The organism is Actinomadura rugatobispora (assembly GCF_042656285.1).
Lineage (GTDB): Bacteria > Actinomycetota > Actinomycetes > Streptosporangiales > Streptosporangiaceae > Spirillospora > Spirillospora rugatobispora.
In genome coordinates this window covers 112318-167447 of record NZ_JBHSON010000007.1, presented here as the reverse complement: position 1 = coordinate 167447, position 55130 = coordinate 112318, and the positions used below count along the sequence as shown (strand labels likewise).

At 69.0% G+C, this 55130-nt stretch carries 57 protein-coding genes and 3 pseudogenes (1 of these 60 running past the window's edge); 27 read left to right on the top strand and 33 right to left on the bottom strand.

Features of this window, described 5'->3' with window-relative positions:
* On the bottom strand, positions 1-704 hold the 5' portion of the coding sequence (locus tag ACFPZN_RS07245) for a beta-ketoacyl-ACP synthase III (protein WP_378281026.1). It extends 310 nt beyond the left edge of the window; 704 of the gene's 1014 nt are visible here — the first part of the coding sequence; its start codon is at positions 702-704; the stop codon falls past the left edge of the window.
* Between the two features lie 471 nt (positions 705-1175).
* Here ACFPZN_RS07245 and ACFPZN_RS07240 point away from each other — a divergent pair, with 471 nt between their 5' ends.
* Entirely contained in the window at positions 1176-1640 is a 465-nt protein-coding gene (locus ACFPZN_RS07240) for a helix-turn-helix domain-containing protein (protein WP_378281013.1), read from the top strand.
* 66 nt (positions 1641-1706) lie between these two features.
* Here ACFPZN_RS07240 and ACFPZN_RS07235 read toward each other — a convergent pair whose 3' ends face one another.
* On the bottom strand, positions 1707-2582 hold the full coding sequence (locus ACFPZN_RS07235) for a hypothetical protein (protein WP_378281012.1): 876 nt from the start codon (positions 2580-2582) through the stop codon (positions 1707-1709).
* 437 nt (positions 2583-3019) lie between these two features.
* Between ACFPZN_RS07235 and ACFPZN_RS07230 the strand changes: the two genes are divergently transcribed.
* From ACFPZN_RS07230 to ACFPZN_RS07215, 4 genes are all read left to right on the top strand, one after another.
* Complete coding sequence (locus ACFPZN_RS07230; protein ID WP_378281011.1) at positions 3020-3607, top strand: hypothetical protein; 588 nt, start codon at positions 3020-3022, stop codon at positions 3605-3607.
* A gap of 89 nt (positions 3608-3696) precedes the next feature.
* Positions 3697-4776, top strand: a complete 1080-nt coding sequence (locus ACFPZN_RS07225) for an ABC transporter substrate-binding protein (protein ID WP_378281010.1) — start codon at positions 3697-3699, stop codon at positions 4774-4776.
* A 46-nt stretch (positions 4777-4822) separates the two neighbouring features.
* Complete coding sequence (locus tag ACFPZN_RS07220) at positions 4823-5830, top strand: FecCD family ABC transporter permease (protein ID WP_378281009.1); 1008 nt, start codon at positions 4823-4825, stop codon at positions 5828-5830.
* On the top strand, positions 5830-6597 hold the full coding sequence (locus tag ACFPZN_RS07215) for an ABC transporter ATP-binding protein (protein WP_378281008.1): 768 nt from the start codon (positions 5830-5832) through the stop codon (positions 6595-6597). Before ACFPZN_RS07220 ends, ACFPZN_RS07215 begins: the two co-directional genes overlap by 1 nt.
* A 68-nt stretch (positions 6598-6665) precedes the next feature.
* Here the strand turns inward: ACFPZN_RS07215 and ACFPZN_RS07210 are convergent, their stop codons facing one another.
* Both ACFPZN_RS07210 and ACFPZN_RS07205 read right to left on the bottom strand, forming a co-directional pair.
* Complete coding sequence (locus tag ACFPZN_RS07210) at positions 6666-7226, bottom strand: sigma-70 family RNA polymerase sigma factor (protein ID WP_378281007.1); 561 nt, start codon at positions 7224-7226, stop codon at positions 6666-6668.
* Between the two features lie 173 nt (positions 7227-7399).
* Positions 7400-7987, bottom strand: a complete 588-nt coding sequence (locus tag ACFPZN_RS07205) for a hypothetical protein (protein WP_378281006.1) — start codon at positions 7985-7987, stop codon at positions 7400-7402.
* Between the two features lie 269 nt (positions 7988-8256).
* On the opposite strand from ACFPZN_RS07205, the gene ACFPZN_RS07200 reads away from it, so the two are divergent.
* Complete coding sequence (locus ACFPZN_RS07200; RefSeq protein ID WP_378281005.1) at positions 8257-9288, top strand: dipeptidase; 1032 nt, start codon at positions 8257-8259, stop codon at positions 9286-9288.
* 506 nt (positions 9289-9794) lie between these two features.
* Here ACFPZN_RS07200 and ACFPZN_RS07195 read toward each other — a convergent pair.
* Complete coding sequence (locus ACFPZN_RS07195; RefSeq protein WP_378281004.1) at positions 9795-10946, bottom strand: CobW family GTP-binding protein; 1152 nt, start codon at positions 10944-10946, stop codon at positions 9795-9797.
* A 74-nt stretch (positions 10947-11020) separates the two neighbouring features.
* Here ACFPZN_RS07195 and rpmB point away from each other — a divergent pair, with 74 nt between their 5' ends.
* The 3 genes from rpmB to rpmF are packed head-to-tail and all read left to right on the top strand — an operon-like array spanning position 11021 to position 11735.
* Positions 11021-11257, top strand: a complete 237-nt coding sequence (rpmB, locus tag ACFPZN_RS07190; RefSeq protein WP_378281003.1) for a 50S ribosomal protein L28 — start codon at positions 11021-11023, stop codon at positions 11255-11257.
* The gene (gene rpsN / locus ACFPZN_RS07185; RefSeq protein ID WP_378281002.1) at positions 11257-11562 is read left to right on the top strand and encodes a 30S ribosomal protein S14; all 306 of its coding nucleotides are present in this window, start codon (positions 11257-11259) and stop codon (positions 11560-11562) included. Before rpmB ends, rpsN begins: the two co-directional genes overlap by 1 nt.
* A gap of 8 nt (positions 11563-11570) precedes the next feature.
* Positions 11571-11735: a 50S ribosomal protein L32 gene (rpmF, locus tag ACFPZN_RS07180; protein WP_378281001.1), complete on the top strand. Its 165-nt coding sequence runs from the start codon at positions 11571-11573 to the stop codon at positions 11733-11735.
* Between the two features lie 282 nt (positions 11736-12017).
* On the opposite strand, the gene ACFPZN_RS07175 is transcribed toward rpmF, so the two are convergent.
* Together ACFPZN_RS07175 and ACFPZN_RS07170 are read right to left on the bottom strand one after the other, a co-directional pair.
* Entirely contained in the window at positions 12018-12383 is a 366-nt protein-coding gene (locus ACFPZN_RS07175; RefSeq protein ID WP_378281000.1) for a hypothetical protein, read from the bottom strand.
* Between the two features lie 824 nt (positions 12384-13207).
* Positions 13208-13393, bottom strand: a complete 186-nt coding sequence (locus tag ACFPZN_RS07170) for a hypothetical protein (protein WP_378280999.1) — start codon at positions 13391-13393, stop codon at positions 13208-13210.
* 13 nt (positions 13394-13406) lie between these two features.
* Here ACFPZN_RS07170 and ACFPZN_RS07165 point away from each other — a divergent pair, with 13 nt between their 5' ends.
* Positions 13407-13532 carry a hypothetical protein gene (locus ACFPZN_RS07165; protein WP_378280998.1) on the top strand — a complete coding sequence of 42 codons (126 nt, stop codon included), beginning with the start codon at positions 13407-13409 and terminating at the stop codon, positions 13530-13532.
* A 295-nt stretch (positions 13533-13827) separates the two neighbouring features.
* Here ACFPZN_RS07165 and ACFPZN_RS07160 read toward each other — a convergent pair whose 3' ends face one another.
* The 11 genes and pseudogenes from ACFPZN_RS07160 to ACFPZN_RS07110 form a co-directional block, all read right to left on the bottom strand.
* Positions 13828-14475, bottom strand: coding sequence for a hypothetical protein (locus ACFPZN_RS07160; protein WP_378280997.1), 648 nt, complete (start codon positions 14473-14475; stop codon positions 13828-13830).
* A complete protein-coding gene (locus tag ACFPZN_RS07155) occupies positions 14475-15107 on the bottom strand; it encodes an RNA polymerase sigma factor (RefSeq protein WP_378280996.1) in 633 nt (210 codons plus the stop codon). The genes ACFPZN_RS07160 and ACFPZN_RS07155 overlap by 1 nt, the downstream gene beginning before the upstream one ends.
* A 169-nt stretch (positions 15108-15276) precedes the next feature.
* Positions 15277-15535 (bottom strand): annotated as a pseudogene (locus tag ACFPZN_RS07150) (integrase core domain-containing protein); the annotation flags it as partial.
* 208 nt (positions 15536-15743) lie between these two features.
* Complete coding sequence (locus ACFPZN_RS07145) at positions 15744-16364, bottom strand: TetR/AcrR family transcriptional regulator (protein ID WP_378280995.1); 621 nt, start codon at positions 16362-16364, stop codon at positions 15744-15746.
* Positions 16365-16737: 373 nt separating this feature from the next.
* On the bottom strand, positions 16738-17496 hold the full coding sequence (locus tag ACFPZN_RS07140) for an SDR family NAD(P)-dependent oxidoreductase (protein ID WP_378280994.1): 759 nt from the start codon (positions 17494-17496) through the stop codon (positions 16738-16740).
* Positions 17497-17645: 149 nt separating this feature from the next.
* Positions 17646-18614, bottom strand: coding sequence for a thioredoxin-disulfide reductase (trxB, locus tag ACFPZN_RS07135; RefSeq protein WP_378280993.1), 969 nt, complete (start codon positions 18612-18614; stop codon positions 17646-17648).
* Between the two features lie 44 nt (positions 18615-18658).
* A complete protein-coding gene (locus tag ACFPZN_RS07130; protein WP_378280992.1) occupies positions 18659-19495 on the bottom strand; it encodes an SDR family NAD(P)-dependent oxidoreductase in 837 nt (278 codons plus the stop codon).
* Positions 19496-19500: 5 nt separating this feature from the next.
* Positions 19501-20181: a DsbA family oxidoreductase gene (locus tag ACFPZN_RS07125; RefSeq protein WP_378280991.1), complete on the bottom strand. Its 681-nt coding sequence runs from the start codon at positions 20179-20181 to the stop codon at positions 19501-19503.
* 95 nt (positions 20182-20276) lie between these two features.
* Positions 20277-21188 carry a 4-hydroxy-tetrahydrodipicolinate synthase gene (dapA, locus tag ACFPZN_RS07120; RefSeq protein ID WP_378280990.1) on the bottom strand — a complete coding sequence of 304 codons (912 nt, stop codon included), beginning with the start codon at positions 21186-21188 and terminating at the stop codon, positions 20277-20279.
* Entirely contained in the window at positions 21185-22333 is a 1149-nt protein-coding gene (locus ACFPZN_RS07115; RefSeq protein WP_378280989.1) for a cupin domain-containing protein, read from the bottom strand. The genes dapA and ACFPZN_RS07115 overlap by 4 nt, the downstream gene beginning before the upstream one ends.
* A gap of 159 nt (positions 22334-22492) precedes the next feature.
* A complete protein-coding gene (locus ACFPZN_RS07110) occupies positions 22493-23287 on the bottom strand; it encodes an IclR family transcriptional regulator (RefSeq protein WP_378280988.1) in 795 nt (264 codons plus the stop codon).
* Positions 23288-23449: 162 nt separating this feature from the next.
* Between ACFPZN_RS07110 and ACFPZN_RS07105 the strand changes: the two genes are divergently transcribed.
* Entirely contained in the window at positions 23450-24070 is a 621-nt protein-coding gene (locus ACFPZN_RS07105) for a flavin reductase family protein (protein ID WP_378280987.1), read from the top strand.
* Between the two features lie 175 nt (positions 24071-24245).
* Here ACFPZN_RS07105 and ACFPZN_RS07100 read toward each other — a convergent pair whose 3' ends face one another.
* The 3 genes from ACFPZN_RS07100 to ACFPZN_RS07090 form a co-directional block, all read right to left on the bottom strand.
* Positions 24246-24809 carry a hypothetical protein gene (locus ACFPZN_RS07100; protein ID WP_378280986.1) on the bottom strand — a complete coding sequence of 188 codons (564 nt, stop codon included), beginning with the start codon at positions 24807-24809 and terminating at the stop codon, positions 24246-24248.
* Between the two features lie 54 nt (positions 24810-24863).
* A complete protein-coding gene (locus tag ACFPZN_RS07095; protein WP_378280985.1) occupies positions 24864-26870 on the bottom strand; it encodes an MFS transporter in 2007 nt (668 codons plus the stop codon).
* Between the two features lie 147 nt (positions 26871-27017).
* Positions 27018-27794: an SDR family NAD(P)-dependent oxidoreductase gene (locus ACFPZN_RS07090; RefSeq protein ID WP_378280984.1), complete on the bottom strand. Its 777-nt coding sequence runs from the start codon at positions 27792-27794 to the stop codon at positions 27018-27020.
* A gap of 150 nt (positions 27795-27944) precedes the next feature.
* On the opposite strand from ACFPZN_RS07090, the gene ACFPZN_RS07085 reads away from it, so the two are divergent.
* The gene (locus ACFPZN_RS07085; protein WP_378280983.1) at positions 27945-28712 is read left to right on the top strand and encodes a dienelactone hydrolase family protein; all 768 of its coding nucleotides are present in this window, start codon (positions 27945-27947) and stop codon (positions 28710-28712) included.
* A 67-nt stretch (positions 28713-28779) separates the two neighbouring features.
* On the opposite strand, the gene ACFPZN_RS07080 is transcribed toward ACFPZN_RS07085, so the two are convergent.
* A complete protein-coding gene (locus ACFPZN_RS07080) occupies positions 28780-29400 on the bottom strand; it encodes a carboxymuconolactone decarboxylase family protein (RefSeq protein WP_378280982.1) in 621 nt (206 codons plus the stop codon).
* A gap of 128 nt (positions 29401-29528) precedes the next feature.
* Here ACFPZN_RS07080 and ACFPZN_RS07075 point away from each other — a divergent pair, with 128 nt between their 5' ends.
* The gene (locus ACFPZN_RS07075) at positions 29529-31220 is read left to right on the top strand and encodes a class I adenylate-forming enzyme family protein (RefSeq protein ID WP_378280981.1); all 1692 of its coding nucleotides are present in this window, start codon (positions 29529-29531) and stop codon (positions 31218-31220) included.
* A 74-nt stretch (positions 31221-31294) separates the two neighbouring features.
* On the opposite strand, the gene ACFPZN_RS07070 is transcribed toward ACFPZN_RS07075, so the two are convergent.
* Together ACFPZN_RS07070 and ACFPZN_RS07065 are read right to left on the bottom strand one after the other, a co-directional pair.
* Positions 31295-31888 carry an NADPH-dependent FMN reductase gene (locus ACFPZN_RS07070; protein ID WP_378280980.1) on the bottom strand — a complete coding sequence of 198 codons (594 nt, stop codon included), beginning with the start codon at positions 31886-31888 and terminating at the stop codon, positions 31295-31297.
* Between the two features lie 49 nt (positions 31889-31937).
* Entirely contained in the window at positions 31938-35270 is a 3333-nt protein-coding gene (locus tag ACFPZN_RS07065; RefSeq protein WP_378280979.1) for an acetyl-CoA carboxylase family protein, read from the bottom strand.
* A 120-nt stretch (positions 35271-35390) separates the two neighbouring features.
* Here ACFPZN_RS07065 and ACFPZN_RS07060 point away from each other — a divergent pair, with 120 nt between their 5' ends.
* Positions 35391-36518 carry a homogentisate 1,2-dioxygenase gene (locus tag ACFPZN_RS07060; RefSeq protein WP_378280978.1) on the top strand — a complete coding sequence of 376 codons (1128 nt, stop codon included), beginning with the start codon at positions 35391-35393 and terminating at the stop codon, positions 36516-36518.
* A gap of 1004 nt (positions 36519-37522) precedes the next feature.
* On the opposite strand, the gene ACFPZN_RS07055 is transcribed toward ACFPZN_RS07060, so the two are convergent.
* From ACFPZN_RS07055 to ACFPZN_RS07045, 3 genes are all read right to left on the bottom strand, one after another.
* Complete coding sequence (locus tag ACFPZN_RS07055; RefSeq protein WP_378280977.1) at positions 37523-37645, bottom strand: oxidoreductase; 123 nt, start codon at positions 37643-37645, stop codon at positions 37523-37525.
* Positions 37646-38119: 474 nt separating this feature from the next.
* Positions 38120-38965, bottom strand: coding sequence for an SDR family oxidoreductase (locus tag ACFPZN_RS07050; protein ID WP_378280976.1), 846 nt, complete (start codon positions 38963-38965; stop codon positions 38120-38122).
* Positions 38962-39459 carry an SRPBCC family protein gene (locus ACFPZN_RS07045; RefSeq protein WP_378280975.1) on the bottom strand — a complete coding sequence of 166 codons (498 nt, stop codon included), beginning with the start codon at positions 39457-39459 and terminating at the stop codon, positions 38962-38964. The genes ACFPZN_RS07050 and ACFPZN_RS07045 overlap by 4 nt, the downstream gene beginning before the upstream one ends.
* Positions 39460-39724: 265 nt before the next feature.
* On the opposite strand from ACFPZN_RS07045, the gene ACFPZN_RS07040 reads away from it, so the two are divergent.
* The 4 genes and pseudogenes from ACFPZN_RS07040 to ACFPZN_RS07025 all read left to right on the top strand — a co-directional run.
* Positions 39725-39850: a hypothetical protein gene (locus tag ACFPZN_RS07040; protein ID WP_378280974.1), complete on the top strand. Its 126-nt coding sequence runs from the start codon at positions 39725-39727 to the stop codon at positions 39848-39850.
* A 223-nt stretch (positions 39851-40073) separates the two neighbouring features.
* Entirely contained in the window at positions 40074-40385 is a 312-nt protein-coding gene (locus ACFPZN_RS07035) for an iron chelate uptake ABC transporter family permease subunit (protein ID WP_378280973.1), read from the top strand.
* Complete coding sequence (locus ACFPZN_RS07030) at positions 40282-40698, top strand: ATP-binding cassette domain-containing protein (protein WP_378280972.1); 417 nt, start codon at positions 40282-40284, stop codon at positions 40696-40698. The genes ACFPZN_RS07035 and ACFPZN_RS07030 overlap by 104 nt, the downstream gene beginning before the upstream one ends.
* 159 nt (positions 40699-40857) lie before the next feature.
* A pseudogene (locus ACFPZN_RS07025) lies at positions 40858-41128 on the top strand (transposase); the annotation flags it as partial.
* A 52-nt stretch (positions 41129-41180) separates the two neighbouring features.
* Here the strand turns inward: ACFPZN_RS07025 and ACFPZN_RS07020 are convergent.
* The gene (locus ACFPZN_RS07020; protein ID WP_378280971.1) at positions 41181-41771 is read right to left on the bottom strand and encodes a TetR/AcrR family transcriptional regulator; all 591 of its coding nucleotides are present in this window, start codon (positions 41769-41771) and stop codon (positions 41181-41183) included.
* Between the two features lie 178 nt (positions 41772-41949).
* Here ACFPZN_RS07020 and ACFPZN_RS07015 point away from each other — a divergent pair, with 178 nt between their 5' ends.
* Genes ACFPZN_RS07015 through ACFPZN_RS07000 form a run of 4 tightly spaced genes read left to right on the top strand, consistent with a single transcriptional unit; the run spans position 41950 to position 44346 of the window.
* Complete coding sequence (locus ACFPZN_RS07015) at positions 41950-42690, top strand: hypothetical protein (RefSeq protein WP_378280970.1); 741 nt, start codon at positions 41950-41952, stop codon at positions 42688-42690.
* Positions 42687-43466, top strand: coding sequence for a hypothetical protein (locus ACFPZN_RS07010; protein WP_378280969.1), 780 nt, complete (start codon positions 42687-42689; stop codon positions 43464-43466). The genes ACFPZN_RS07015 and ACFPZN_RS07010 overlap by 4 nt, the downstream gene beginning before the upstream one ends.
* Positions 43463-44044, top strand: a complete 582-nt coding sequence (locus ACFPZN_RS07005) for a cytochrome c oxidase subunit 3 (protein WP_378280968.1) — start codon at positions 43463-43465, stop codon at positions 44042-44044. The genes ACFPZN_RS07010 and ACFPZN_RS07005 overlap by 4 nt, the downstream gene beginning before the upstream one ends.
* A 5-nt stretch (positions 44045-44049) precedes the next feature.
* Positions 44050-44346, top strand: coding sequence for a cytochrome C oxidase subunit IV family protein (locus ACFPZN_RS07000; RefSeq protein ID WP_378280967.1), 297 nt, complete (start codon positions 44050-44052; stop codon positions 44344-44346).
* A 1211-nt stretch (positions 44347-45557) separates the two neighbouring features.
* Here the strand turns inward: ACFPZN_RS07000 and ACFPZN_RS06995 are convergent.
* Both ACFPZN_RS06995 and ACFPZN_RS06990 read right to left on the bottom strand, forming a co-directional pair.
* Positions 45558-45752, bottom strand: coding sequence for a CsbD family protein (locus ACFPZN_RS06995; RefSeq protein ID WP_378280966.1), 195 nt, complete (start codon positions 45750-45752; stop codon positions 45558-45560).
* 372 nt (positions 45753-46124) lie between these two features.
* On the bottom strand, positions 46125-46259 hold the full coding sequence (locus ACFPZN_RS06990) for a hypothetical protein (protein WP_378280965.1): 135 nt from the start codon (positions 46257-46259) through the stop codon (positions 46125-46127).
* Positions 46260-47230: 971 nt separating this feature from the next.
* Between ACFPZN_RS06990 and ACFPZN_RS06985 the strand changes: the two genes are divergently transcribed.
* The gene (locus ACFPZN_RS06985; protein WP_378280964.1) at positions 47231-47374 is read left to right on the top strand and encodes a hypothetical protein; all 144 of its coding nucleotides are present in this window, start codon (positions 47231-47233) and stop codon (positions 47372-47374) included.
* A gap of 457 nt (positions 47375-47831) precedes the next feature.
* Positions 47832-49289 carry an FAD-binding protein gene (locus ACFPZN_RS06980; protein ID WP_378280963.1) on the top strand — a complete coding sequence of 486 codons (1458 nt, stop codon included), beginning with the start codon at positions 47832-47834 and terminating at the stop codon, positions 49287-49289.
* A gap of 598 nt (positions 49290-49887) precedes the next feature.
* Here the strand turns inward: ACFPZN_RS06980 and ACFPZN_RS06975 are convergent.
* Entirely contained in the window at positions 49888-50184 is a 297-nt protein-coding gene (locus ACFPZN_RS06975; protein WP_378280962.1) for a hypothetical protein, read from the bottom strand.
* Between the two features lie 642 nt (positions 50185-50826).
* Between ACFPZN_RS06975 and ACFPZN_RS06970 the strand changes: the two genes are divergently transcribed.
* The 3 genes and pseudogenes from ACFPZN_RS06970 to ACFPZN_RS06960 form a co-directional block, all read left to right on the top strand.
* Positions 50827-51099 (top strand): hypothetical protein, encoded by a 273-nt coding sequence (locus tag ACFPZN_RS06970; RefSeq protein ID WP_378280961.1) that lies wholly within the window; start codon positions 50827-50829, stop codon positions 51097-51099.
* A gap of 241 nt (positions 51100-51340) precedes the next feature.
* The gene (locus tag ACFPZN_RS06965) at positions 51341-51667 is read left to right on the top strand and encodes a tyrosine-type recombinase/integrase (RefSeq protein WP_378280960.1); all 327 of its coding nucleotides are present in this window, start codon (positions 51341-51343) and stop codon (positions 51665-51667) included.
* Between the two features lie 422 nt (positions 51668-52089).
* Positions 52090-52650: pseudogene (locus ACFPZN_RS06960) on the top strand (transposase); the annotation flags it as partial.
* A 136-nt stretch (positions 52651-52786) separates the two neighbouring features.
* Here ACFPZN_RS06960 and ACFPZN_RS06955 read toward each other — a convergent pair.
* Entirely contained in the window at positions 52787-54007 is a 1221-nt protein-coding gene (locus ACFPZN_RS06955) for a cytochrome P450 (RefSeq protein ID WP_378280959.1), read from the bottom strand.
* A 188-nt stretch (positions 54008-54195) separates the two neighbouring features.
* Complete coding sequence (locus tag ACFPZN_RS06950; protein ID WP_378280958.1) at positions 54196-54966, bottom strand: SDR family NAD(P)-dependent oxidoreductase; 771 nt, start codon at positions 54964-54966, stop codon at positions 54196-54198.
* Positions 54967-55130: the final 164 nt, after the last annotated feature.

The window sequence follows — 55130 nt, the reverse complement described above, 5'->3', positions numbered from 1 at the left end:
CGGACCGCGTGCCGGTAGACGGCTCTGCCCTGCATGGAGAACCAGACGTCGCCGGCGCCGGGCTCCGCGCCGGGTTCCGCGCGGGGCACCGCGCCGGGCACCGTCCCGCGGGTCGGGTACCGGGAGCCGCCGGCGGGCACCATGATCAGATCGGCGAGCGAGCCGTCGCTGCCCAGGTCGAACGCGTGCACCGCGCCGGGTTCGCCGGGATCGCCGGAACGCAGCACCACCGCGCCGGCGCCGTCGCCGAAGACCGCGACGGTGTCGCGGTCCTCGGGGTCGAGCAGCGTGGTGAAGGCGTCCGCGCCGATGAGCAGCACGCGGTCGGCGAGGCCCGCCGCGATGAGCCCGGTCGCGGTGGCCATGCCGTAGACGAAGCCGGAGCACACGGCGTTGACGTCGTAGGCGGGCGTGCCGCTCATGCCGAGCCGCTCGGCGACCTTGGGAGCGGTCCCGGGACAGGGGTGGTCGGGGGTGGTGGTGGCGAGGACGACCGCGTCCACGGTGGCCGCGCCCGCCGACTCCAGCGCCGCGGCGCCCGCCCGCTCGGCGAGGTCGGAGGTGGCCGTCCCCGGGTCCACGACGTGCCGGCGGGTGATGCCGGTGCGCGTCCGGATCCACTCGTCGGTGGTGTCGACGCGCGCGGCCAGATCCGCGTTCGTGACCACTGACGGCGGGACGTGGCCGCCCACGCCGCACAGCACCGCCGCCCGGGGGTGCGGCCGCCATCCTGATTCGGACGCGTCCCTATACCGCCGATCCTGATCGGCGGCCCCAGCATCGGCCACGGCACCCACCCCCCGAACGAGCCCGGTTAAATCCTCCCGAAAAGCACCTAAGTGCCCGAGGTGGACCTAAACATCCGATGTCGTGAGATGTCAATACGCGGCGGATGCCGTCTCGTAACGCTGAATAGTGTGCTGGCCGAAAACAGCGGGCGACGTCTTTATCGGCGTTCTCACTCCGCGCACCCGGAGTTCACACCACGGTCACCGCGCGTATTTACTCTCACGTTTACCGCAGTCATGATGCCGTTGTGCCGAACCCATGCCGCCGATCGAGGCCGGACGTGATGAAAGGGCCATTGGCGGAGGCCGCGGTCCCGCGCCGCATGGCCTTCCACGGGATTCGCCGGCTCGGGGAACCAGCCGCGGGCTCCCGCCGACTCCTTTGATATGCAGCCGATCAGCGCAGCCAACACGGGGGCGATCCAGCTCTTCACCGGATCGCCCCCGGACGAATTCACCGAGATCGTGACCGGCCTGGAGCGCGCCGTCGGCGAGGAGGTCGCCGACGGCCTGCCCGGCCGGCAGTGGTCCCTGCCGCTGGCGGACCGCGTCCTGCTGGTGGCCGTCTACTACCGGACGGACGCGACCGTCCGGCAGCTCGGCGCGATGTTCGGCGTGACCCGTCCCGCCGCGGGACGGGTACTGGCCCGGCTCGGCCCGCTGCTGGCGCTGCAACCGCTCCCCCAGCGGCGCATGCGGATCGAGAAGGTGCTGATCACGCCTGAGGGGGTGGCGTTCGTCACCGACGACGCCCGCGCCGGCAAGGGCCGGGCGGAGGCGCCCGGTGCGATCCTCCTGAACGTCGACACCGGCACCCGGCTGGTCCTGCGGGTCCCCGTTCCCCAGGACTGACGCGTGATCCCCTGCGTTCCAGGACTGTTTCCCCGTTACGAGACGGGCCCGGCACCGATCTCCGCCTCACCCGTGACCGTGCGGGTCGCGTTCCCCCGGAAGCGGGCCGTCCGGGGAGATCGCCGCGGGCTGTTCCGCCAGGACGGTGAACTCCGCGGTGTGGCTCACGCCGCGGTGCCGGAACTCCAGGAACAGCCGGTAGGCGCCGGGACTGGGCGGCGCGACGGGGAACCGCAGGTCCGGGCCCGCGCCCACCCGGTGGGCGCCGAGGACGGCGTCCCGCGGCGTCCGCAGCAGGGCGAGGTCGCCCGCGCGCACCACCGCCAGCCCGCCGCGGCGGCCTTGCAGACCGGTGACGGGACGGCCGCGCTCGGAGACCGAGAATGTGAGGGTCCGCACCCGCCCGGCGACCGGCGCGCCGGTCAGCCCGACCTCGTAGCCGGCCACCCGGGCGACCGGCTCCGGCCTCGGCAGCGGGCGGGGCCGGAGGGTTCCCCGCGCGACGACCTCGGCCCCCAGGAGCACCGGCCGTGCGGCCCCCTCAGGCTGGGCGTAGACGAGGAACCTGTAGATGCCGGCCTCGGCCAGGGTGAGCGTGACCGACCACTGCCCGCCCCCAGCCTCGGCCGGATACAGATGCTGGTATCCCGCCAGGTCGCGGCGCATCACGAGGAGATGCAGCCGCGCCCCGTCCACCGGGGTGAAGCCGGTCACCGGCAGGCCGCCGGGCCCGAGCAGCATGAACCCGAACTCGGTCCGCTCCCCGGGAGGGATCTCGCTCATCGTCCGGACGAGGGTGTAGCCGTCCTCGGAGATCTGCAGGCCCGAGGGCGCCGACGGCACCGGCCCCGCGCCGCCCTCCGCTCCGCCGCCGTCGCCGGTTCCCGCGACCGGGCCGACCGAACCGCCCGTCCAGAACGAGGCGGCGAAGACCGCCGCCAAGACCAGCAGGAAAGCCCCGATCCTGAACTTGACGCTCTGCCTTGCCGACGAGACGAAGCCGATTTCCGCGCTCCTATGAAGGGGTTTCTCCCGAGTTCTGGAACGGTACCATCCGGCCCTCGATCGCCTTGACGCATAGCGTCAAGCGTCCGCCGGTGACCGCTCACACCGGAACGAATCATAACCATGACGCACTCACAGATCGCAGTCGGCACGCCATCAGCGATCCCGGGAAAGCGCACGACCGTATCTCCGCGCGGTCGTCCCTTTCACCGGATTCCCTGAACCGGATCCCCGTCGCGGCCGTACATCACGGTGCCACCCACGACGACACGATCGGAGCCGGTTCAGGCAATGGCCGTACCACCGACCTGGAACGTCACATGTTGGCGGGGAGCGCATGCGGGCCCTGGCCGGCCGCCCTCTACGCTGTTCTCGTGGCCGGGCCGGGTGTGGTGAAGACTCTGCGGTACGTGCGGGGCGGTTTCCTCACGGCCGCGTCCACCGCACTCGCGCTCGCCGGTCACGCACTCGGCGGGGGCCTCTCCCCCGCCCGGCTCCCGCCCCTGTGGGCCGTCCTGCTGACCGGCGTCCTGGTGGGCGGCCTGAGCGTCGGCGCGGCCGGCCGGACGCTGTCGTTCTGGAAGATCCTCATCGTGCTCGGCTGGGCTCAGCTGGCCTTCCACCTCGTGTTCACCGTGGCGGCCTCCGGCCCGTCCCACCACATGGCCGCGGCCCCCGCGCCCGCGGCCGGGTCCGGCCCGGCGATGACGGCCGCGCACGCGCTGGCGGCGGTCACGGCGGCCGGGCTCATGGCAGGCGCCGAACGGGCCCTGTGGTGGCTGCTCGGCGCGGTCTTCGCGATCGTCGCGCTCGGATGGCCGCTGCTGCGGCCCGGCCCGGTCGACCGGCCGCCGTGGCGCCCCGCGCGGACCCGAGCGGTCACACCCAGGCCAGGCACGGTCCTGGCCCGTGCGGTACGCCGCCGCGGGCCTCCGACGGCCCGTCCGCACGCCGTCACCTGATCCCACGCTCCGCCGGTGGGCGGGTGCGGTGTGCCGTCACGCCACCGCGCCTTCGCGCGTTCCATTCACCGTCGGAGACAGGGATTCCCATGTTCCATCGCCCGTTCCCGCTGCCCGCGGCCGCCGCCCTCGCGCTCGCGCTCGCGCTCGCGGCCACCGCCTGCGGCACCCCCGCGGCCGAACCCGCCGGCGCCGCCCGTGCCGCGGCACCCGGCAGGACCGCCTACCCGCTCACTCTGGACAACTGCGGCCACAAGGTCGTCATCGCCCGGCCGCCTCAGCGGGTGCTCATCCTCAACGGGACCTCGGTCGGCGAGGTCGAGAGCTTCATCATGCTGGGCCTCCAGCGCCACATCCTCGCCAACGCCCAGTCCTACGGGGTGTCGGATGACCCGGCGATGGTCCCGGCCATCAAAGCCCTCCCCACGGGGGGCCTGAGCATGAACCAGAACTTCGAGGTGCCCGCCGAGCAGGTGCTGGCCGCCCGGCCCGACCTGGTGGTCTCGCACTGGTCGGGCGGCTTCGACGCCAAGAAGGGGCTGGCCACCCGTGAGCAGCTGGCCACGGCCGGGATCAACACCCTGGTCAACCCGGTGAACTGCGCGTACGGGAAGCCCGAGGCGACCCCGGCGGAGAAGCGGGCCCACCGGCATGCCTCGATCGAGTCCTCGCACGATTTCCTGCGCCTGCTCGGCCGCGTCTTCGACGTCCAGCACAAGGCCGCGGACGTCACCGCCGGCCTGCGGCGCCGCCTGGACGCCGTACGGGCGCGCACCGCCGGGCGGCCTCCCAAGAAGGTGCTGATCGCCTACCCGGGCATGTCCATGATGAACGCCGGCGGCCTGCCCGCGGTCTGGACCGGACGGGTCGCCGACGAGGTCGTCCGCGCCGCCGGCGGGACCAACGCGTTCGAGGGGCTGGCCCCGGAGGCGGTCAGCACCATCAACAAGGAGCAGCTCGCGGCGGCCCAGGTGGACGTCCTGGTGGTGGGCCTCTTCCAGCCGGCGGAGAACGCGGCGGCCGAGGCCCGCAAGCTGTTCGCGGCCTACCCGCAGTGGAAGGCGTCCCGGACCGGGACCTACACCACGGTCGCCGACGGCGTCTTCCTCGGCCCGCTCAACGCCGCCGCCGCCGAGAAGCTCGCCAAGGCGGTGCAGCCGGATGCCTGACCGCGGCACCCCGCGAACCGGCGGCCCCCACATGGTGTCCGGGCCGATGACCTGGTTCCTCCTCGCGGGCCTGCTCCTGGCCCTGATCGCGTGCTCGGTGGCGGCGGTCTCGATCGGCTCGGTCAACCTGCCGGTCGCCTCGGTCTGGAACACGATCGGCGCGCGGCTCACCGGCGCCGGCCCCGGCGACCCGCTGCGCGACCAGGTCGTGTGGGACATCCGCACGCCGCGCGTGCTGCTGGCGGGCGTCGTCGGCGCCGGGCTGAGCGTGGCGGGCGTGACCTTCCAGGCGATGGTGCGCAACCCGCTCGCCGACCCCTACATCCTCGGCGTCTCGTCCGGGGCCTCCCTCGGCGCCGTGCTCGTCGTGGCGTTCGGCGCGACCGCCCTCGGGGGCCTCGGGGTGACGGGCGCGGCGTTCCTGACCGCGGCGCTGAGCGTGCTGCTGGTGTACGTGCTCGCGCAGCGCGGCGGCCGGCTGCTGGATTCGCGGCTGGTGCTGGCCGGGGTCGCCATCGGCTACCTGTGCTCGGCCGCCACCAGTTACATCCAGCTCCAGGTGAGCCCGACCGAGCTGCACGGGCTGATGTTCTGGCTGATGGGCAGCATCGCGGGCGCCTCCTGGTCCGACGTGGGCGTCCCGGCCGCCGTCATCGCCGTCTGCACGGCGTTCCTGCTGTCCCAGGCCCGGAACATGAACGCCCTGATGGCCGGGGACGACGCCGCGGCCGGGCTCGGCGCCTCGGTGCGGTCGCTGCGGATCGCGCTGCTGGTGACGGGGTCGCTGCTCACCGCGACGGCGGTGAGCGTCGTCGGCGGGATCGGGTTCGTCGGGCTGATGGTCCCGCACGCGACGCGGTTCCTCGTCGGCGGCGACCACCGGCGGGTGCTGCCGGTGGCCATGCTGCTCGGCGCGGTGTTCCTGGTCTTGGTCGACATCGCCACCCGCACCGTGGACCGTCCGAACGAGCTTCCGGTCGGCATCTTCACCACCGCGCTCGGCGTGCCCTTCTTCCTGTGGCTGCTGCGGCGCCGTGCGACGGGAGGCGTGTGATGCGGCTGGACATCGCGGGCCTCACCGCCGAGATCGGCTCCAAGCGCATCATCTCCGACATCGACCTGGTCGCCGAACCCGGCCGCTTCGTCGGGCTCATCGGCCCCAACGGCAGCGGCAAGTCGACGCTGCTGCGCACCGTCTACCGGGCACTGCGGCCCACCGGCGGGATCGTGTCGCTGGACGGGCGGAACCTGTGGCGGATGCCCGCCAGACAGGCCGCCCGGCAGCGCGCGGTGGTGACCCAGCACGGCGACCTGAGCGCCGAGTTCTCCGTCGGCGAGGTCGTGGCGATGGGCAGGGCCCCGCACAAGGGCCTGTTCGAGCGGGAGAACGCCGCCGACCGCGCCGTGGTCGACGAGTCACTCAAGCGCGTGGACATGCTCTGGGCGATCGACCGGCTGTTCTCGACACTGTCGGGGGGCGAGCGCCAGCGCGTCCTGGTGGGCAGGGCGCTCGCCCAGGAGGCCCCGCTGCTGGTACTGGACGAGCCGACCAACCACTTGGACGTGCGCGCGCAACTGGCCCTGCTCGACCTCATCCGCTCGCTCGGCCTCACCCTGCTGGCGGCACTGCACGACCTCGACCACGCGGCGGCCTACTGCGATCACCTGGTGGTGCTGCAGGACGGCCAGGTCAGGGCGGCGGGCGCGCCCCTGGAGGTGCTCACCCCCGAGTTCGTCGCAGAGGTCTTCGGCGTCCGCGCCCATATCGGGGCCCACCCCATCACCGGACGGCCGCACATCGCGGTGGCCTCGTTCACCTGACCCGTGCGGTAACTGCGCGCGGGAAGCGCCCCCTGGACCGGAAGGCGTCCCGGTCCAGGGGGCACCGGTCAGGCCGGCCGCTCGGCGGCGCGGATCGTCCCGGCCAGCTGTGCGCGGGTCCGGGCCACGCGTGAGCGGACCGTGCCGATCGGGCATTGCAGGGCGTCGGCGGCCTCCGCGTAGGACAGGCCCAGGATCTGGGTGAGGACGAACGGCGCGCGCCTTTCCCACGGCACCTCGTCCAGGAGGGCGGTCAGCGCGACGCCCTCCTCCCAGCCGGGAACCGCGCCGGCCTGGCTCCGCTCCACGACGTGCTGCCATTCGGCCAGGCCGGTGACCACCGGACGGCGGGCGGCCGACCGGTAACGGTCGATGACGACCCGCCGCGCGATGGACAGCAGCCAGGTGCGCGCGGACGAGCGCCCGGCGAACGCGGGCAGGCCGCGCAGCGCGCGCACGAACGTCTCCTGGGTGAGGTCCTCGGCCCGGTGGGCGCCGTCCAGATGGGAGATGAAGCGCTGCACGTCGGCGTAGACGGCGCCGAAGAACCTCTCCACGTCCGCGGGCGTTCCCCGGCACGCGGACAGGGCGAGTTGGGTGAGTTGCTGGTCGTCGATGGCGGACTTCACGCTGATCGTTCCCTTGAGTGGTCGGCACGCGGCTTGCGCCGTGCGTCTGGAACCGCGGGGTGCGCACCGGCGTGCGCCGCACGCCGTCGGGCAGCCCGCAGACAGGTCGGAGCGCCGGACGGCCCGGCCGTCCGGCGGCATGCGTCACCCCGGTCCGACCGCGGGTCACATGGTCAGACGAGGGCGATGCGCCGTGCCGGGGGGCCTCGCCGCGCCATGACGTGCCTGAGCACCCGCGCCGGCACGGGGTGGCGCTGCCAGAAGAACGGCCTGGACGGCGCGGCCCCGTACGGGGCGGGGGGACGCAGCCAGACCAGGGTCCGCAGTGCCCAGGCGGCCACGCAGCGCACAAAGGAGCACAGTGCCGCCTCGCCCTGTTCGAGCCACCACGACGTGATCAGCACCGCCACGGCGTGCATCAGCAGCATCCCGAATCCGGACGACCCGTCCGCGTCGTGCACGGCCGTCCCGTGCGAGGCGGCGGCGTCCGCGGCCGCGGCCGTCCCCTGCGGGGCGCAGCATCGTGACAGCAGCAGGTGCAGCCCGACCTCGCAGATCGCGACAGCGGGCAGGATCTCGCCGATCGTGCGTTCGCGGCGGGTCAGCATCAGCGCCGGGACGAACATCAGGACGAATCCGGCGGTCAGGAGGGACGGTGCCACCTTCCCCCCGCCGGCCAGGTGGCCGACCGCGGCAAGCCCGGCGCAGGTCACGGAGAACGCCGCCGCGCGGACCACGCGCACCGCCGACCACAGCTCCATGGGGTGTGGAACCCTCCAGGGCTCTTGAGTAGCGGCACCGGTTCACGCATCGCAGCCGACAGGGCAACTCTATGCGGCACCGTTCGGCTCGTCCATGCCTGCCCGCGGTCATGCCCGCCCCGGACCCCACGGCCTGAATGGGACGGCTGGGCAGCGGTGCTCCTGGCCGGACTCTCGATCATCGCGACCATCACCGGCGTCGAACGTACGGCGCGGGGAAGCCGACCGATAGCGGTCCGTTTGTCCGGCCACCCCCTACAGTGCCGGTCATGCCTGTTGATTTGCATGAGAGCGCAGTGGTGGCCGATGCCCACAACGACCTGCTGATGGCGGTGGTGGCCCGCCCGCCCGCCCGGTGGGCGTCCTTCTTCAGGGAGCGGTGGCTGCCGCAGTTGCGCGCGGGCGGAGTCGACCTCCAGGTGCTCCCGGTGTTCATCGACGACCGGTTCAGACCCGAAGGGGCGCTGCGCGAGACGCTCCGGATGATCGAGTGCGCCCACGCGATCGCCGAGGGGAACACCGAGGAGGTCCGGCTCTGCCTCGACGGACCGCAGATCGACGCGGCCCTGGCCGAGGGGAAGATCGCGCTGGTCCTCGCGCTGGAGAGCATGCCGGGGCTGGACGCGAACATCGAGCTCCTCGCGACCGTGCACCGGCTCGGTGTCCGGGTCGCCTCGATGGCGCACTGGGGACGCACCCCGCTCGCCGACGGCAGCGGCGAGGACGCCACCGCAAGCCGCCTGACCGCCGCGGGCGTCCAGGCCGTGGCCGAGATGGAACGGCTCGGCATCCTGCTGGACATCTCCCATCTGGGCGCGAGCGGGGTGGACCACGCCCTCGAACTCGCGTCCCGGCCGGTGATCGCCACCCATTCCAGCGCCCGCGCCCTGCGCGACCACCACCGCAACCTGACCGACGACCAGATCCGGGGCGTCGCGGCGTCCGGCGGCGTGGTCTGCGTGAACTTCCTGCCGGGTTTCCTGGCCGCGGATCCGTCCGGCTACACCATCGCCCGGCTGGCCGACCACATCGAGCACGTCGCATCGGTGGCCGGCATCGACCGCGTCGGCCTCGGCCCCGACTTCGTCCACGAGGTCTTCTCCGACCTCACCCCGCCCTGCTGCGAGGACCCCGCGGCGACCGCCGGCTTCGACGTCATGGCCACCCTCCCCGGCCTGGCCGGCCCCTCGGGCCTGCCCCTGCTCACCGGCGAACTCCTCGCCCGCGGCCTGCCCGAGCCCGACATCCGCAAGATCCTCGGCGGCAACCTCCACCGGCTGCTCACCGCCCAACTCGCCTGATCCGAGTCGCTCCCGGCCGTTCCGATCCTCCGCAGAGGCGAGACCAGTCGACGGGCTTGCCGAACCAGCGGGAGAGGTGCTCGTCCAGGCCCTGCTGATCGTCGCCGATCCAGGCGACATCCAGCGCCGCAGTGGGATCCGCGAGGTGTTCACCCCGCCACCCCTGGTTCCCGGCAGGGCTCGCCGCCCTGACGGCCGTCATCGCCACCGGATATTCCGCGACCGGTGTGGCGCTACCACTGACCAGCCGCGAGTCGGCGCCCTGCCCGGACTCGCCGCCTACGTTCTCACCGGCAATGGTTCACCGCCACCCAGCGAGAGCTCGCCCCGGACAAGCACGCACGCGTGTCGTACCTGGACTTCCTGCTGTCCTACGGCTTGGCCCCGCTCGGACTCGCCCTGCGAGAGCAGCGGCCATCACCATCACGTGACCTGTCGCTCCTGCGGTGCGTTCACCGGCGCGGCCGACCTCGCCGCTTCACGTCGCACGCCGCGTCTCCGCACCTTCAGCCGGCGGCATTGAGGTCGAGGAGATCGGCGAAGGGGTCGTCCACCGCGGTCATGGGCTCGCCAGGAGCCAGCAGGCAAGCGTCCAGAAGCGCGTGGATCTCTCCCTGGTCGAGTCCGGGGCCGGTGAGGACGAGGTGCTGGACCCGGTCGCCGTGCTCGGGCGTCCAGTCCAGTGAGGCGGCCAGGCGGCGCGCGGGCGGGATGTTCTCCCAGGCCGATTCGGGGAGCGCGGCCAGCCAGGGACCGGTGTCCTCGATGCTGACGATGCCCGCGACCGCGTCCCAGGCCAGCAGCCGATCCGGGCGGTTGGCCAGCCAGAACCGCCCGCGGCTGCGCACCGACCGGGTGGCGAGGTCGTCCATGGCGTCGAAGAACCGCCCCGGATGCAGAGGCCGGGTGCGATGCCAGACCACGGTGTCGACCGCGGGCGTGTGCGCCATGCAGGGCAGTTGCGCGCTGGCCGGGTCGACACGCGCGGCCAGCTCATGGACGCACAGACCCGGTCCGGTGACGACCGGCAGCGAGTCGCGGGGCAGGACGATCGGCGTCATCGGGGTCAGGTGCCCGAGCACCTCGCGGCACAGTTCGATGTCGTCCTCGTCGACCGGGGGCAGCGGGGCCGGCATGGTGTCCGGGACGACGAGCACGGTGGCGTACTCGATCTGGTGGGCCAGCACCTCGGCCAGATAGCGCTCGTCGCCGACGGCGGCCTGCTTGCCGATCTCCGCCAGTCGCTCACCGCGGCAGATGTCGGTGGGCATCAGTTCGGCGTCCAGGGCGGTCAGCACCCCGGTGAGCCGGAGCTCGGCGTCCGCCTCGGGATGGCCGACCACTTCGGCGACCGACTTCGGTTCGACGCTGTCCCACAGGTCCACCACCAGCAGTGGGGCCTGACTCGCGTACCGCAGCAGCTGAGGAATCAGGTCGAGGCCGACGGTGCAGGCCACGCAGCCATGCTCCAGCCGGACGGCGACCTGCTCGCGCACCACGTCGGCGTCGCGGACGGTGCGAACCACCAGCCCGCCGGTGATCTGGCGCAGGTCGTGGTGGATCGCCAAGGCGCCGGGGTGCTCGCGCAGCAGCCGGTCGACGACGGCGGCACGGGCCGCACCGTGCAGTCCGGCCACCAGCACGACGGGAACGGACATCGAGACCCCTTCTCTCCGCAAATGAAAACGGTTATCGCTATCATTCCATGCACGGAGGAGAGAAAGGAGTGGCGATGCCCGCGCGTTGCCAGCTCACCGGGGCCCAGCCGGGCTTCGGCAAGAAGGTGTCGCACTCGCACCGGCGCACCTCGCGCCGGTTCGATCCCAACATCCAGACCAAGCGGTGCTGGCTGCCCAGCGAAGGACGGCACGTGCGGCTGCGGCTGTCCGCCCGCGCGATCAAGACGATCGACAAGATCGGCATCGAGGCCGCCGTCGCCCGTATCCGCGCCCGAGGAGAGAAGGTCTGATGGCCAAGAAGAGCAAGATCGCCGCCAACGAGCGCCGCCGGGCCACCGTCGCCCGGTACGCCGAGCGCCGGGCCGAGCTGAAGCGCCTCATCCGCAGCCCGCACACCGACGAGGAGACCCGCGCGGGGGCCGTGGCCGAACTGCGGCGGCAGCCCCGGGACGCCAGCGCGCCCCGTGTCCGCAACCGCGACGCCGTTGACGGACGCCCGCGCGGGCACCTGCGCAAGTTCGGCCTGTCACGAGTGCGTTTCCGTGAGCTGGCCCACCGCGGCGAACTGCCCGGTGTCACCAAGTCGAGCTGGTAAGGAGCGTCATGGCCGTCCCCAAGCGCAAGAAGTCCCGCAGCAACACCCGCAAGCGCCGGGCCCAGTGGAAGGCCGAGCGGCCCGATCTGGTGCCCCTCACCGTCGAGGGACAGCAGCTCATGGTGCCGCGCAACCTCGCCCCCGCCTACCGCCGCGGGCTACTGCGCCCCTGAGCACCTTGAGCGCGCAAGGTTCCCATGACCGACCCGCCCCACGGGGAGGGTGAGCCTCACCACGACCGATCGCCTTTACGATGTAGATCATCACTAGGCGAACCTTCGACGAGTTGAGGCCGGTCACCAACGAGGGCACCGCCACGATGCACGCCTTCCGCGCAGGTCTCGTGGCGGTGGCTCCCCGTTCGACACTCCGGCCACGAAGCACGAAACGGCGGCTCAGAGCACTTCAAGCCAGCGTGACGCGCGGCTGGAAGCCCTGTCGGTACCGGTCGTCGATCAAGATGGCGCGGTCGCCTTCTTCACCTGCTCCCCCTTGATGAGCGCTTCGGCAAGAAGCCGGCTGCCTTCTCCGGGTTCGTTGAACCCACAGTCGATCGCCCGGTCGAACCTCCGTTCCTCGGCGGTGCCGGCGATCGGGACGCCGATCTCGGCGGCGTCCGCGAAGCACTTCGCTCCCGCGTCATAGCGCTCGCACCCCTTCTTGGCGCTCTCCTGGACGGGGCGGAGACGATCACTCGGCGGGCCGATTCGGCTCAACTCACGACTGCACCCGCGCAGCATCGTCGCGTACCCGCGCAGGGTTCCCGCGGTAAGGGTGGGACTGTCGTCCGCGACCCGCTCCTTATCGATCTTCTGATGCATCTTCCTGATCGACTCGAGCCACTCTAGTTCTTGCGGGGTTATCGGACCTGTCACCGCCGTGGCAGGCGCGCTCGCCCGGGGCTCGGCCGTCGCGGTCGGAGGATCGCCCTCGCCAGTACAGCCGGCGAGTGGAAGAGCAAGGGAGATGATCGATGTCAGAAGGACCGTATGCCTTGGGGCACGCCACTCCGCATGCTTGAGTCGTGCGCGCATCAGAAACCTTCCCCGTGCAGTTTCTGTTTACCTTGTTGCGTCATTCGAAGGCCGGTGCGTTGGCCATTGTCCCGGTGCGGTGAGTCGGCAGGCCGTCATGTCACTCATTTGGGTTCGCGGCGAACTCCTTTTACTCCCTGGTTCATGCCACTAGGACGCGTCAGACAATTGATCGGTTGTCCCGCCATAGGCGGTAGCGGACCGACCACCGACCTTGCAGTCGGACAGGGCGGCGCGACTATGCAGGTAGAGGGCATGCTGCAGCTCATGACCACTGACCGAAGGCGGTCATCTCGACTCCGATGTAAACCGGGTGAGCTCCTTGTACGACGCGACCCCAAATCGTGGATGGATGAGAAGTTCCGCGCCGCGTCATCCATCGACCCAGCCAACCCGTTGATATGTCGCAAAAACAGTTTAAATTGGTGATGTCGGGTGTGATGTTGAGGTTGAGGCCCGTGATGGTCAGGAGCCGTCGATCATGCCGGTCAGGGAGCAGGGCGGCACACGCTCTCAGCCGGGCTGAGCGCGGGAGCGTCGGCAGGCAAGTGGCCTCAGCCAGTCGGAATGGGCATCGATAAACGCCCGCATCGCCACCGAGCGGTGAATGTTCAAGTTGTTACGGTCTCCCCACCGGGCAGCTGCGTGTCCGGGGCGGTGGCGGCAGTCCACGGCTTGTCCTCGGCCTGGCCCCACACCGACGAGCAGAGGCGCCCGCCGGGCTTGAACACGCGGTACATGTACCCGAACCGCACCGAGACGCTGTCGAACGCGGCCACGTCGAGCATCTGTGGCACGAGGTCGGTCAGCATGACACGCGAGCGCCGCGATGCTCAGCCCCGGCCCGGCGCCCGAGGCGATGTCGAGGTGGTGCCGGCCCTCGGCGATATGGACGGCGTCGATGATCGCCACGCCGACCGGGTGCAGCTTTCGTGATCAACGCGTCCCACGTCTCCCCGCCTGCGGCCAGCTTGGCCCATGTCGTGCGCTGGGCGTCCCTGGCCTCGTCGGGGCACGGCATCGGCCCCGCTGTCGACGCGGGCACTGCTGGTGGGAGCAGATGATGCCGGTCCGGGAGCGGTCAGCCGATCTGCTCGGCCCGCGCGACGAAGATACCGGCGGGGCCACGGTCATGAGCCGCAATGATGCTGCGGTAGATGCTCGACCGGCTGAACTGATACAACGGCGCCCCGGGTTGTGGTCCGGGGCGCCGTCGAGGGTACGGCGTTCGTCACCAGGGCTGGACGGAGTCCTCCAAGACGCACGGCGCTACACGGCCGTTGGCGATCCAGCCGTTGAACGCGCTTCCCGCGTTCTCGGGGTGGTAGTACTCGATCACCGCCGTCTGGCCGGGTTTGATCGCGGACGGGCCGAGCTTGGTGACGAACCCCATGGATACGTGGTGGCTCTCAACGAAGGTGAGCAGGGTGTGCCGGTACTGCTCACGCGGCGCAGGATCGGTGATCCGGGGTGGACGGCACCGCTTGCCACCCGGCACGAAGTCCACCACGATGTTGACGCCCATCGCGCGCAGGTCTGCCTGGAGCTTCTTGGCGTCCTCCCACCTGTGGATCTCGATGGTGATGGTGCCGTCCGCGTTCTCGGCCACGGCGTAGGCAGGTGTCTGGCCGACGGCGGCGGACAGGCCCACCGCCAGGGCCGTGGCAGCGGCGAGCGCGGGGATCAGGACGACCGGTCGCCGCCACAGACGGCGCCGCCCCCGTTGCGCGGGCCCCGGGGCCTCGCGGAGCTCACCCATCATGAACTCCTTGATCGCCCGACGCCGCTCGCCCGGCAGCTCCCGCTCCGCAGGGGCAGGTAGCAGCCGCGCCAGTTCGTCGCGCTCGCCCAGGCCGGGGTGAGACGGAGTGATGTCCATCAGTTCTCCTCCAGAACGGATCGGATCGCGATGCCGCGTTCATCGGTTACCTGTCCACGGCCGCCCCGCGGTTCCGGTGTCGTCTGGCCCGACCGAGACGGCCTGACCTGCCTGGTCAGCTTCTTGCGCGCCCGTGACAGCCGTGAGCGGACCGTGCCCACCGGCACGCCGAGCGCCTGCGCGGTTTCGGCATAGCTCAACCCGGCCCACACATACAGCGCGAACACCTCGCGCTCGCTCGGGCGCAGCGCCGCCAGCGCCGTCCGCACGGCCGCCACTTCCTCGGCGTCGTCGACGCGTTCGGTGACCGACTCGGCGAAATCCGGCACCGCCTCGGCTGGTGGTAGCCGGGCCAGCGCTTCCTCATAACGGCGCGCCGCACGCCGTACGTTGCGAGCGACATTGGTCGCGATGCCCAGCAACCACGGAAGCAGCGAGCCGCCGTCCCGATCGATCCGGTCACGTAGCCGCCACGCCTCAAGGAAGGTCACCGACAGCACGTCCTCGGCGACCGACCAGTTCCCCGTCAGCCGGAAGGCGTGGTTGTACACCCGACGGGAGTGTTCGTCGAACAGACCCTCAAAGGCGACCGCATCGCCCGCTCGTATGCGGGCTCGCACATTTGTCTCCACGCCCTGCACTGTCCGTCCCACCCCACCAGGTTCCCGCCCGCGCTCACCGCCACCTCACCGGCGGCGGTCGCCGGGGCCCAACAAACTGGTGACCTCGGCGATCGCCTCCGGCGAGGGTGGAAGTAGCGGCGCACGTTCTCCGGGCTCCCCCGAACTGTGAACACCGATTTCAGGCGGCAGCGAGCCGGCTGCCGATGGTTCCCTCGTAGTTGATCGGTGAGAGTTGTCCGAGGCGGGAGTGCCTGCGGCGGGTGTTGTAGCGGGTGGCCCAGCCGAAGACGGGCCTGGCGTGTTGTGGGGGCGGTGGGCCGTTGCCGGGCGCCTTGCGGGGTTACGCGTTTGAGCGTGGCGTTGAGGGATTCGGCGGCGGCGTTGTCGACGCTGGTGCCAACCGCGCCGCGGGACCGGATGACGCCCAGCCGGTCGCAGAAGGTGTGGTGCCGACGTGTGCGGCGTTCTGGTCTCAGACTGACCTCAGGCGTGATCGCCACCGGGGTCGATCTGGCGCGTTTGAGATGGTCAGGATGGGTGGGTCGCGTGCGACTCGAACCCACAACCTCGCGCGCCAGGCGCAGCAGGTGTGCCCGAGGCGGCCGCCGATCCGCCAGCCCCCGGATTCCTGGCCCGCCTGCCTGGTCAGGTTGTCGCGGCCATCTTGTGGATAAGCCAACGCAGGTGGTGGCGGAAGCGGCGAAGCGTCTGCGGATCGTCTGGCGTGCGCCGTTCGCCGGACTCGTCCAGATAGCCGGATTGCAGGTAGCCGTAGATCGACCAGCCGAGCGTCCATAGCGCTGCCTCGGGGTCGGCGTCGGGGCCGAGGGCCGACCGGACGACTTCGACCGCTTCCCTCACCCGGGGAACGATGATCTCTTCATTGATCCCGGCGACGTCACGGGCATCGGAGAACCAGCGATGAACCAACAGCCGGGGCAGTTCCGGATGTTCCCGGCAGTACTCCAGGTACCGATCCACGAACCGGATCAGACCGCCGACGTCGGGCGTGTAGTCCCCCCTCATCGACTGCACCTGGTCCTGCCATTGCTGTGCCGCCCAATTCATCGACGTCACGTACAGAGCCCGTTTGCCGCCATGGCGATCGGCCACGGTGCTCTGATCGACACCGGCGGCGTCCGCGATCATCTGCGTGGAGACCATGTCATAGCCCAGTTCGGCGAACAGCCGAACGGCGGCGGCCCGCACGCGGGCGTCCTCCGCGGCGTCACCACGCCGCCCGATCGATGTACCGTGGTCTGCCATAGTGCTCACCACCAGGCCATCTAGCTGCAAGAACGACCCCCTCGACCCTACAGGCACCCCAAAATTCAAGCAAGGTCCTCACCGTCACCGGCTGTGCACGTGGTCGGCGTCCATGGATCGGCCCGCTCCCGAGAAGGCTCTGACCGCAGGTTGTGCCAGGTCTTCAATTGAGCGATGGGCGACGCCGAATTCACCGGCGCCGTGGTGGCCCTCGTCGGCCAGCGCCGGCGGCGGGGCCTACGTGGCCCGGTGAACAGCGCGCGAAGCCTCTGGCGGGTGGTGCGGATCTTGGTCGATCGCCATATCCGGCGGATCAGACCGATCCCGCGATCGCGCTGTGACGTGGGCACCCCCACCGAGGATAAAGAGCCCCTCAGCAGATCGTGAGACCGCCGTCGGCGACGATGGTCGAGCCGGTGAGGTAACCGGAAGCCCGGGTGGCGAGGAAGAGCACCGTCATGGCGAGTTCCTCGGGTTCGCCCAGCCGTGGGATCGGCAACCTTTCGACTTGGCCGTCGAGAAAGCCTTCATCGAGCTGGCCGGTCATCTCGGAGGTGAAGAAGCCTGGGGCAACGGCGTTCACCCGTATCCCCTTCCGCGAGGACCACTGTACGGCCAGGTCGCGGGTCAGCCCGAGCAGCCCTGCCTTGGACGCCGAATAGGCGGCCTGCGGCAGCCCGCCCGAAACCAGCGCCGCGACACTCGACACGTTGACGATCGCGCCGCCCGTGTCCATGACGGCGGCGGCCGCCTGCGCCATCCAGTAGCAGCCCATGAGGTTCACCTCCAGTACCGAGCGGAAGTGTTCGGGACTCTCCCGTGATGCCGGGACGGCCGCAGCGATGCCGGCGCTGTTCACCAGAACGCCCACCGGTCCCATCTGCACCGCGATCTCCGCGACTCGCCGGCACGTCTGCGGATCGGTCACATCGGCCTGGACGCATCTGGCCTGCCTGCCCAGTCCTCGCACCGCTTCTGCGGTGGCCTCAAGGCGATCGGCGCGCCGCGCCGCCAGCACCAGATCGGCACCGACCTCCGCCAGGCCCACGGCACACGCCGCGCCCAGCCCGGAAGAGGCGCCGGTCACGATGGCCACCTGGCCGTCGAGCCGGAAACGATCGAGTACTCCCACAACGCTCTCCCGACCCGGGTAGACGATCTACCCGTAGATGCAAACGGATCTCTTGGAGCGGGGCTCCGCCACAACCGCTGAGACGTCGGCGCTGCCCGGCGACGGGCCATCGCGGTCGAGGCGGCAGGCGGGTCGGCCTGGCAGCGGCGTCACGGTTTCGCGGTCAGCCTCACGGGCACGGCGGGGTCAGCGCCTTGATCGGCGAGCCAGCGCTCAGCGTCGATGGCGGCGGAGCAGCCGGTCCCGGCCGCGGTGACGGCCTGCCGGTACGTGTGATCGACAAGATCCCCGCACGCGAAGACGCCGGGCACGCTGGTGGCGGTCGTAGGGGCGTTCACCAGCACATAGCCGTTGTCGTCGAGGTCGAGCCGGCCCCGGAACAGGTCACTGCGCGGAGCATGACCGATGGCGACGAACAGGCCGGTCGCCTGGAGGAGGGACTCTTCGTTCGTTCCATGGCTGCGGATGCGCACACCGTTGACCCGGTTCTCGCCCAGGACGTCGATGATCTCGCTGTCCCAGATGAAGCCGATCTTCTCGTTGGCGAAGGCGCGGTCCTGCATGATCCTGCTGGCGCGCAGGCTGCCGCGGCGGTGCACCACGGTGACACTGCGAGCGAACCGGGTCAGGAAGATCGCCTCTTCCATGGCCGTATCGCCTCCGCCGGCCACCACGATGTCCTGGCCGCGGAAGAAGAACCCGTCACAGGTCGCGCACCAGGACACTCCACGACCCGACAGCCGCTTCTCGTTCTCCAAGCCCAGGGCGCGGTGTTCGGAGCCGGTGGCCGCGATGACCGACCGCGCCAGGTAGGCGTGGCCACCGGCCTTGACGACCTTGGGCGAGGCGGTGAGGTCGACCTCGGTGGCGTCGTCGGCGAGGAGTCGAGCGCCGAACCGCTCGGCCTGTTTGCGGAGGTGACCCATCAGCCGGGGCCCCGCGACGCCGTCGGGGAAGCCGGGAAAGTTCTCGACGTCGGTGGTGTTCATCAGCGCTCCGCCCGCGGTCACCGATCCCTCCAGGACCAGCGGCTCGAGGTCGGCGCGGGCCGCGTAGATCGCAGCGGTGTAGCCCGCCGGGCCCGAGCCGATGACGATCACGTTGTGAACCGCACTCATGGTCGCTCCTTCGTGGCGTCGGTCGTGTCGCTCGGCGGGCCCGGTCAGCCGAGTGCCCAACCACCGTCGACCTCGACGACCTGACCGGTCATGAAGGCCGCCTCCCCGGAGGCCAGGAAGGCGATGACTCCGCAGATGTCCTCGGTCGTCTGCTCGCGCGGTATGCATTGCTCTGATCGGACCTGTTCGGCGATGCCGAGCAGCATCTCCGGCCGCGTGGCGCGCTCGGCCTTGTCCATCAGCACCATGCCCGGCGAAATGGCGTTGACGGTGATTCCGAAAGGGCCCAGTTCTCGGGCCATGGCACGGGTGAGTCCCTCGACACCGGATTTGGCCGCTATGTAGGGCGCCAGGCCCAGTGGGAAGGCGCGCCGTGTGGTCGTGCTCGAGACGTTGATCACAGTTCCGCGGCCGGCGCGTTTCATGGCGGGGATGACCGCCTTCGCCGCGAGCCATGTTCCCGTCAGGTTGACCGACAGGACACGATTCCACTGTTCGAGAGTCAGCTCCTCGGCCGGGCCGGGAGCGACCATGGCGCCGCCGGCATTGTTGACCAGGATATCAATGCGGCCCAGCCGTTCGAGTACGGCCGCCACCATTCCGTCCAAAGCCGGCTCGTCGGTCACATCGACACCGAAGTGTTCGGCCTTGCCACCGCGGCTCCTTATCGTCTGCGCCGTCATGGCCGCGGCCGCGTGATCAACGTCGACGGCGACGACCGTGGCGTTCCTCTCGGCCAGCTCCAGAGCATAGGCGTGGCCGAGACCGCGGCCGGCTCCAGTGATGATCGCGACCTTGTCATTCAGTTCTGGCATGGAGTCAGCCTTCTTTGCGATGCCGGCGCGCCCCAGCGTGGACGCGGTCGTGTTGTTGATGGACACGCTGTTCACGCTCGGGTTCTTTCGCCGAGCAGGCGCCGCAGGGTCGCGGTCAGCGCGGTACGCGGCTCGGTGGCGCTGAAGGCGGCTCGGCCATCGGCCACCACGGCGGGTACTCCCCGTACGCCTAGGTCGGCGGCAAGGCTCTGGTCATTGACGACCTCGGCGGCGAACCGCGGGCCGGCGAGCATGTGCCGGGTCACCTCGCGATCAAGGCCGACCTGGACGGCGATCTCCAACAGCGCGCCGTGGTCGGAGATCGGCAGACCTTCGCTCCAATAGGCCTGGTAAAGCCGTAGTGCCAGCTCGGTCTGGAGGCCGTGCTCTCCGGCCAGGTGCACCAGCCGGTGCGCGTCCGCGGTGTTGCCGGGGCGGGCAAGGTCCGGCAGGAAAGCGATCCCCTCCGCGGCCGCCACGGGCCCGATCCGGGCCGCCGCGGCCCGCGCCGCGTCCCGGCTGCCGTTGAACTGCGCCAGGTAGTCGTAGAGGTCGCCGCCAGGGCGCCGGCCGGCAGGGCGGGGATCGAGTTGGAAGCTGCGCCAGCGCAACTGGAACGCCGTCTGATCGGGCAGTCCGGCCAGCGCGTCCACCAGACGCCGGGTGCCGTAGTAGCAGTGGCCGCAGATGAAGTCGGACCACAGATCGAACGTCACCACGGCGGCACCGCGGGAACGTGGGGGGGCACTCATGATGGCCATTCCTTGTTGGTCTTCTTTTCTGGCGAATCTTGGTTCGGCAGTGCGTCAAAGGTGATCTGGTGACGGAACAGTCGGCCGGGCGAGCCTCACTTCAGGCGCTGCGCCAGGCGTACGGCCAGCTCGTCCAAACGGGCACGGACTTCGCCGACGGGCGGTGACAGCGGGGGACGATGTTCACCGCCGGCCAGCGTTCCAAGCCGGGTCATGAGGTACTTGATCGGTATCGGATTGGTGTCCCAGAAGACCGCCTGATTGAGCTCGAAGAGTTCGTAATGCAGAATCCGTGCCATGGCGAGATCACCCTTGGCCACGGCCTGGCAAAGCTCGGCCACCCGTCTCGGAACGATATTGCCGACGGCGTTCATGAGGCCGGATGCACCGATTCCCAGCATGGGGAACGACATCTCCTCCAGCCCGCAGAAGAGCCGGAAGTCCGGGCCCAGCGTGGTCAGCAGTTCCGTCGCCCAGGCCAGATCGGTGGAGGCGTGCTTGACCCCGACGACATTACGGGCCTCCTCCGCCACCCGGCGCACGCTGTCGACGGTCATGGTGACGCCGCTGCGACCCGGAATGTGATAGATGAGCACCGGTAGATCGACAATGGACGCCACGCGCGTGAAGTGGTCGATCAGCCCTCGTTGCGGCGGCTTGATGTAGTAGGGCGTGACGACCAGCAGGGCGGCGGCCCCCGCTCCGGCGGCGTGCCGGGACAGCTCCAGCGTCTCGGCCAGGGAGCCGGCACCGGTCGCGGCGACCACCGGGATCCGGCCCTGCGCGGCGCCGACCGCGACCTCGTAGCAAGCGGCCCGCTCCGCGCCGGTGAGAACACTGGGTTCACCGGACGTTCCGGTGACCACCACTCCGTCGGACCCCGCCTCCACCTGACGCTCGACCTGGGCGGCGAGGGCGTCGTAGTCCACCTGCCCGTCTGTGAACGGGGTGATGAGGGGCACGTAGGAACCGCGGAGAAATGCGGGCGGTAGTTCGGCGGCGCTCACATCTGGTCCCTGTTGGTGGACCAGCCGGCGTGCGAGCCGATGAGCAGCGGTGGCCGTTTGAGGTCCTCTTGCCACATGAGGGAGTCCATCGCCAGGTTGAGCGGGCTGTCCTGCACGGTCAGCTCGTAAACGTCCTCCTCATGGCTGACGTGGTTGTGCACGGCCCATCCAGGAGCCGACAGCATCAGGTCGCCGGCCTTCCATTCGTGGACCTGGCCCCCCACCGTGCTGTGGCCGCTGCCCTGGAAGTAGTAATTGACGGCGGCGGCGGTGTGCCGGTGGGGCCGGTCGACGATGCCCGCCGGCCTGATCGTCATCGTGGCGAAGAAGTTGTGCGTGGTGCCGTTCGTCCGACCGGTGGCGGGATTGTAGAGCAGGTAGAGGCGCCTTCCCCGGTAGGAGGGGCCGAGCGCGTGGAGCTTGTCCAGCTCTTCCTTGACCTTGTGCCAGCGCCACATCAACGAGGGAGACTCGTTCACCGGAGGGTTGACCAGCCGTTCGTAACACATGAGCCAGGCGCCTTCGTCGTCGAGGGGGAAGGTCTCCTCGAACGGGGTGGCGGACGACTCCTCGCCGGTTTCCTCGCCGCCCAGGACACTTTCCCCGGGGTTGACGTCCACATAGTGGATGTTCAGCTTCTCCAGCAGCGCGGCGTTGCTGTAGACGAGCCGTACCTGGCGTTCCGCGGTGTCGTTGACGTGGACGTAGGTGGCCATCGAGGGCATGTTCCAGACGTCGTGGCGCTCGAACGGCCGGGCCGATCGCGTGCGCGCGCCGACGATCGCGGTGCCCCCGCCGGCGATGCAGAAGACCACCTGCGAGGAGTTGTGCCGGATGGGCGCCGTCCGCTCCCCTGGCAGCAGCACTTCGAGCGCCACCTGGATGCCCGGAGCCAGCCCGTGGCCCGGCCCGACGTCGCGCGGATGCACGATCAGCGACCGGCGGCGGCCGTTCTCCGGCCGTGGCGCCTCCGACAGCCGTTCCACCTCGGCGTCGATCTCCTCCTTTGTGATCACGATCGACGGCCACAGGTCGTCGAGCGCGGGCGCGGGAGCCCCGATCTGATCGATGAAGAGAGCCCCGTGGGCGGGACCGTCCGGGTTCCCCACCACCATCACCACCCTTTGCAGAACCTTTTTCTGCATAGTAGAGCACTGTGGAAGTGGGGACAACCGCCCTTTTCCAGGACCACGCCCGAGACGGAGGCGATGGAGCGCGCCCGGTGCGCAGCGGGCCCGGGAATGACGAAGCGCCTGTCGAACCCGGTGGTGGGGCTCGACAGGCGCTGCTGAGCGGTCGGCGGATCAGCCCGACAGAGACTCCTGGAAACGGGCCGCCGTCTGCTTGAGCTCCTCCGCCATCTGCTGCATGCGTAGATCGTCGAGACGGCTGAGGGGGGCGCCCACGCTGAGCGCCGCCACGCACAGCCCCTGAGGCCCGTGCACGGTGGTCGCCAGGGAGCCGACCCCCTCCTCGAGTTCGCCGAAGTTGAGGGCGTAGCCCCGTGATCGGACGGACTCCAGATCGATCAGAAGCTGGCTTCGCATGCCGATGGAGCGCGGTGTCGGCTGGGGAAGGCGCTCCTGCGGATACAGCTCCAGCAGGCGCTCCCGCGACAGCTCGGCGAGGAGCGCCTTGCCGACGGAGGTGCAGTGCGCGGGTTGCAGCGTGCCGGCCCGGGAGATCACACGGAGCGCCCAGTGGCTCTCCCGCCCGTCGACATAGAGCACCTCGGTGCCCTCCAGGGTGGCCAGATGGATCGTCTCGCCCAGCCGCTCGTTGAGCTCGTCGAGGAAGGGCTGGGCCGCCTCGCGCAGATCGGAGCGGCGTGCGGCCTGCAGCCCGATCGACAGCAGCATCGCCCCCGGGACGTACAGCTTGGACATGGGGTCCTGCGACACGTAGCCGCGGTAGACCAGCATCGCCAGTAGGCGGTGAGCCGTACCGGTGGCCACGCCGAGGACCTCGGCGGCGTCCTTCACCCGGATGCGCTCGCGGTCGCGGAACAGCGACAGCAGGCGGAGCGCGTTGTCGACCGATTCGATCGGGTAGCGGGGCGCCGGGCCGTAGGCTCCGGGCGTACCCTGCGACGATTCCATGGTACAGAATCTAGCAGTCACTCAGGACCACGAACGCACCCTCGCGGCTCTCCGCGGTTCCCTGCCGCTCACCCATCTCGCCCCTCCTGTGCCTACCCAGGCGTGCATCATCAAGGCTTCTCTGTTATACAGAATCATAATCTGCAATTGTGGAGGATCACCGTGAACGACTTCGAGATCGACGTCTCGGCGCTGTCCGCACGGCGCGTCTATTCGCTGCTCACCTCCCTCGTGGTGCCCCGGCCCATCGCATGGGTCGCCACGGTCGACACCGCGGGGCGCAGCAATCTGGCGCCGCACAGCTACTTCAACATGGTCTCCAGCGAACCGCCCATCGTCCACTTCACCAGCAGCCGCAGGCGTGGCCTGGTGAAGGACTCCGCTCGCAACGCGCGCGACACCGGCGAGTTCGTGGTCAACGTGGTCAGCGCGCCGCTGGTCGAGGCCATGAACCTGACCAGTGCGGAGTTGCCCCACGGCGAGGACGAGTTCGCCTGGGCGGGCATCGAGGCCTGCGAGAGCCGAACGGTGCGGCCCCAGCGCGTCGCCCGGGCACCTGCCGCGCTGGAGTGCAAGGTCGTGCGGATCTTGGAGATCGGTAACGGCACCATGGTGTTCGGGCAGGTGCAGTGGATCCACATCGCCTCGGCGGTGTTCGACGGTCACCGGGTGGACGCCAAGGCGCTGGAGCCGATGGCCAGGCTGGGCGGCCCGCTGTACACGCCCATCGCCGAACCGTTCACACTCCAGCGCCCTGGCCCGCCCGCAACCGAAACGCCCTAGGCTGAGTTTCAAAGCCCGGCCCACGGCGCTCGCCTGGCGGCTCACCCCTGACCGGGCCTTGGCGAGCACGGCATCGCTTCGTGATCTGGCCGATGACACTCGCCTCCGGCTTCGCCTCACCGCCCAGATAACGCGCTCGCGCGGTACCTGAGGGCACGTCGAGACAGGCCCTGGCTCACCCGCCGCCCACCGGCTCGTCGAAGACGGAGCCGACCGGCGGCTGGATCGCGAAGGCGTTGGCGACGGTGGCATGCGCGGTGTAGCGGGCGACCAGGAGCGTGACACCGATGGTGTCGCGCTCCCCCAGCACCCGCACGGCATCGTCGAGTTCCGCGGCGACGTCGTGTCCGTGCCGGGCCACCATCGCCAGCGCCAGCCGACGGGCGCAGGCGGCGGCCGGTCCGAGAGCGGCCGGGTCGCTTCCGGCCCGGCCGCCGGCCGCCGCGATCCACTGCCGGTCGAAGCCGAGCCGCAGTGCCAGCCGCTCGTGCTGGCAGCGCTCGTAGTCGTTGCTCAGTTCCGTCGCCACCGTCAGCGCCACCGCCTCGGTGACCTCGGCAGGCAGCGCCTCCTTCAGCGCCTCGGTGAACCGGTGGAAGGCCAGCAACGCGGCCGGCTGGTGCCCCGCCAGGGCGAAGAACTCCCCCAGGTAGCCCAGCCGCTCGACGCGGGGCGCCAGAGCGGCACGCAGGTCGTCGTCGAGCTCGTCGTACCGCAGGCGCCGGACGGCGTCGGACATCAGGACTCCTTGGTCGTTCGTACCTCGCGGGACACCCGGGACGACGGTGTCGCCCTACCGCCGCCGGGCCTGCTCGACCACCCGCGGCATCTTCAGCTCGATCTCGCCGTCGGCGGCGGGGACGCCGCACATGCCGTCGACCTGCAGCACCTGGAACATCCGCCGGCCGGCCTCCCAGGTGCCGGCCATGATGCACAGATCGACGATCTCCTCGTCGCCGAACGCGGCGTGCATGCGCTCCCAGAAGTCCTCGTCCTGGGCCAGTGAGAGATGGTCGCCCCCATGCCGCTCGCAGAACTCGGCGGCGAGCCGTTCCCGCTCGGTGTAGTCGGGGGCCGAGGCGTACTGCAGGACGTTGGCGTAGAAGCTCTCCGGGATGGGCTCCTCGCAGAACCCCGGCCGGTCCCGCCACATCCTGACCTGCCGGCAGTGGTTGCAGCCCATCATGTGGGCCATGAGCATCCGGCACAGTTCACGCTCTCGCGGCGACAGCGTGCTCTCGTTGTCGTACTGGGCCGCCATGGACTCGGCCCGGTGCCGGTTGAGGGTCGGCGACCCGGCCTTGCTCATGACGTACGCCATCGGGTCCTCACCCTCGGGCACGTTGATCCTGACCATCGTGTTCTCCTTCCGTGGAGCCCGCTTCCGCGCGCGGGCCGGCGCTGTCTTCACGAGTCCTTCACCGCTCTCCGCCTCAGCGGGGGCGGGAGGCTCGCTCTCGGACGTTCCTCTTCGCGGGGGGCCGACCGGCGGGTCGGCGATGCGGCCGGAGACCGTCCAGCAGAGGACGGCCGCCAGGACGAGCCCCCCGGAGATCAGGTACATCGGCACGGAGAAGCTGTCCGTGCGCTGCCGGACCTCACCGATGATCCAGGGCATGGCGAATCCGGCCAGTGAACCCGTGGCGTTGATCAGTGCGATGGACACCGCGGCCGCGGCCCCCGTGGTGAGCTGCGAGCAGATCTTCCAGAACGCGGGAAACGCCCAGGTGACCACGCCGCCCCCGAACGCGAGCAGCGCGAAGCCGACTGCGCCGCCGCCGACCAGCACACTGGCCGTCATCCCGGCCGCGGCCAGCAGGCACGGCACGATGATCTGCGGCCGCACGCCGCCGCGCCGGTCGACCAGCCGCCCGCCCGCCCACGCGGCGAGGGCGGCCACCAGGTAGGGGACGGCGGCCAGCAGGGTCGCGGCCGTCGTCCCCGCACCGAACGCGGACTTCATGATCGAGGGCATCCACAGCTGCAGTCCGGTGGTGTTGGCCTGCAGGAGGAACCCGATGACGGCGAAGGTGAGCACGACGGGACTCAGCAGCACCGCCCACACCGCTCGCGAGCCGAGCGCGTTCCTGCCGTCCTCGCGAGGTTCTCCCGACCGGGCGGACCCGGTGTCCAGCGCGGCGAGGAGGACGCGGCGCTCGTCGTCGGCGAGCCATGGGGCCGTGCGGGGATCGTCACTGAGGTGGCGCAGCAGCACGAAGCCGAGGACCACGGCAGGGGCCGCCTCGAGAAGGAAGAGCCACTGCCAGCCGTCCAGTCCCAGCAGGCCGTCCAGCCGCAGCAGTTGCCCGCCCAGCGGAGCGCTGATCACTCCTGCCAGCGGGGCCGCCAGCAGGAGTGTGCCGAACGCCCTGCCCCGGTACTCGGCGGGATACCACCGGGCGAGGTAGAAGATGACACCCGGCAGGAACCCGGCCTCGGCGGCACCCAGCAGAAGGCGCAGCGCGTAGAAGGAGCCGGGGCCGGAGACGAAGGCCATCGCGGCGGCGACGACACCCCAGGTGATCATGATCCGGGCGAGCCAGGCCCGCGCGCCGACCTTGGCCAGGACGGCGTTGCTCGGTATCTCCAGCGCCACGTAGGTGAGGAAGAACAGCCCGGCGCCCAGCCCGTACTGGGCGGCGGTGAGGCCGATCCGCTCGTTCATCGTCAGTGCGGCGACCGCGACGTTGGACCGGTCGAGGATGGCGATGAAGTAGCCGGCCAGGATGATCGGGAAGATCCTGCGGCTGACCTTGCGCATGATTTCGGGCGGGACGGGGTGGGGTGGTCGGGGGTGCATGAGCCTCTCCCGGCAAGACGGGGGTGGGATGGGTAGAGGTCGGCCGAGCCGTCGGTGGGATGCGGGGATCGTGGGCCGTCGCCAGGGCGGCGGGCCGGCGCCGGCGCGAGTGCGGCGCCTGGGCGGGATCGGTGCTCCCCGGCCGGGTCACCCCAGGCCGGCGTTGCGGATACCGGCGGCGCCACCGTCGATGACGATGTTCGTCGCGGTGACCCATTCGGCCTCGTCGGAGGCCAGGTACAGCGCGCAGTGGGCGACATCGGAGGGCTGCCCGATCCGCCCGAGCGGGACGGGCGGGAGCGGCGCGCCGTTCGGCGCCCGCCCCTGGGCGATGATCGCGGCCGTCGCCGGGGACTCGATGAACCCGGGGCTGATCGTGTTGCACCGGATCCGGTGCTCGGCACCCTCGGCGGCGAGTTGGAGCGACAGGGCGACCACACCGCCCTTGGCGGCGGCATGGGCCGTTCCCCACGTGCTGCCGCGCAGGGCGACACCGGAGGCGGTGTTGATGATCGCCCCTCCGCCGCGTTCGATGAGGTGGGGCCATGCGGCCCGGCAGGTGTGGAAGACGAGGTCGAGTTCGTGTCTCAGTGTGAACGCCCAGTCCTCGTCGGGCGTGGTCGCGATGCCTCCTGGTCTCATCGCACCGGCGTTGTTGTAGAGGATGTCGATCCCGCCGGCGGCTTCGACGCCGCGGGCGATCCAGTCCTGCGCCGCCCGCGGGTCGGAGAGGTCGACGTGGCCCAGGGAGATCATGTCACCGCCCGCGGCCCTGATCATGGCGGCGGTCTCGGCGTCGTCGTCGGGCCGGACATCGCAGCCGACGACCCGGGCTCCCTCGGCCGCGAAGGCCAGGGCGGCGGCCCTGCCCTGCCCGCCCGCCGTCCCGGTGATGAAACCGATCTTGCCATCGAGTCGCCCCATCACATTCCCATCGTCAGGAGCTGGACTTTCCCGCTCTCCAGATTCGTATTCTGTATAGTGCAGTCGAAGCGGGGGCCCGTCAACAGTCATGGCGGATCCAGGACGAACGGCTCGGTCGCAGGATCGGGCGGGCAGCAACCAGGAGGACAGATGCCGGGACGAGACGCTCGCCGCTCGCGGGAACCCCTCTCCACCGAGGACGGCCCCCTCTCGCCGCACGCCGCCTGGACCGATCTCGCGACGCCGGCGGGACCGATGCGCGCCTATGCGGCCGAGCCCGGGGGGACGCCCAAAGGGGCGGTGGTGGTGCTGCAAGAGGCGTTCGGTGTGAACGCGCACATCCAGTCGGTGGCCAACCGGCTGGCCACGCACGGCTTCGTGGCGGTGGCGCCGGAGCTGTTCCACCGGACCGGCCACCGCACGGTCGACTACACCGATCGCCCCACCGCGATGGGGCTGATCGCCGAGCTCGGCCCCCAGGAGGTGACCGCCGACGTCGCGGCCGCCGTCGAGCACGCCCGCCTGTACCCGACGTCGCAGGCGACATGCTCCTTGGTCGGCTTCTGCTTCGGGGCCCGAGCGGCGTTCACCGCCGCCACGGCCATCCCCGGCCTCGACGCCGTGGCCGCGTTCTACGGGCCGGGTATCGCCGCTGGACCGCACGCCGTGCTGGACCGGGCCGCCGGCATCTCAGCGCGCATGCTGCTGGTGCACGGCGCCGAGGATCCCACCATCTCCGCGGACGACATCACGGCGACCGAACAGGCCCTGGACGCCGCCTCCGTGCGGTACGAGACGGTCGTCCACCCCGGCGCGGGCCACGCCTTCTGCTGCGACGCGCGTCCCGACGCCTACCGCGCCGAACCCGCTCTCGACGCGTGGGTGCGCCTGCTGCACCTGCTCGAATCCAAGGACTAGCGGTGCACACGTCCCGCCCCCGAGCCGATCGGACCACCACGGGCTCGGGGACGGGCGACGCTCCGCCCTACGGCTTCGGGTCGCGCGGCGGAAGCCGGAAGGGCGGGCGAGGCCGAGGGGCGTACCCCTCCGGTGCGGGAACCTCGGTGACCGGTTCGGCGCGGTCGTCGAACTCGGTGCGCAGGGCACGGCTCATCACGGCGTGCATCGCGTACAGCGCCGTGATGTAGGTGAGCTCGAGGATCTCCTCGTCCGACAGGGACCTCTGCAGCGCGGCGAACAACTCGTCCGGGACGCGGCCGTGGTCGAACGCGATGCAGTCCGCGTAGGACAGCACCGCGCGTTCGAGGTGGCTGTAGGCCTCCGACACCGTCCAGTGGGGCAGGTCCGCCACCTGCTGCTCGGAAGCCCCGGACTGCCGGAGCATCTTGCAGTGCTGGGAGTACACGAACTGACTGCCGCAGGCCCATCCCACCCGCGCCTGGGCCAGTTCGCGCAACAGCGGGCTCAGCAGCCTGTCCGGGCTCTGGTAGAGGGCGAAGCCGCGCACGGCGTGCTCGAACACGTCCGGCACCAGGGCGAACACGGGCTCCCAGTCGCCGGGAGTGCCGCTCTCCGTACCGGGCTGGGCCACCGGATCCCGGTCGCCGTACTTGCGGTCGTACATGTAGCGCACGACCGGGTCCACGGCCTCATCGCGAGGCACCTGTCGAAGCCGGGGCATCGTCCCTCCAACGGCGAAGTGAGTGTTGACTCGATCTCCCGATGCGAAACAGAATAGCAATCTGCTTAAAAGAATTCGATCTGGGGAGTGTCATGGACGTGCTCGCGGAGCTGCGCCGGGACGACCGGCTGGTGATCGAGGGCCTGCGCGAAGGAGCCCGGCGCCACGGCGACCGGCCGCTCATGGTGGCCGAGGAGTCGGGCACCACGTTGTCCTACGGGGACTTCGACGAGGCGGTGCGGCGTGTGGCCGGCGGGTTCCTGCGGCTCGGCCTGGCCACCGGCGACCGCGTCGCGGTGTTCACCCGCGACCCGGTCACCGCGGCGACGGCGATGTTCGCCGCCTGGCGCGCCGGTCTCATCTACACGCCCGTCAACTTCAATCTGACCGCCGGCACGCTGGCCTACCAGCTCGCGGACGCCCGTGTCGGGGTGGTCGTCTGCGAACGGGCCCTGCTCGCGGCACTGGCCGAGGTGAGCGATGCCCTGACGACCGCCTGCGTGGTCATCGACGGGGACGGCCCCGCCGAGGTCCCCGCACGCCTGCCGGCAGGGCGCCGCGTGCTCACCTGGGCGGAGCTGGCGGACGGTCCGGCGTCGGAGCCCGCGGTGAGCCGGATGCCCTCCGATCCGGCCAACATCATCTACACCAGCGGGACCACAGGGCGTCCCAAGGGCGTCGTCCAGCCCTTCCGGTGGATGAACCAGTACACGTTCTTCGTACGCCGGATGATCGGGCCCGGTGACGTGGTCTACAACGACCTGCCCCTCTACCACGTCGGTGGAGCGATCTTCAATGTCGCCCGTGCGGTGTGGGCGGGGGCGACGGTGGCCGTCTGGCAGAAGTTCAGCAGCCACGACTTCTGGGGCCGGGTGCGGCGAACGGAAGCGACCACGGCGGTGCTGCTGGACGTGATGATCCCCTGGCTGATGAACGAGCCGGCCGCTCCCGCAGACGCCGACAACAGCCTGACCATGGTGCACATGCAACCGTTGCCGGCCTATCACCACGCCTTCGCCGAGCGCTTCGGTGTGCCGTTCGTGACGGCGGGCTTCGGCCAGACGGAGACCGGCTGCTCCTACTTCGGGGTGATCGACGAGGCACCGGGCCGGGACGACCCCTGGCACCGGAAGATCCTCGATCTGCTCGCCGGGTTCGGCGCGCCCGTCATGAAGGGCGACGCCCCGATCGGGAAGGGCTTCATGGGACGGCCGGCCCCGTTCATGGAGGTCGCGGTGCTCGACGAGATGGACGAGCCGGTCGAGGGGGACGGCACGGGCGAGCTGGCGGTGCGGCCCCGGCTTCCTCATCTGCTGCTTCGCGAGTACTTCGGCCGTCCGGACGCCACCGCCGCGGCCACCCGCAACCTCTGGTTCCACACCGGCGATCTGGTGCGCCGCACCGGCGACGGCCATGCCTACTTCGTGGACCGCGTGGGCGACCGCATCCGCACGCGGGGCGAGAACATCTCCTCCGCCCAACTGGAGGACCTGCTCAACGGCATGCCCGGAGTGGCCGTCTCCGCCGTCGTCCCCGTCGCCGGCGCCGACTCCCTCGAACATGACATCGCCGCCTTCGTGGTTCCGGTCGACGACGAGCAGGGGGGAACGCTGAGCGAGCAGGAGGTGCTCGACTGGGCCCAGGAGAACGTCCCCCGGTTCATGCGCCCCCGGTACGTCCGGGTGATCCCCGAACTGCCCAGGACCCCCACCAACAAGATCGAGAAGTATCGGCTGCGGGCGCGGATCGCCGAAGAACTCGGCCGCGAGCACGCGTCGGGCTGAGCCCGGCACACGCGCAACGATTCGGCCCGTGCTCGCCCCTCACCAGCGGCGGAAGGCGAGCACGGGCCGGACCATCACCACATGAACGGCGAGTCCCTGCGGGCCCGCCGCAGCGCACGGGCCCACCACTCCAGCTCGGCGAGCATCGTCGCCGTCGCCGTGCTCACCTGCGCCGCCTGCCGCGGCCGGCCGTGCTCGTCGAACTGCTCGAACATCATGTGGAAACTCACGGTGTTGCGCACGGTCACCGCGCGCAGCTCCGCGAAGACCTGCCGCAGATGCTCGACGGCCCGCAGCCCTCCGGACAGCCCCCCGTAGGACACGAAGGCCACCGGCTTGCCCCGCCACTCCAGATGCACCGAGTCGACCGCGAGCTTCAGCGAGGCGGGGAAGCTGTGGTTGTACTCGGCGGTGATGACCACGAAGGCGTCGGCCGCCTCGATGCGGGCCGCCAGCGCACGGACCTCGGCGGACTCGTACACACCCGTGTTCACCGGTGCCGCCTGCATGACCACCGGCAACGGCACCTCGGCCAGGTCGATCACATCCACCTCGGCCTTGAGGTGCAGGCCCACCTCTCCCGAGAACCACGTGGCGACCGTGGTCGCGAACCGGCCGTCACGGGTGCTGCCGACGATCACCGCCAGCCTGATCGGCTCCTCCTGCATGGCACGTCCACCTTTCGTCACACCTGTCGTCACACTTGCCGTCACCTGGTCACCAACTGTCGACGAGATGCCTGCGGCCCTCCGCCCGTGCGGGACGGGACGGCGGCCGGGCGGCCAGGGCGTGCGCGAGTCGCGCACGTGTCTCGGCCGGATCGACGACGTCGTCGATCTCGAAGTAGGTGGCGGCGTTCAGCGCCTTGCCGCGCTCGTACTCCCCGGCCACCATCTCCTCGTAGACGCGCTGCCGCTCGGCCGGGTCCTCGATCGCCGCGAGCTCGGCACGATGGGCCAGCCGGACGGCGCCCTCCAGGCCCATCGCCCCGAACTCACCGGTCGGCCACGCGATCGTGAAGATCGGCAGGCGCCAGCTCCCGCCGGCCATCGCGACACCGCCCAGCCCGTACCCCTTGCGCAGGACGACCGTGAACGTGGGAACGGTCAGGGCCGCCCCGAGGAGGAACAACCTGGCGAAGTGGCGCACCTGGGCCTGTTTCTCGGCCTCGGGTCCGACCATGAAGCCGGGGGTGTCGCACAGGAACAGCACCGGCAGGTCGAAGGCGTCGCACAGCCGCAGGAAGCGCGTGGCCTTGTCGGCGGCATCGGCATCGATGGCACCGCCAAGGCGCAGCGGATTGTTGGCCACGATGCCCACGGGCCGGCCCTCGACGCGGGCCAGGGCGGTCACGATCGCCGTCCCGAACCCCTCGCGCAGCTCCAGCACGGAGCCGCTGTCGGCCAGCACGGAGATCACGGACCGGATGTCGTAGACGCGTTTGCGGTTCTCCGGGACCAGCCACCGCAGCGTGCGCTGGTCCTCGCATTCCCAGGAGGAGAGCGGCCCCTGGAAGTAGGCCAGGTAGCGCCGCGCCGTCTCCACCGCCGCGCGGTCGTCGGCCACCAGGACGTCGATGACGCCGTTGGCGGTCTGCACCGATGCCGGCCCGACCTCCTCGGGGGCGAAGCGGCCCAGTCCAGCGCCCTCGATCATCTGCGGACCCGCCATGCCTATGGTGGCGTCGGCGGTCGCGATGATGACGTCGCAGCAGCCCAGCAGCGCCGCGTTGCCGGCGAAGCAGCGTCCCGACGCGACACCGACGGTCGGCACCAGCCCGCTGAGTCCCGAGAACAGGGGGAAGGTGACGAGGTCGCCGTAGCCGACACCGGCGTAGTCGGTGTCGCCGGGCCGGCCTCCCCCACCCTCCGCGAACAGCACCACGGGAAGCCGGAACCGCTTGACCAGATCGAACAACCGGTCGGACTTGCGGTGTCCCTGCATTCCCTGGGTTCCGGCCAGCACGGTGTAGTCGTAGGACATCACCGCGCAGGACGCCCGCTCGTCCGGGAAGTCGGCACCGTTGATCCGGCCGATACCCGCGACGAGCCCGTCGGCCGGTGTCCGGTCGATGAGATCGGCCAGGTCCCGCCGGGCGCGCTGCGCGGCCACGGCCAGCCCGCCGTACTCGACGAAACTGCCGTCGTCGCACAGATCCGCCACGTTCTCCCGCGCCGTCCGCCGGTTCAGGCGGTGCCTCGACCGGACCGCCTCGGGCCGTGCCTCGTCCAGGATCGCCGTCCGGTGCCGCAGCACCTCCTGGAGGTCGGGGCGGATCGCGTCGAGGTCCAGGACGCGGTCCGCCGTGTCCTCCGCAGCAGTGCCGCCGGTGTCGTCCAGGATCGCCAGCCGGGAACCATGCTCGACGACGTCGCCGACGGACACGCAGATCTCACGCACCACCCCGCCGCTCGACGCGGTGACCACGGTCTGCATCTTCATGGCCTCGATCACCGCCACCTGGCCGCCGGGCCGCACGTCGTCACCCGCGGCGACGGTCACCTCGACGACGACACCGGGCGACGGAGCCCCGACCGAGGTCGATCCCGGCGGCAGGTCCGGCGACTCGTCCTTCCCGGTGGCCAGGTCGTGTTGCACGAAGGCGGAGGCGGCCTCGGTCAGCTCCGCGGCGTTCTCATCGACGAATCCGGTGACCAGTCGGCCCGCCGTGAACGCGGGATGGCGCAGGACGGCGCGCAGCAGCCCGAGGTTCACCGCGACCCCCTCCAGGCGGAACTCGCGCAGCGCCCGGTCGGCCTTCGCGGCGGTGACGGCGACCTCCTCGGAGGCGGTGTGCACGACCACCTTGGCAAGCAGCGAGTCGTACCGGGGGTTGACGGTGTATCCCGCCAGGCCGCAGCCATCGACGCGGACCCCCGGTCCGGTGGGCGGCTCGTAGACCGACAGCGTGCCGCCCTCCGCGCGGGTGGAGCCGTCCGGCGACATCATCTCGGCGTTGACGCGCACCTGGATCGCCCGGCCGCGGACGCGGGGAGCCTCGCCCGGGCCCAGTCCCAGGTCGCCGAGCGAGGCCCCGGCGGCGATGGCGAGCTGCGTGGCGACCAGGTCGACCCCGGTGACCTCTTCGGTGACCGTGTGCTCCACCTGCAGCCGCGGGTTGACCTCCAGGAAGACGAAACGTCCGTCCGGACGGAGCAGGAACTCGACCGTGGCGACACCGCGCAGCCGCACAGCCTCGGCCAGCCGCCGGGCCGCGCCGCCGAGCTCGCGGCGCACCGGTTCGGGCAGCGCCACGGCGGGCGCCGTCTCGATGAGCTTCTGGTGTCGGCGCTGGACGCTGCACTCCCGCTCCCCGAGGTCGGTGACCGCCCCGGTCCCGTCCCCGACGACCTGCACCTCGATGTGCCGCGCGCGCTGGATGAGCTCCTCGGCATAGACCGCGCCGCTGCCGAACGCCAGCCCTGCCTCGGCGGACGCCCGGACGTACGCCTCGTCCAGTTCGCTCTCGTCACGCACCACACGGATGCCCCGCCCGCCACCGCCTGAGACGGATTTCAGGAGGATCGCCGCGCCGTCTCCGAGTTCTGCGAGGAACGCCTTGGCCCGCTCGACCGTGACGGGTTCATCGGGCCCCGCGGAGACCGGGATGCCGCAGTCGCGGGCCAGCCGCCGGGCGGCGAGCTTGTCACCGAACAGCGCGAGCGTCCGGGGCCGGGGCCCGACGAACACGAGCCCTAGGCGTTCGCACTCGGCGGCGAACTCGGTGCTCTCACTGAGGAAGCCGTATCCGGGATGCACGGCGACGCATCCGGCGCGCCGGGCGACGTCGACGAGCTGGGCGATGTCGAGATACGCGCCGGGGCCGCCACCCGTCAGTCCTACCGCCTCGTCGGCGTGGGCACGGTGGGGGGAGGCGGCGTCGTCCTCGGCGTAGACGGCCACGCTGCGGATGTCGCACTCGGCCGCGGTGCGCGCGACCCGGATCGCGATCTCTCCTCGGTTGGCGATGAGCAGCCCCCCGGCCGACCACTCCGCGGGGGCGGGCGGGTCCGGCCATGTTTCCGGTTCGTTGCTGACAGCTCTTGGCATCCGATCTCCTCCAGAATACTATTCTGGAGAGTAGGGCGCCGGAGGGGTGCGGGCAATAGGGTCCGTCGACTCGGAGGAATTCGGTCCGGGTATTCCGGTGAGGTGAGAGGAGTCAGGGCCATGTGGGCGAAGCACGCGCAAGGCACCGTCATACGCCAGGCCCAGGGCGCGTGGCCGCAGGGGACTTATGAGGAGCACCACGCCCGCGACGGGTTCGCCGGCGACTGCTCGCAGCTCTACCGGGCGCACCCGACGACCGAGTGGACACGGGTCGAGGGACCGATCCGGCCGCGCGGCATTCTCACCGACGACCTGCCCGCCGAGGACGACGCCGACGAACGCGCCCAGCCCACCACGCTGCTGGAGTGCGCCGACATGCGGTTGTCGATCTCCAGACGCCGGCGTCCGGCGCCGTACCTGTTCCGCAACGCCGACGGCGACACCGTCATCCTCGTCCAGCGGGGCTCGGGACTGCTGGTCTGCGACTACGGCACACTCGAGTACGGCCCGCTGGAGTACCTGGTCATCCCCAAGGGCACCAACTACCGGCTCATCCCCCACACGACAGACAACCTGTCGTACGTGGTGGAGACCACCGCCGCCGTCGGCGTTCCCGATCGAGGGCTGCTGGGCCACTTCCTGCCGTTCGACATCGGCGTCCTGGACGTCCCGCGACTGGACGCGCTCAGGGCGCACGGCTCCGGGCTGGACGGTCCGGAGTGGGAGATCGTCGTCAAACGGGGCGAGAGACTGTCGTCGATCTTCCACCCGTTCGACCCGCTGGACGTCGAAGGCTGGCAAGGCAGCGTCACCCCGTACCGGCTGAGGCTCCGCGACATCAGGCCGGTCACCTCCGAGCGGATGGACGTCCCGCCGATCACGCACGCCACCTTCGCCGCCGAAGGCGTGTGGTTCTGCACGATGGCCCCAAGGATCTGGCAGAACGACCCCGAAGCCGCACATGTCCAGCCCTACCACCGCAACGTCGACTACGACGAGATCATCATCAACCTCGGCTCCCCCGAAGGCGACGGGGTACCCGGCCGGCCCATCGGCCTCATGACAGTGACCCCGGGCGGCATGAACCACGGCCCCGGCGCGGCGATGCTGCGGCACCCCATGGAGCGCATGCCCTTCTACCTGCTCAACATCGACACCAGGCAGGCCCTGCGCCCCACATCGGCGTTCGAGCAGGCCGAGATCCCCGACTTCTACGAACGCCAGCGTTTCAGCGGCCCCGGCCGCTGAACGTCGAGCCCCGGCCCGGGCATCGGTCATGGCCGGTTGCGATCGCGGCTCGAGCCCACGCGGCGCGCATTCTGAGCGAAGACCGGGGCCGTGCGGGTCGCCGGGATTGCGAAGTCAACCGAAGAATGCCGCGCGATACGTCCGGCCGGCGCTCAAATCAGTACTCGGTCGCCCCCAAGAAGTCCGACAACATCGATGCGATGGTGCTGGCCGACATCCTGCGCACCGGGACCTGCCCGAGGACTCCGAGTCGGCCCACGCGATCGCAGTGCCGGCCCGTGCCCACCTGGACACAGCCAGGACGTGGGGCCCGCTCGGCCCGGCAAGCAGCCGCTCGGGGAAGTACGACCCCGACCGCCGCTCGGACATGGCCAACTCGATCATCCCGGCCCAGGTTCGCCGAGGTCGGCGCCGCGAACCTCGTCGGCCTCCGGCCGACAGGGCGCCTCAGCCATCATCATGACCAGCGACCGCAGCACACCGGGCCGCCCCGATCTGCTCGGCCGACCGGCTCGCAGCCTCCAACGCCGAACCGAGAAACGTGTTCATCAACCTGGCCGGGGTCTGGCTGGGGATGCGCAGGACCCCTATCCGGTCCTTCGGGGAGCCACTGGCGCGACCGGCTCCAGGCCGCGTCGGTGTAGCCACAATGGTCGCCGCCGAAGAACGTGACCCTGCCGGGAGTGTTGCCAGCGGGCAGGCAGGTTCGGGTTGGCCAGGAACAGGGCGCCGTAGGCGATCAGGTCGGCGATGCCGTCCTCGATCAGCGACAGCTCGTCTGGACGGGTTGAGGATGAAGGTGCGGCCATTCCTTGTGCAGGCGCAGCACCACCTCGCGGGCACCGGAGGACTCCATCGGGTGCAGGTAGGGCAGCTTCAGCGGGCTCAGCCGGGCGACCAACGCGCTGGTAGGTCTCGGTGGCGCCCCGGACCCGGCCCTCTGCTGACCCGCCCCACCCGTCGGCGCGCCGGTTGGAGTCGGGCGCCAGGAACTGGTGGATCAGCTAGCCATTCGCGCCGTGCAGCTCCAATCCGTCGAACCCGGCCGCAACCGCGTTGCGGGCCGTGTCGGCGAAGTCGGCGATCGTAAGAGCGATCTCCTCCCCCGTCAGATGCTGGGGCTTCAAGAAGTCCTTCGGACCCTCGTGAGGGTAGACCTGGCCGACCGCTGCGACCGGAGACGGCCTACCGGGTGCAGGCCACCGGGCAGGAAGTCGGTGTGGCCGACCCTGCCGGCATGCATCGCATCGGTGATCTTCTGCCACGCCGCCACCTGCTGATCAGAGTGCAGGCCCGGTGTCGGGGCAGCCCTTGCCCTCGGTCACGATCAAGCCCGCCGACGCCCGCTGGCCCCGTAAGCACGGCCGCGGGTCATCAGCGCCATCACGATACGCCTGGCCGGCCGCTCGCGGCCCAGCTCAATGGGGTCGAATGCCGTAGTCGTGATCACTTCCTCGTCCTGGGGGACTGCCGGAAGCCGATGCCTCACCTCGGTCCTTCGGCGAGCGTCCTCGCCGGCACATCGGACGGCGAAAGAGCCGCGGGGCAACATCGAGCGGACGTGGCACGTCAGCGCCACAATCAGCCATTCGGGACGATCGTCAGCGAAAGTAGTCGACGTGCCGCTCTGCCCACTCCCGATATGTCGTCGGCGGCCTGCCCGTGATTCGTTCGACCGTGTCGACCGGATCGCTCCACGCCACCTGATCACTTCGCAGCGCCTCGACGATCGCGGTGGCGTCTGTGGCGCTGTAGGCGTGTTCCATCATCTGGACGGCCTCACCTTCAGGCATGATCGCAAAGCGGAGCGGCCGCTCGAGGATGTCCGCGAGGATGGCGACCTGCTCAGATGGGAGCATCCGTTCGGGCCCCGTCAGCGGGTAAGTCGCACCAAGGTGCTCGTCCGATGTGAGGCATTCAAGGGCGACTTCGGCGATGTCGTCTCCGTCGATCGGGGCGACCGCCGAGTTGCCGAACGGATGGCGTACCCGTCCATCGCCACGTACCGCCGGAGCCCACATCAGCGTGTTCGCCGAGAACACGCCGGCCCTGAGGAACGTGTATCCCACTCCGGTTCCGATGAGTGCTTGCTCGGCTTCAGCATGTTCGGTCGTCAGCGGGCTGCTTCCGGCGATCTCCACCGCGAGGGACGACAGGAGCACGACGTGCTTGACCCCGCTGTCGACCAAGAGGTCGCAAAAGGTGCGGGCGTAGGAAGGCAACTGCCTGGCCGGCGCCATCAGGAAGGCGCTCTCCACTCCCCGCAGAGCGCCGGCCAGCGACGATGGATCAGTGAAGTCGCCCCGGAACGCCTCCGCCTGCGCCGGGAGGGTGGTGGAGGCAGGATCGCGCATCAGCGCTCGGCAGGACACTCCGGCGGCCGCGAGCCCTCGAACCAGCGCCCCGCCGACCTGCCCCGACGCTCCGGTCACCAGCACCCGGCTCATCGCCACGGCTCGCTGGCGAGGTAGGCCGAGAAGTTGTCGACGACCAGGTCCCACCCGTACGGAGAGAAGAACATCCGGCGGACGAAATCAGGTCGGGTGTTGAAGTGCATCCCACGGTGCTCGAGGTCGACTCGCGTGGCACCCTCACGGTGTTCGTTGAACCGCACGTCGAGCTCGCTCGTTCCCACCTCGTCGATCGAGGCGTCCACGCCGAGCATGAGCGGCCATTCACCGACGACGCGGCGCGGCGGGTCCCACACAAGCACCTTTCCTCGCCGCACACGAGAGCCGTCGATAGACCGTTCGTACCAGTCTCCGCCGACGGCAGGCTCGAACCCGATGCCCAGGACAGGCTGAGGGCCGCGCCTGTGATCGTGCGGCCACCATCCGCCCTGTCCCGATGTGAACTCCTTGAACGCGTGCAGCGGATCGCACGGCACGACGAACGTGCGCCGATAGGCGAGCCCGTCAGCGGACAACTCTTCCACCTTCACTGAACATGCCCTCCAGGCTTACTCTGCAAAACAGAAGAATTTTCTGTAGAGTAGATGACATGTCGATGCAGGTCAACACCCATACCCGGATTCGGGCGCGGCGGTCTCAGACGGCTGCCGGACGATCTGGGTGAAGCGCGTCCAACGAGTTCGCGCAGGTGAGGTGACGACGGACGAAGCGTGGACCGGACGACCCCACGCCTGGCTACGGGCGCAACTCGCCGGTCCCGGCCAGAACACGAGACCATGCGGCCACGGCGCCTCCGTGATCGATGGCCCGTTCCCGCACCGAAACAGCAACGGCACGCTGCTCTTGTCCGTGGTCCTGGCCGTCATGATCCTCGAGGGCTGGGCGGCGGGGATCGCGGCGATGTGTTCCTCGATCCGCTGAGGGATCCGCTCGATCGTGGCGGTCAGCACGTCGACTGGTCCAGCGGCATCTGGGCGAGCCCGGCGTGGTGGTCGTCGAAGAAACCGGACCCAGAACATGAACGCCCTGATGGCCGGGGACGACGCCGCGGCCGGGCCCGGCGCCTCGGTGCGGTCGCTGCGGATCGCGCTGCTGGTCACGGGATCGCTGCTCACCGCGACGGCGGAATCGGTTCGTCGGGCTGATGGTCCCGCACACGACGCGGTTCCCCGTCGGCGGCGACCACCGGCGGGTGCTGCCGGTGGCCATGCTGCTCGGCGCGGTGTTCCTGGTCGCGGTGGACATCGCCACCCGCACCGTGGACCGTCCGAACGAGCCGCCCGTCAGCATCTTCACCACCGCGCTCGGCATGCCCTGTTGCTGCTGCGGCGTCCTGCGACGGGGGGCGCGTGATGCGGCTGGACATCGCGGACCTCACCGCCGAGATCGGCTCCAAGCGCGTGGTCGCCGAACCCCACCGGTTCATCGGGCCCATCGGCCCCAACGGCAGCGGTAAGTCGACGCTGCTGCGCACCGTCTACCGGGCACTGCGGCCCACCGGCGGGATCGTGTCGCTGGACGGGCGGAACCTGTGGCGGATGCCCGCCAGACAGGCCATCCGGCAGCGCGCGGTGGTGCCCCAGCACGACGACCGGCGGCATTCGATCAGGTGTGGGAACGGGCGATTCCCCACCCGCAGTACAAACTCCCTTGGCCTCAGTAAGGAGGAAGGGGCCCGGCCCCTGCCACAGCTAGGGCGAGAGAGCGTGCAGCCCACTACTCCGGATGGGCGGGTGTCGATCTTGATGCCTGCCGACCGGCCAAACTGAGGACCGCCGAGACGGCGTCTCACCAGCTCAGAGCAACTTCTTCATCCCAGCGCTCTTCTGGCCTTCCAGAATTCACGGTCCACCATCACCACTGACAGTCACCAGATGCTGACAAGCCGACCGGTGCCGCTGCGACGCCGCCACACGTCGGCACGCCTGTCCACGCAGCCATGGGTGGCCGCACTGGTGTGCACCGTATTCGACCAGCCCGCCGCCGAGGAAGCACAGGCCCGGCACGCCCGTGTGGTCGACTTCCTGCAGGCCGAGCATCTGGAACCAGGCCAAGGGCGATTTGAAAGCCTTCGCGGCTTTCCTGCGGCAGCTGTGACGGCAGATCTGGTCGAACGCTCCCCAGGAGCGGTTGGACAAGGAGATCCGCCGCAGCACCGACGTGGTCGATATCTTCCCTGACCGGGCCGCGATCGTCCGCTCACCGTTCCGACGCCTCGACGCCCGCCGCCGCGCCTTGGCGCCTGGCGTGTTCAGGGATGCTGGTGGCCGTTGATCAGGGTGCTGATCTCTCGGGCGAGAGGTCCGGCCAGGGGGCGGTCGAAGAAGTCGGCGGCGGCCCAGTCCCTGATGCCGTCGGCGACGAGCATCTGGGCGATGCGCGCGGTCCGGGCGACGTCCGCCTCTGCGGGGATCTTGCCGTCGCGCTGCGCCTGCTGGAACGGCTCGAGGAAGAGGAAGGCGAGGTCGGCGTCGGTGGCGCCGTCGGCCAGGGCGCGCCGTTCGGTGCGGTAGGTCTCGATGACGGCTTCGAAGATCAGCTCTGGGGGGTAGCGGCGCATGTTGTGCTCCAGGAGCTCGATGACGGCTTCGATCAGGTCGACGAGCTCGTAGGGGCGGGACGCGACGGCCTCGGCGGCGCGATGGGCGTCGCGCATGGTGAACACCTCCATCTCCCAGAGCACGTCTTCCTTGCGGGCGAAGTACACGTAGAACAACGCCTTGGAGACGCCGGCGGCCTTGCAGATGTCGGTGACCGTGGTCTCGGCGAAGCCCTTGGTCCGCCACAGAGCCAGCGCCCCCTGCACGATCGCGTCCCGGCTGACGTGGGAACGCGCGCGCACAGGAACGGCCCTTCCCTGACCATGGTCATGTTTCGATCTGGGAGGAACTTTCGCCATGGCAACGGATCCTACCGCATCTCGATCATTGACTACCGTCAGGAAACGATGCATGCTGCCAGCACAGAAGTACCCCTCGCGCATGAGGAGAACGCGCTTTACAGCCAGAGAAGAGGAAGGTATGCAGGTCCTCACAGAGAAAGAGGAATCGGCCGTCTCGGCTCTGCGGGCCCAGCAGGTGATCTTGTGGTCCGCGCCCGTGCTCGGTCTCGTCCTGCTGGTGCTGTTCGTCGCCTTCCCGGGCTTCTTCCCGCCCATGTCGCCGGACATGAGCGCGGCCGAGGTCGGGACGTTCTACCGGGACAACACCCCGCTGATCCGGTTCAGCATGGTCGGCTTCAACCTGTTCGGCATCCTGATCGTCCCGTTCTTCGTGCTGATCATGGTGCAGATGCAGCGGATGCGTAGCGAGAGCCACATCTACGCCTTCTCCTATCTCACCTCCGTCGTGGCCGGGGCGACCCTGTTCGCGCTGTCGAACGTCTTCTTCGCCGTGGCCGCCTTCCGGCCCGGCCGGGGTGACGAACTGATCCAGGTGCTCAACGACCTGGCCTGGATCATCTTCATCGCGCCGATCGGCATGCTGGTCGCCCAGTTCGCGCTCCTGGCCCTGGCCGTCTACGCCGACGACCGCCGGGCGCCGGTCTTCCCGCGCTGGGTGGGGCACTACTCGTTGCTGACCGCGCTGGCCATGGTGCCCTCGGCGGGTGCGGCCGTGTTCCGCGACGGTCCGCTGGCATGGGACGGGCTGGTGTCGTTCTGGCTGCGCAACGGCGCCTTCACGCTCTTCGTCGCGGTGATGTTCTTCATCCTGCGCATCGCCCTGAAACACCAGGCCGAGCAGAAAAGGGCGACGTCATGACGGACACGGCCGCCGTTCTCACCGAGGACGGCTCCGGCGGGCCGCCGAAGCCGGAACGCCTGGGCAAGCGGGAGGTCTGGATCTTCTACTGGGCGTTCAGCGTCTTCTACACCGCCCTGTCGGTCGGGATATGCCTGCTGGGGCGGGCCACCCCGCCGCCCCGCCCGGACGTCAACGCCATGCAGGCCGCGGCCTGGTTCGACCAGCACCAGCTAGGCATCCAGGTGGGCTTCGTGTTCCTCCTGGTGATCGCCGGAGGCGCCGCGATCTCCAACGGGATCATCGGCTACTTCATGATGCGCATGTCATCCGGCAAGATGCTCGCCTACGCCTACATCGCCACCATGGGCGTGGGCGCCATCCCCGGGTTCCAGTTGATCCTGGCCTGCTGGCTCACCGCGACCTTCCGCCCCGACCGCTCCCCCGACGTCCTGTATCTGCTCTACGACCTGGGCATGCTGTCCTACAACGGATCTCTCGGCTGCTTCACCGCCGCCTACACCGTCATGGCCATCGCCATCCTCTACGACAAAAACGGCATCTTCCCCAAATGGTTCGCCTACATCACCATCTGGCAGATCGTCACCGAGATCCTGGCCAGCCAGATGTGGCTCCACCACTCCGGCGCCTTCGCCTGGAACGGCATGATCACGCTCTACATCGCCCTCGTCGTCTTCGGCCTGTGGATCGTCTGCTTCCTGGCCCTTTTCCGCATCGCCGCCAGTCGCGAAACCGTGGACACCCCCGCCCTCTACGAGTTGCAGGACGCCCGATGACCGCCGCCCTGCGAAACGGTCGGCCGGCCCGGGAACGGCGACTGCCCGGCGACGTCGACATGTGGGTCATGGTCCTCGGCGACCTGTTCTTCTTCGGCTGCTACTTCGTCACCTACATGGTCTTCCGCGCCATGTCCGCCGAAGAGTTCACCGCCTCCCAGCGACACCTGAGCGTCGGCATCGGCGTCACCAACACCGTCGTCCTCCTCACCAGCTCCCTGTTCGCCGCCCTCGCCGTGATCGCCGTCCGGGAAGGGGCGGTGCGCAACGCCCAGCGGCTGCTCCTGGCCACCGGCGCGTGCGGAGTGCTGTTCACCCTGATCAAGGCCTACGAGTGGTACGTCGAGATCAGCCGGGGTTACACGATCCAGGACGAGTTCTTCGGCTTCTACTACGTCCTCACCGGCGTCCACCTCGTCCACGTGGCCTTCGGGCTGATCATCCTGGGCGTCGCGGTCCGCGAGCTACGCGACACCCGCAGGAGGCGGCCCACGATCGTCGAGCAGAGCGTCCTGTTCTGGCACATGATCGACCTGCTGTGGGTCGTCATCTTCGCCATCCTCTACCTGATGAGGTGACCCACGTGACCACACCCACCGACCAGGCCCTCAAGAAGGACAAGCGGACCGTCCTGATCGCCTGGGCCGCCCTGTCGGCCGCGACCGTCCTCGCCTGGCTCCTCACCCCCGGCGAATCCCAGTCCGCGACGGTCGTGGGCAAGGAACTCGTCGCCGCCATCGTCGTGCTCGGCCTGGTCAAATGCCGCCTGATCATCCACTACTTCATGGAGGTCCGCCACGCGCCCCGCTGGCTGCGGCTCGCCACCGACGGCTGGCTGGCCGTCCTCTGGCTGGCCCTGCTGGTCATCTACCTCGTCTGACAGCGGCAGGCCGAACGATCGGCCGGACCCCGAGCCGATCGTTCGGCCGCCGAAACCTTCCACCACGGTGGCCCGCGATCCAGTCCGAGCTGTCGCTGTGGACGCGGGACCCGATGGGCGTCGCCACCCGGCGGCACGGTCGGCGCGTTCTCGGCCGGTCGCAAGGCGCTGGACCTACCCGGCCAATGGCCAAAGAGAATCCTCGGTGGGTCATCGCCGAATTCAGGATGAGGTGCTGGGTCTGGGGCATCGAGTCGGTGAAGGCACCGCCGGCGGATCTTGGCCGCCGTGGAGAGGCCGAAGGGCGTATAGCCGCGCTGGTCATCGTCAGCGACGGCGGCAGGCCCGAGCCCAAGGAGGCGACCGTACGGTTCGCGCTGCTGCAAGCGCGGGTGTGCGGGCTCGCTCGGATGCCAACTGGTGGACGACCCCACCACCGTCGACCTGCCGGCCAAACCACGCCACCTGGTCGAAACCGTCTGGGAGCCGACGTTCCGCCGCCCCTGTCACTGGAGCAGACCCCGTGGCTGGGTCCGCGTGGTTCCGGCCCTCGGTCAACATCCCCAACCCGCCGCCCGCGGCCCCACCCGGTTGGGCCGCGAAGATCAATGTGCTCCTGATCTGGGGGTGTAATGCGGCCCGGCCAGGCTGCTTTACTGCGCCGGGCAGATGGGCATCGACCGCACGAACCCTTCGGCTCTGGCCGCCGACGGCGCCATCGGACCCCCTGGGCACCGGCCGACCCAAGCTTGGCGGCAGCCACCGCGCCCATCCCGGGAGTGTTCTTCACATGAACGCCGCCTCGGCGAATGCACGCAGCGGCCGCGTCGTGCTCGGGAGCCTGGCGGGTGCGGTGCTGCTACATGGCCGTTGCACGCCGGAAGATGCGGAAAGGACAACGCCGAGCGTTGCCCGAAGCTCTGCGCACCCGACCGTCCCGCAGCTGCAGAACGCTCCTGCGGTCACACTGACGGACCTCGTCTGGGAGGACTGCCGCGGCGTACGACTCCCCCACGCTTCCAACGACGGCCCGCCAACCTCCGGGACGGCCTGGCGAACGGTTACTCGCGTACGCCCGAGGGGCGCTGTCGGCAGCGATACATCAACCTGCGCGTCAACGCCCGCTGGGGCCTGACGTGTTCGAACCGACGACCACTCGACAGGGCGCCGGGCCAGGCAACGACCAGTCTGTCGCGGCGCACGTGCGAACATCACCGCTCGGTGGTGCGGCGCACCTCCCGGGCCGCGTCCTTGACTTTCTCGCCGACCTGCTTGGCGCCGCCCGCAATGCGGTCCTTGCGGCCCTCAGCCTTCAGGTGCGGATCGCGCGACTCGTGCCCCGCCTCCTCCTTGGCGCGCCCCTTGGCACGCTGCGTCTTGTTCTTCAGCTTGTCGAGCAGACCCATGATGTTCCCCCCTCCGGTCGGCGCCGCGTCCGCGGCTCGTACCGGCCGATAAGGATCGCGTGCCCGCCGCGGCCCGTTCTATTCGCCCCGACAGCCCTTGGGTGCCGGATACTGTGCCACGGCCGCGACCTGAGAGCGCTCGTATTTGAGCGCTCCGAGTCGAGAACGGCACAGCCGCAACCCTCGGCGAATGAAGCCGCGTCGCTACGCCCGTGGGGACACTGCTGAGTCAGGCTTCGGAGGGGCCGGGGATCTGGTGTTGGTCGGCATTACCGGCGCGCCTTCGCCCCCCGGACGTCGCGCACCGACGCTGAGTCGGCTCCTGCCCGTGGAAACATACGGTCGGCAGAGGGGGCGGAGGACAAAGTGGAATCATGCCTTGTGGCCCGCCGATGGCATCAAGCCGCGTTCGTCCGCGTAGGAAACGACGCGGGTGGGGAGCACTTCGTCGATGAGAACGGTGCAGCCCGTGATGAACGCGACCCGGTCGGAGGTGAGGAAGGCCACGAGCTCGCCGTTGTCCTCGGGTTCGCCGACCGGTCGGTCAGGTGGTGGCCGATCCCCATCTCCCGTGCCTGCGGTGGTGACCGCGAGCAGCCCACGGGGCCGGCTGCGATCTCCTCGCCTCCTGCGCCGTCCACCACGCACACGCACGCCAGGTCGCTGGCCACAGTCGGGTCGGCGGGAAGTCGGCGTCTCGGGCCGGTGGCCGCGCAGCCCGCGTCAATGATCTAGGGACCAGGGGACCGCCCTGGCTGCCCCCCGCAGAAATTCACACATCGCCGACCGGAGCGGCGGAGACTTGCTCGCGCACGCACGGGCGACGACTGGCTGACGTTCAACGTCCGGACACCCGCCGCGAAGCGCATCGCCTTGTAGGCACCTGGTAGAGCGATTCCCAAGCGTTCTTCAACCGACTGCCAGTCAATTAACGCTCTCTCACCCCTGCCATTCCACCAGTTCGGCCAGTCTGACAACGCTCCGCACCCTCAGCAGCCTCAGACAAAGATAGTCCGAAGATATCGCGGACTGCCTTCATGGTTAGAACAGACCTCCTCAGCCTCGACGCGCTTCCCTGTGAAGGGCCAGCCAGAGAACGTCCGTACAAGCGAGGCACTCTCGACCAGTCAAGGGATCCGATCTAGGGGAATCCATTCCCCCGAACAACCGAGGTGAAGGGCCATTCCTTCACCGATTCCCAGATCGCGCGGCATGCGGGCTATTCCAGACTCGACCCTATGGTCGCGGATGAGTGCGAGATCCACATGGAGACGTTCACGCTGTTCATCAATACCTTGATCAGCAAGTGCACCCGCTCGAACCACGTGATACTCCGCTCAGCACCCTGACGGCACGAGCTGCGGGACCTGCACAGCCAAGGCTACGTCTTCGGCTACCAGCTCTACTTCACCGACGACACCGACTTCGAGGCCGGAGCCGGCAACGCGGGTGGCACCGACTGCGTCGGCATCATCGCAGTGTCATGGAACGACAACCAGGTCGTCCTGCAGTTCGGCGGCTCCTACGGAACCTTTGGCCACTGGTATCTGGCCAACGGCGACGGATACGTCATCTCGGTCAAGAAGGCGATCTTCGGCGGCACCGTCAGCGGGCTGAGCTGACCTCACCGCCCACGCACCACCTGTCCCGGTGGGACGCGACGGCCGGCCTTCCGCCGTCGGTGCCACCGGGCCCGCCTCGCCCCCGGTGCCTGACGAGTCGGCCTTGGTCGCGGGTGAGGACGTGCGGTTGTGCTCACGCTGCCTCGTGGCTTGGGGACCAGATGATCGACACGATCTGGAGAGTCGGCGCTCGCGAGGTGAGGGTTGCCGTCGATGATGCTGTCCGCCATCGGGTCTCCTCGGTTCGTGCGTCTCGGGCGGTAGACCGTGCCAGGCACGTCGCACTCATCGGTCGATCCTGCCTCGATGATGCTCGCCTGCCCCACGGCTCGCCTGTCGAGACCCGAAGCGCCGTAGTAACCCTTTTGTGGCTGTCATCCGGTTTCGTGCGGGTAGCGGCGCCGGGTGCCGTCGGCGATGATCGACGCGATGTGACCGCGCTGCGAAGGGGTCGGGTATGACGTGGCATCCGTGGAGACAGGCGTTTCTCACCGCGGGGGCGGCCGTGGTCGGTTTCGACCCGTCCACGCGCACGTGGGTCACAGACGCCGCCCAGTCTCCCGGAATGGTCGACCTGCCGCCGCTGAAGGGCAAGGTGGTGACCGATCCCGCCTCGCGCGGCCAGGCGGCCGACGACTTCGGGCACCTGGTCCATCGGACCCCCGGGGCTGTGCTGGAGCCCGGTGCCGTGTCGGACATCATGCTGATGATGAAGTACTGCCGGACGCACGACCTGCAGGTGGCCGCGCGCGGCCAGGGACACGCCACCTTCGGTCAGGGTCAGGTCGCGGGCGGTCTGATCATCGACATGACCCCGCTCAACTCGGTTGAGGTGCGGGAGGACACGGCCGTCGTGGAGGCGGGCGCGCTCTGGAGCAGCTTGGCGCAGGCGACCCTGGCCCACAACCTGACCCCTCCGGTCTTCACCGACTACCTGGAGCTCTCGGTCGGCGGCACGCTCGCGGTGGGCGGTCTCGGCGGCCAGACCCACCACCACGGAGCCCAGGTGGACAGCGTCGTGGAGCTGGAGGTCGTCACCGGGGATGCCAGCCTGAGGAGGTGTTCCGCGCAGCAGCGCCCCGACCTCTTCCGCGCGGCGCTGGCGGGAAGAGGACAGTGCGGCATCATCACCAAGGCCACCCTGCGCCTGCTGCCCGCCCCCGCGACGGTCCGCCACTACCTGCTCTCCTACCCGAGCGTCGCCGCGCTGACCGCCGACCAGCGGCGCGTGGTCAACGACGGCCGCTTCGCCTACGTGGAGGGAGAGCTCGGACTGCCGACCGGCTCCGCCGGCTGGAGCTACCAGCTCGAAGCGGTCGCCTTCTTCAACGGCACGACCCCGCCCGACGACGCCAGGCTTCTCGACGGTCTGCGCGACCAGCCCGGCGACCGGCAGATCCAGGACATGTCCTACTTCGACTTCCTCAACCGGCTCGCCGCAGGCGTCGTCTATCTGAAGTCCACAGGCGAGTGGTACCGCCCGCACCCCTGGTGGAACATGCTCCTGCCCGCGAGCCGCACCGACGCCTTCGTAGAGGCCGCCATCAAGGACCTGACCGAGACCGAGGTCGGCGCCAGCGGCGTGGTCCTGCTCTATCCCTTCCCCCGCGCCCGCCTGCACCTGCCCTTGCTGCGCCTGCCCGACGAGGAGACGGTCTTCCTCTTCACACTGCTCAGAACCGCCTCACCCGGAGCCGAGAACCCGCAGGAGATGGTGGAGGCCAACCGTTCCCTCTACCAGCGCGCCCAAGCCGTCGGGGGTTACCAATACCCGGTCGGCTCCATACCCACCACACCTGAGGAGTGGCGCGCCCACTACGGCCCCGCATGGGCCGCCTTCAAGACGGCCCGTGAACGCTACGACCCCGACGGAATCCTCACTCCGGGCCAAGGTGTCTTCCCTCCGGGACCGTGAAGTCCGCAGCCGGATCACCCGTGCCGAGTCTCGCCGCCAAGCGAAGGGCACGGTGTTGCAGGACCTTCGCGTCGCCGACGCTGGCTCCGAGCGCCGCCGCTGCCTACAGCCCTGCAAGAAGCGCAGCTCCAGCACCGTCCGGTAGCGCGGGGACAGGCGGGGCAGGACGGCCGCCGCCCGGCCTTCAGAGGCGGCGTGCCCGGGAGCCCCTTCGTCCAGCAGGTCCTCGACGTCGATAACGGTGATCTCCAGACCGAACCCGCGCTTCCAGCAGCCGGCGAGGACCGTTCTGGCCGTCCTCCCCAGATAGCCGATGCCCAGATCGACACGCATCAGAGCAGAACACCCCATCACGCCGCAGCTTCCCAGCACGACCTACCAGCCGCTGCCCACAGACCGGACACCACCGCCCCTCCGAGCCGCCACCCCCCACCCGAACAACCAACCTCCACTATCACCCGACCCGTCACATACACAGCCCCTGATCAGGCGACATTCAGGAACAGGCTCTCACCCATGAAGGGCTTTCTCGCCACCTGTGAGGTGTCAGTATCTCCAGGTACGTGTTGAGCTGGGCTTTCGGTGACCAAAACTCACATTAGCCCTCCGGAATCCACCGTTCAAGAGCCTCCACAATCGCCTTCATTCGATTCATGAATGCAACCTCATCAATCTCTTGAGAGTTGAGGCAATTCCATGCCTTCATAAGATCTTCATGCAATTTTCCGCGATGGATGAGGAGATTGGCCAACTCCACCCCATCGAAAGTTGGCTTTCCTACCAGCAAAACCCATTCCCTGGCTTTGGCCTCTGCCGTAATTCCCCGCCCAGCCAAAGCAAGCGACTTCCACGATACGCGCTCGTCCGCTGCAATCCGGAGGAGACAATCGAGCACTTCAGAATTTCTAGCTGCCAAGTTGCCACTCCCAACTTTAAGGAATCAAGCCCTGTGCACGCGTGAGTTTCACCACCCAGTCCATGGACTTAGGCCACCGGAAGGCGCATCGTACCCTCCCGCTCGCAGGGCGCTCGTGCAATACATCAGGCAATTATTAGTATTCTCATCGTATTCGCCCCACCCTCCAAGTGTGTCCTCTTGATACTGGAGCGCCCTTGATGCGGCGATGCCCCCATCGTGGATTCTCAGTGGCCAGCCCCACCACCAACTCGCGGACCTCTTGCGAGACAGGCGGACGACCGGCCCTGCTCGGGTAGGTCCAGTGGTTGGCGACCAGGCGCCTATGCCAGGCCAGCAGCGTGCTCGGCGTCACGAGCCGATGCGAGCGCAGCCACAGCGGAAGTCGACGCGCCAGAGCCGAGACACCGCAGTCGGCCCAGTCCAGTCTGGGCCGCCCGACCCGCCGACGCAGCACCGCGACCTCATGCCGCAACACCAAGAGGTATCACCGCGAACCAGCCAGCTCATAACGCGGGTGAACATCAAGTACGGCAGCCGAAAAGGCACGAGAACCGAGGGTAAAGCCCAGCCCACGTGCCATGGACGAGTTCTGGCACCTCACACTCCGCGAATTCCCGGATGATCACGACGAATCGCATCCTCGCCGAGAAGCACGTGATCCCGCTGATCGGCAAGACCAACCTCAAGGACTTGAGCGCGGACGACGTCGATGACTGGCTCGATGGGCTCACGGAAGTGCTGTCCACCCGGAGCCTGCAGGGGGTTCACTCGATCCTGAAGCGCGCCGTCCGGCAGGCTCAGGCGCGAGACGAGATCGTGCCGAACTGGTCACTACGCCCAAGGGCAGGGGCTGACGTCCGAGCAAGGCGCTCACCCTCGACCAAGCCGTGACCGTGATGGAGCAGGCCAAGTCGTCGCGGCTGCACGCGTACGTCGTGCTCAGCCTCATGATCGGCATCCGAACCGAGGAGGCGCGGGCACTCCAGTGGGATCACGTCGTCGCATGGGTGGACGATGAGCCCGCATGGCGGCCGGTGGCCGAGGTCGGCTTCGACCATGATCGGTTCGCCGTCTACGTCTGGCGCTCGGTACGAGCGCACGGCGACACCAAGACCAGAGGTCCCGCCGCACGTTGGAACTCCTGGACGAAGCGGTCGACGCCCTTCGCAAGCGTCACGCGCGCCAGGCGGCTCAGCGCCTCAAGGCCGACCAAGCGTGGAAAGGCACCGGCCTCGTCTTCTGCTCCCGGACCGGAACGCCGCTCGATCCCGCTCACGTGCGGCGGGGATTCCGGCTGATCACCAAGAACGCGAAGATCGGGGAGAACTGGACTCCCCGCGAACTCCGTCACTCGTTCGTCTCGAGTATGAGCGACAGCGGCGTGCCCCTCGAGACGATCGCGGATCTCGTCGGGCACGCCGGTACGGCGGTCACCAGAAGGTGTACCGGCACCAGTTGAGGCCGGTCATCAACGAGGGAGCCGCCACGATGAACGCCGTCTTCGGTCGGCGTACGTCGCGTGGCGGTGCCTCCCCGTTCGGCTCCCGCCTCGAAGATCGAAAAAGGTCCCGGAGTGATCTCCGGGACCCTGTCTGAGCTGGTGAAATCGGGTGGGCGATACTGGGTTCGAACCAGTGACCTCTTCGGTCTGAAGCAACTCAGCTGGATCGATCTTCGTCGGGCCCTGCTCTGAGACGAACGGGGAGCCCCTCACCTGCGCAAACCCCTTGAGGGAGTCCCGGCAAGTCTGAGGAAGTCCAGCGCCATCGAGAGGCGTTGGCTCCCCGATTTGGCTCCCGTGGCTCCCTCCGGGCGGGGCCCACATGACAATCAGTAGACGACCAGAGCAACTCGCGTCGTTGGAGCCTGGCACGCCTGCGTCGCATCAGCGCGTTCTGCGCCTATGCGAGTCCTGTGGGGCGGGCGCTGATCGATCGTGAGCTTTATCTGCCGAAGTCGTGGACCGAAGACCGTGAACGATGCCGCCAGGCGGGTATCGGTGATGAAGTGGAGTTTGCCACCAAGCCCGATCTGGGCAAGGCCTTGCTCGCACGGGTGGTCGCATCGGGAATCCCCTTCCGGTGGGTCACCGCGAACAAAGCATACGGGCAGGTGCGGCGGTTGCGGTGGTGGATGGAAGAACGCGGAATCGCGCACGTGGTCGCCGTTCCCAAAACGCAGATAATGATCTCGATGAAGTTGACCCAGGACAGGACTCGACCACTATCTGTCCGCGGCTACCAGTCATGGTATCGCCACATCACTTTTTCCATGACTGCTTCCGCCTTCCTGGTCAGGCTCCAGCGGGCGGCCAATAAGGGGAGATGGCGAATACCTACCGGCAGGTATTCGCCCTCTGAGCATCAACGAAATCCGTCGCCTGTGAAACCACGTCGCAATGCGCACGAAACACTTAATCGACCACGCCCTGAAATGGTCTGAATGGAGAAGACGCACCCAGCAACGAACTAGAGACACAACCTGTCGTTGCAGTACTAGACGCTTCGCTTACGCGCATCTGCCGGGAGCGTTGCACGAGTCCGAGCCATCGGCTGAAGCTCGGGACTCTGCGCAGCAGTCACAGTGTCGTATGAAACGTGACGGGAAGACGCTCGTACGCGTTGGTCATGATCGACATGACAGGCACTGGATCGGCGCCGACTTCCCACCCGACGAAGCGAGTGACGAGTTCGTTGAGAAGAACCTGCACCTCTAGGCGGGCAATGAAATTACCGGGGCACGCGTGCTCACCCGACCCGAACGAGAGGTGGACCGGCCTTCGGTCCCGACCAACGTCAAAGCGATGCGGGTCGGAGAACACGCTTGGGTCACGGTTCGCGGCGCCATAGCACATGTAGACGTGCTGACCTCGTCGGATCCTAGTGCCATTGAGGACGGTGTCTGATGTCACCGTTCGCAAGAAGCCCGGGACAGGAGCCGTGAAGCGCAGCACCTCGGTGATGGCGGATGCGCAGAGGCTCGGGTCCGAAACCAGTCGATCGAGCTCACGGGGGTGCGCGGCAAGAGTGTCGATCGTGTTGCCGATGAGGCTGCGCGTGGTCCCATTGCCGGCCACGAGGGTTGCCGTGGTCAACATGAGGATATTGATGTCCCTCAATTTCTCGTTGTCGATCTCGGCCTGCAACAGGGTCGAAATCAGATCGGCCCCCGTGCAACCTCGCTTCGCCTCAAGAGCTGCCACGAGGAACTCGTTGAGTGGCACCAGACTCTGCGCGACTTCCGCCAGCTCGGCCTTGCTGAGGTCCCCACCCATACGCTCCACGTCGTCGGTCCAGGAACGAATATGGTCGACAGGCACCGATTCGATTCCCAACACCGCACAGATCGTATGGATCGGCAACGGCACAGCGATCTGGTCGACCACGTCGATCTCCTCGCCCGGCTTGATCCGGGCTACGAGGTCGATCGCGTTCGCGCGGATCCGCGGCTCCATGTCCGCGATCGCGCGTGGCGCGAAAGTCGGCTGGATCACTCGTCGCAGCTCGCGGTGCCGAGGCGGATCGGTCGCAGTTATGAGCTCTGCGCCTTCAGGGAAGAAGGAGTGCGTGATGTCGCCGTACTTGGCATCGTTCAGCGTGATGCCGTGCGCCGAGCTGTAGATCTCAGGCGTTCGGCTGACGTACCGGATGTCCTCGTACCTGGTGAGCAGGAATGTGTTGAAGTCCTCGAAGTACAAGACCGGGTCAACCCGACGCGCCTCGTCCAAGAGATCGTGGGCATCGTCTTGTCGATACCACGACGGATCGTCCAAGCGAATGCGGTCGGCCAGGTCGCTCATGGCAGGTCCTTGGGGATCATCAGGGTGTCAGGATGGCACGATGGTGTGCCCATATGTCAATCCAATCGCTGCCGCCGACCAGGCGCCGAAAGCGGTCTCCGAAGTCGTTCCCAGATCTTCGCTCGCACGACGGGCAGCTGCCGCCCTCGACGCGACCGTGATTCGCATTCGCTCCAGGCAGGTGCCGTTCAGCCAAGCGAGCGTGGATGCCCGAGCAACGAGTTGCCCCCGCCGTAGTGCCATGATTGGCCGGTCTCGAAGAACTCATCGCGCAGCATCACGCATACCAGCCAGGCGATGTCCTGGGCGGTGGAGGACCGGCTGAGCGGCGTCAGGTCGATGAAGGCCTTCATGTGGTCCTCGAACGCGACGCCGTACTGCTCGATTCCCTTGCGCAACATCGGAGTGTCGTTGGCGGTCGGGATGACGGAGTTGATGCGCAACCGCTTGTCGCGGTATTCGATTGCGGCGGCCTGGAGGAACCGATCGGCGGCGCGCTTGGCGGAGACGTATCCCGCCACACCCACCAACGCGTCGTACGCGCCCAGCGAGGATGTCGTGACGATGGCGCCGCCATCAACGATCTTGTCGGCGACCGATTGAATGAACCACACCGTGCCGTGGTAGTTGATCGATGTCATCCGCTCGAGATGCTCCGGGGTGATGTCACGGATCAACACCCGGTCCGCGACCCCCACGAAGTTGGCGGCGATATCGAGCCGGCCGTAGCGCTCGATCACCGCTGCCACCAGTCGCTGCGTGTCATCCTGCCGGGTGATGTCCGCCTCTACCGCGTACCCGCCGATGTCACGGGCCAACGCCTCCAACGGCTCCCGCCCGAGGCCGGAAACGACAACGGTGGCGCCTTTGTCCGCGAGCGTCCGCGCAGTGACATCACCCATGTTGCCCGGCACGGATGCGCCGACCACCAGAGCGATCTTGCCTTCGAACTCATTCACGTAACGACCCTCGCTTCGCAGGGATTCCGGCCAGCCGACTGAAGAGTCGCACTCCGCCTCGTGCATCGATTGACATACTGGCACAATATTCGCGCATTGTGAACTATGTCATGGAGGGTCCTCGTATGAGACCGAGCCGGCTGATGGATCCCGCACGTCATCGC

Bases quoted from the DNA above. Each gene is read 5' to 3' on its own strand.
- ACFPZN_RS07240 (WP_378281013.1), top strand. From the start codon at position 1,176: ATGCAGCCGATCAGCGCAGCCAACACGGGGGCGATCCAGCTCTTCACC.
- ACFPZN_RS07225 (WP_378281010.1), top strand. From the start codon at position 3,697: ATGTTCCATCGCCCGTTCCCGCTGCCCGCGGCCGCCGCCCTCGCGCTC.
- ACFPZN_RS07220 (WP_378281009.1), top strand. From the start codon at position 4,823: ATGACCTGGTTCCTCCTCGCGGGCCTGCTCCTGGCCCTGATCGCGTGC.
- ACFPZN_RS07215 (WP_378281008.1), top strand. From the start codon at position 5,830: ATGCGGCTGGACATCGCGGGCCTCACCGCCGAGATCGGCTCCAAGCGC.
- ACFPZN_RS07205 (WP_378281006.1), bottom strand. From the start codon at position 7,987: ATGGAGCTGTGGTCGGCGGTGCGCGTGGTCCGCGCGGCGGCGTTCTCC.
- ACFPZN_RS07200 (WP_378281005.1), top strand. From the start codon at position 8,257: ATGCCTGTTGATTTGCATGAGAGCGCAGTGGTGGCCGATGCCCACAAC.
- ACFPZN_RS07195 (WP_378281004.1), bottom strand. From the start codon at position 10,946: ATGTCCGTTCCCGTCGTGCTGGTGGCCGGACTGCACGGTGCGGCCCGT.
- rpmB (WP_378281003.1), top strand. From the start codon at position 11,021: ATGCCCGCGCGTTGCCAGCTCACCGGGGCCCAGCCGGGCTTCGGCAAG.
- rpsN (WP_378281002.1), top strand. From the start codon at position 11,257: ATGGCCAAGAAGAGCAAGATCGCCGCCAACGAGCGCCGCCGGGCCACC.
- rpmF (WP_378281001.1), top strand. From the start codon at position 11,571: ATGGCCGTCCCCAAGCGCAAGAAGTCCCGCAGCAACACCCGCAAGCGC.
- ACFPZN_RS07175 (WP_378281000.1), bottom strand. From the start codon at position 12,383: ATGCATCAGAAGATCGATAAGGAGCGGGTCGCGGACGACAGTCCCACC.
- ACFPZN_RS07165 (WP_378280998.1), top strand. From the start codon at position 13,407: ATGACACGCGAGCGCCGCGATGCTCAGCCCCGGCCCGGCGCCCGAGGC.
- ACFPZN_RS07160 (WP_378280997.1), bottom strand. From the start codon at position 14,475: ATGGACATCACTCCGTCTCACCCCGGCCTGGGCGAGCGCGACGAACTG.
- ACFPZN_RS07145 (WP_378280995.1), bottom strand. From the start codon at position 16,364: ATGGCAGACCACGGTACATCGATCGGGCGGCGTGGTGACGCCGCGGAG.
- trxB (WP_378280993.1), bottom strand. From the start codon at position 18,614: ATGAGTGCGGTTCACAACGTGATCGTCATCGGCTCGGGCCCGGCGGGC.
- ACFPZN_RS07125 (WP_378280991.1), bottom strand. From the start codon at position 20,181: ATGAGTGCCCCCCCACGTTCCCGCGGTGCCGCCGTGGTGACGTTCGAT.
- ACFPZN_RS07115 (WP_378280989.1), bottom strand. From the start codon at position 22,333: ATGCAGAAAAAGGTTCTGCAAAGGGTGGTGATGGTGGTGGGGAACCCG.
- ACFPZN_RS07110 (WP_378280988.1), bottom strand. From the start codon at position 23,287: ATGGAATCGTCGCAGGGTACGCCCGGAGCCTACGGCCCGGCGCCCCGC.
- ACFPZN_RS07100 (WP_378280986.1), bottom strand. From the start codon at position 24,809: ATGTCCGACGCCGTCCGGCGCCTGCGGTACGACGAGCTCGACGACGAC.
- ACFPZN_RS07095 (WP_378280985.1), bottom strand. From the start codon at position 26,870: ATGCACCCCCGACCACCCCACCCCGTCCCGCCCGAAATCATGCGCAAG.
- ACFPZN_RS07090 (WP_378280984.1), bottom strand. From the start codon at position 27,794: ATGGGGCGACTCGATGGCAAGATCGGTTTCATCACCGGGACGGCGGGC.
- ACFPZN_RS07085 (WP_378280983.1), top strand. From the start codon at position 27,945: ATGCCGGGACGAGACGCTCGCCGCTCGCGGGAACCCCTCTCCACCGAG.
- ACFPZN_RS07075 (WP_378280981.1), top strand. From the start codon at position 29,529: ATGGACGTGCTCGCGGAGCTGCGCCGGGACGACCGGCTGGTGATCGAG.
- ACFPZN_RS07070 (WP_378280980.1), bottom strand. From the start codon at position 31,888: ATGCAGGAGGAGCCGATCAGGCTGGCGGTGATCGTCGGCAGCACCCGT.
- ACFPZN_RS07065 (WP_378280979.1), bottom strand. From the start codon at position 35,270: ATGCCAAGAGCTGTCAGCAACGAACCGGAAACATGGCCGGACCCGCCC.
- ACFPZN_RS07060 (WP_378280978.1), top strand. From the start codon at position 35,391: ATGTGGGCGAAGCACGCGCAAGGCACCGTCATACGCCAGGCCCAGGGC.
- ACFPZN_RS07050 (WP_378280976.1), bottom strand. From the start codon at position 38,965: ATGAGCCGGGTGCTGGTGACCGGAGCGTCGGGGCAGGTCGGCGGGGCG.
- ACFPZN_RS07035 (WP_378280973.1), top strand. From the start codon at position 40,074: ATGGTCCCGCACACGACGCGGTTCCCCGTCGGCGGCGACCACCGGCGG.
- ACFPZN_RS07030 (WP_378280972.1), top strand. From the start codon at position 40,282: ATGCGGCTGGACATCGCGGACCTCACCGCCGAGATCGGCTCCAAGCGC.
- ACFPZN_RS07015 (WP_378280970.1), top strand. From the start codon at position 41,950: ATGCAGGTCCTCACAGAGAAAGAGGAATCGGCCGTCTCGGCTCTGCGG.
- ACFPZN_RS07010 (WP_378280969.1), top strand. From the start codon at position 42,687: ATGACGGACACGGCCGCCGTTCTCACCGAGGACGGCTCCGGCGGGCCG.
- ACFPZN_RS07005 (WP_378280968.1), top strand. From the start codon at position 43,463: ATGACCGCCGCCCTGCGAAACGGTCGGCCGGCCCGGGAACGGCGACTG.
- ACFPZN_RS06995 (WP_378280966.1), bottom strand. From the start codon at position 45,752: ATGGGTCTGCTCGACAAGCTGAAGAACAAGACGCAGCGTGCCAAGGGG.
- ACFPZN_RS06980 (WP_378280963.1), top strand. From the start codon at position 47,832: ATGACGTGGCATCCGTGGAGACAGGCGTTTCTCACCGCGGGGGCGGCC.
- ACFPZN_RS06970 (WP_378280961.1), top strand. From the start codon at position 50,827: ATGATCACGACGAATCGCATCCTCGCCGAGAAGCACGTGATCCCGCTG.
- ACFPZN_RS06955 (WP_378280959.1), bottom strand. From the start codon at position 54,007: ATGAGCGACCTGGCCGACCGCATTCGCTTGGACGATCCGTCGTGGTAT.